The organism is Erwinia sp. 009765445, from assembly GCF_058137865.1.
The window spans coordinates 1-56,812 of sequence record NZ_JBYUWC010000002.1; the positions used below are offsets into that span (position 1 = coordinate 1).

The window sequence follows — 56,812 nt, forward strand, 5'->3', positions numbered from 1 at the left end:
ACCACGGGAATATATACGCAGGAAGTTATCGCAACCGTAAGAGAGAAAAGACGTCTGGATATATAGGGTCAAATCCATACCTGTAATAACAGTTGATGATAGAGGTGAGTAACCAATAAAAAATGCAATAAATATGATGTAATAGCTAGTGATTGTAACAGTAAATACTAAAACAATATCAAATTTACCTGATGGTATTTTTATTTCACTGCAATTGTTAGAAATCATAACTGCAACTATAAAAAAGAAGATGGCAATATATACTCCGCTGAATATCCAGTTGAAAGGTGCTGGTCCGCCACCAAAGTATGCAAATATGTTTATCATTTGGACTGGGAACTGACTGTAAGAGTTAGACACAATCCTTGATAATGCCTGCATAGGATTACTGATGATGTATGAGACAGCATCACTGGCGCTGGCTCCTGTAGCCCAATATTCGGATGGGATGAACGGGAACGCATGATTCCACAAAACAGCTGAAACTATACCAGATAGAATGACTAAAGATACAAAAGTAAGATATCCAACATTTGTTTTAAACTTTTCTTTTTTTATAAGAAAAACAAACGGAAGGAATATAATGTTTGTCATTTTCATTAGCCCCGTAAATGCACCAAGAATAAATATTTGTTTTTTATATTCACCCTCTGTGTAGGCGTATCTAATGCAGTAACCGATATAAAGTGCTTAAGTAAATTAGTAACGGGATCGGCGCTGTAGGAAGAAGCTAAGTTAATCATGGTAGGGAAAGTAAATACCATTACACTAAGTGTTTTTAGGAAAGGCATTACCCGGTAAAGCCATGCAAGCATAAAAACGTAAAAGACCAGATTGAAAATTCTACCAGAGAATAGTTTTCCCTCAACACCAAATCCTGCAAGATCTGCAAGTATAATTCCCAGAGACGAAGGCAGATACATAACTGGGGAGTAAGATCCGGTTGATGGGAAAATCATGTTCCAATTGGATGCGCCTTCCATTGAATCAACTACCTTAGCATGATCGCTTAAAATTGATTTGCTTGTTGGCAGTTTTCGATCCTGATTTTCTATGTATGGCCTAACATATTCCATCATTTTTCCATCAAGCTCTCTCCCCCAGGAATATCTTTTTCCATCCACCTCCTTCGCGAAAAAATCCCCTTGAGAAATCTGCAATGCTCGGAAGAAGTGAAACCTTTCATCAAGTCCTGTTAGCGGTGTATTGTTGAACACAAAAAAATCCCAACAATGAAAACCACGGACAAATAAGCTATAATTTTTTTTTCTCTATATTTTCCATGAACTTACCCTTAAATGCATCGCATATTTCAACGCATTCTATCAGTGGTTCATGCTAGTATAAAGTTTTCTTTACAATCAGCGAACTCTTATACTGGTTCGCTTTGCCCGAATCTAAATTCCCTCTCATTTCAACACCCTCCCGAAACTATACAAAAAGCCAGTTGATCATCAATCGACCGCAAACATACTGTGTATGTATACAGTAATCTGAGGTGAGTTATGCCACGCAACTATGAGATCCCTTTCGCATTCAAGAATGCAATTAAGATTGCCGGTAACGGGCGGCGCACGGTCAGCACAACCGATTTTGTCAACGAGCTGAAAACCTTCAACTTTGACTGGTCGCTCAGGGAGGCGAACGGCTGGATAGAGCACTACCAAAGCTGCTTCAAAGACGTCAGCACGGAAGAAGGTGATCGGCGCACATTCATGCTATTCAATCCGAACTGGGGAGGGTGATATGGGATTTCCGAGTCCTGCAACAGATTACATCCAAGAGCGGCCAAACCTTAATACGATATGTCGCATCAGTCCTACATCTCAGCTGTTTGGGCTTGATGGCGACATCTACGTTATTGACCGCGCTGTGTCTCCCGGGCGGGGCGTTCATTTATGAGCTTTACGGACAGTGTGGAATCGGTAAGATGCAGGGGAAGGCGTTGATCACTTCTGATGGTGAAACAATTGAAGGGCCTGTTCTTGACGACCTTATGATGTTGGGGGCTGTTACCTTCACTATCCTGACTCATTATGAAGATCACCGGCCAACTATTTAATGGTAGATTTTGAGCTGAAATCAATAGTAGTACACGGATTAGTACATATAATTTCATGTGATGAATTTATTGTGTTGCAACTTATTGATAAACAATAACAATGGACATCAAACAGCTAATTTACCTGTGTAACCTTGAGCGCGAGCGGCATTTTGGTCGCGCCGCAGAAGCCAGCTTTGTCAGCCAGCCGACGTTGTCGATGCGGCTGAAAAACCTTGAGCGCGAGCTGGGGCTGTCACTGATTAACCGCAGCAACAACTTTGATGGCTTCACTCCAGAAGGCGACCGGGTGCTGACCTGGGCGCGGGAGATCGTTTCGGTCTATCAGGGTCTGAAGCTTGAAGTGGAATCTCTGAAGCACGGAGTGACGGGCACGCTCAGGATTGGCGTTGTGCCACAGTGCAGCGTGTCGCTGCCTGTATTACTGAAAGGCATCAGCGACCGTTTTGCGCAGTTGGATTATCGGGTCGCGGTGCTGAGTGCCGATCAGCTGCTGGATGCGCTGAACAGCCATACCGTGGATGTCGGCATCGGATTCTTTGAACTGGCAACATTACGTGAGCTGCATTTTCAGGCCGGGCTGCTGCAGGATAATGGTGTTGAGGTGGTGTTCCATCCCGGCCATTTTCCCCAACTGGTCGGCGAGGGCGAACTGTCCATCAGCGAGCTGAAAGACATTCCATTATGTCTGGCAGAACAGACTCGTTATTTCCGGCGTTATCTGGATATGCATTTCCGCGAGGCTGAATTGCATCCCAGAGTGATTCTGGAAACCACGTCGGTGTTTCAGCTGGCGCAGGGTGTGCAGGTGGGATTGGGCTGTCTGATCTCGCCGCGTGGTCATCTGCTGCCGGAAATGATGCCAGAGCTGCTGGCGCGTCCGCTGGCGATTGCGCCAATGGCACGGCAGGCGGCCCTTGTTATTGCGGAGTCGGGCCGGGCGACACCGCTGTCACAGCATTTCTTTGACGAAGTTCGCCGCTGGCTGAGCGAACGCTGAGCATGGCAGGAAAAGCATCCCACCCGCGATAGCGGCTTACTCAGCAGCGCGGGTTGATCCCAACGTTTGCAGCAAGCGATTGTTCCAGTTTGCCAGGGCCACGCTCTGGATCACGCCGAAAACAGCCTGCAGTGACAGCCCTGACTCACTCAGCGGTTGCAGATGAGCGGCATTAAAGCGTTCCGGTGAACGTGTGAGCTGGGCGGCGAGCTGGATCACCGCTTGCTCATGCGGAGTGGCTGTGGCCACAGCATGCTCAATGCCTTCCTTCAGCGCCGTGCGCAACGTCTCATTGGCATAGCGATAAAAACAGGCCGGGCTGCCATTGATTCTGGCGGTTACGGCCGCTGCCAGAGCCCCTTCCGATGTTTCCTGCGGGGCTTCCAGCGTGTTAATTAACAGACTCCAGCCATACAGTGCCGCGGCATCGTGCGCCAGCAGCCAGGCGCTTTCACTCAACGCCTGCTGTGGCTGGCAAAAGGTCAGTGCTTCGAGCTGGCTGGCTGAAGCATAGCGCAGCTCCACAGGCGGCAACTGGGGCAGCCACGGCCCGGTATGATCAAAGCACTCAGCGTCTGCATCCTCTGGAACCGGAACACCCGGTATCCAGCGGACTGGCAGGGCGAGCAGGGCATTAATTCCGGCTACCAGGCGGGCCTGGTAGCTGACAAAGCCAATAATCTGACTAAAGGTAATAATATCCGGAGCGGTAAGCCCAACGTCATCGAGACGTTGCAGTGCGACAGCGTCAATCAGCGTTGGCTGGCTGGCAAGCTGCCGGGCATACTCGGTAATCTGCGTCAGACGGCGGTTGCTCTCACGGGAGGAGTCCGGACCGGATAGAGGATTAAGCCGTGCTGCATAATGGTTGCACAAACGCTGAACTCCGGTCACCTGAGCAACGGTCAGCGCAGTGCTGAGCCGATCATACAACGTCAGGGTATGCGTGTGCGAAGTGCTGAGCTGCCGTGGAAACAATAGCTGATAAAGATCTCGGGAAGCCAGCAGAGCAGGCTGTGCCTGCTGCAATGTATTTTTCAGTTCACCTTCACAAAGCGGCGCGAGACCAAGCAGAAAACGGTCTTCAATATCCGCGGCCTCAGGGACCAGCGGTGCGGCTTGTGAAGTGAGCGTGGATTGCGTTTCATGATACCAGTGGCTGTTGCCGGAAAAACGGCGCTGTTCCATGTTCATTCCTATTCGACCAGGGCAACACTTATCCTCGCGCAGGAGAATTGGCGAACAAAAGACCGATCGGTGCTAATAAATAGCGGAAAAGCATAACGGCGAAGTGATAAGCAAAAAGCGGGCAGAAACCGCTCAGGGCAGAGCGGTTAAAGGCAAGTTGGTGAAGACTGAACTCTAACGGAAGGCGATGCGATCTTTACGCCAGGCATCGGCAGTCAGGGCTTCACCGAAATGGCTGTTAATCAGCCGTTTGGTCTGGTCATGCAGAGGGCAGGCGAGAACGTCCGCCGTGCTGCCACGCTCAACAACCTCGCCCTGATGCATCACCAGCACCTGGTCGCTGATGTGCTTCATCATCCCCAGATGCTGCGTCACATAGATATAGGCGATGCCGTGTTTGTCCTGCAGTTCCAGCATCAGGTTAACCAGCTGCGAACGCATCGACATATCCAGCGAGGCCAGCGCCTCATCGGCAACGATCACTTTGGGCTGCAGGATCAGCGCACGGGCCAGACCCACACGCTGTTTCTGACCCGGAGCCAGCATATGCGGATAATAGGCTGCATGATCGCGAAGCAAGCCCACCTGGCGCAGCGTGGCAATAATGCGCTTTTCACGATCTTCCGCCGACAGCTCCGTATTGAGCCTCAGCGGAAAGTCGAGGATCTGGCTGATGCGCTGACGCGGATTCAGTGAAGTCGAAGGATCCTGAAAAATCATGCGAATACGTTGGCTGCGGTAGCCGTAGTCGCCATACTCCAGCGGATGGTCATCAATCACAATATCGCCTGCGCTGGGTGCGATCATGCCGCTGAGCATCTTCGCCAGCGTCGATTTGCCAGAGCCATTTTCGCCGATAATGGCCAGGGTCTGGCGTTCCCGCAGCATAAAGCTGACTTCCTTCACCGCTTCAACATGCTGTCGTCTGAACAGCCCGGTACGATAACGGTAAGTCTTGCTGAGACTGCGGACTTCCAGCAGCGTTTCAACCATTACTGACTCTCCATGTTAAGCGGGAAGTGGCAGGCAAACAGATGCGTTTTTGCGCCGGTCAGTCGTGGTCTTTGAATGCAGGTTTTCTGTGCATAAGGACATCGCGGCCCCAGACGGCAGCCAATCGGCAGATGCTCCAGTGACGGAATGGCACCCGGCAGCGTATTCAGACGGCTTTTGTGCGGCAGCGACAGGCCAAAGTCCGGCATCGCACGGATCAGCGCCTGAGTATAAGGATGATGCGGCGAGGCGATCAGCTCATCGCTGGGCGCTGTTTCCACCGTCTGGCCGCAGTACATCACGTTAATGCGATCTGCCCAGTGACTGAGCATCTGCAGATCGTGGCTGATCAACAGGATGGTGGTGTTGTTGTTCTGATTGAGCCGCGTCAGCAGGCGGAAAATCTGTGCCTGGGTGGTTGGCTCCATTGCGTTGGTCGGTTCATCGGCGATCAGCAGACGTGGCTGGTTGGCCAGCGCAATGGCAATCATCGCTTTCTGGCACTCGCCTTCGGTCAGTTCGTAGGGGAAGCTGCGCATGATATCTTTATGATCTTTAATCCCGACACGGTGCAGCAGCTCAATGGCCCGGCGATGGCACCAGCGGAAACGCTGATACCAGCGGCCTTTGTATGTCCAGCCCGGAATAGCCTGCATCAGTTGCTTACCGATGCTCTCGGAAGGATCCAGACAGGACTGCGGTTCCTGGAAAATCATCGAGACGTTATGACCAACCAGCTTACGGCGCTCACGGGGCGACAGGTGCAGCAGATCGATGTCGTCAAAACGCATACGGTCAGCGGTTATGCGCCAGTTATCTTTGGTGACGCCGCAAATCGCCTTTGCAATCAGGCTCTTACCTGAACCAGACTCACCCACAAGACCGCGCACTTCGCCCTCTGTGAGGGTGATACTGACGCGATCCACCGCTTTCACCGGCCCGTCGGCAGTCATAAATTCAATGGTCAGGTTACGAATATCGAGCAGCGGCATTTATTCAACTCCCGCAACGATGGCCCGGCGGACGCCGTCACCCAACAGATTAACAATCAGCACGCTCAGCATGATTGCCGCACCCGGCAGCATTACCGTCCAGGGAGCGACATAAATCAGCTCCAGCGCATCTCCAAGCATGGCTCCCCATTCCGGCGAAGGCAACTGCGCGCCCAGATCCAGAAAGCCCAGCGCGGCAATATCAAGGATCGCCATCGACAGCGCCCGGGTAAATTCGCTGACCATCAGCGCCAGAATATTAGGCAGGATGGCGTGGCGCAGGATATTCATGCTGGTGGCACCGTCCAGACGCGCAGCCACCACATAATCTTTTTCCAGCTCATCATGCAACGCAGTATAGATAGCCCTGACCAGGCGCGGGATGATAGCCAGAAATACTGCCAGCAGGGCATGCTCCAGCTTCGGACCGAGAAAAGCCACCACAATGATCGCCAACAGCAGCGACGGGATCGACAGCAGGGTATCCAGGATATGGTTCATCACCGCGGAGCGAAGCCCACGGGTCAGGCCGGCAAAGACCCCAAGCACCATGGCACAAACCGACGCGAGAACGGTCACTAAAATTGCTGACCCCACGGTCGGGCCAGCACCGCTCAACAGACGGCTCAGCACGTCACGGCCCAGGTCATCGGTTCCCAGGAAGAAAGAAACTTCGCCATAGCGAGACCAGGAAGGCGGCAGCAGTTGATAACCGAGGAACTGCTGGTCAAGGCCATAGGGTGCCAGCAGGCGGCCAAAAATGCAGACAAACAGCAGCGCGCCAAAGGCATAAAGGCCGACCATCGCGGTGGTGTCACGATAAAACAGCCGCCACGTGTTACGCAGCGGGCTGGGCAATCGCTTTTCGGAGTAAATATTATCGGAGGGCATACCATTCCTTATGCTTCAGTGGCGTCGTCATGGCACCCAGAATATCGGCGAGCACGTTCACGGTTATCACCAGGCCACCCACCATCATCACTCCGGCAGAGATGGCGGCGTAATCCTGCTGGCGGATTGCATCCACCAGCCAGCGGCCCAGGCCTGGCCAGCTGAACACCACTTCGGTGATCATCGCCAGCGTTAACATGGTCGAGAACTGCAGGCCAAGGCGCGGGATCACCGGTGGCAGAGCATTGTGCAACACATGGCGGCGAATGATGGTCAGGCGTGAAAGGCCACGGGTTGCCGCTGCTTTAATATAGTTCTGCTCCATCACTTCCCGCGTACTGATTCGCAGCAGGCGAACCACTTCGGTTGTCGGAGCAACCGCCAGCGCGGTGACCGGCAGGATCAGGTGTTTCAGTGCGCTGACCAGCATCTCATGCCGCCAGGGAGAATGGCTCATCCACGCATCAATCAGCGCAAAACCCGTGATATTTTTTACCGGATAAAGCAGGTCAAAGCGCCCGGAAACCGGCAGCCAGCCAAGATTCAGCGAGAAGAACAGCGTCAGCAGCAGCGCCAGCCAGAAAACCGGCATGGAGAAGCCCAGCAGGGCTAATGCGCTGATGGTCTTGTCCTGCCATTTGTTGCGCATCATCCCTGCGGCGATACCCATCGGGATGCCTGCCAGCAGCGCCACAGCAAAGGCCATAATGCACAGTTCAAGGGTGGCCGGAAACACTTCACCCAACTGATGACTAATCAGTTCACCATTGATGCTGGATACGCCAAAATCCAGCTGAAACAGCCCCTTATACCAGAACATAAAGGCATCGGTTAACGACGCACCCTGCAGGGGCGCATGGGGGGTGAAATAGCTCAGGCTGAAGCCGATCAGCGTCAGCATCGACAGCGTGACCAGCCACAGCACCAGCCGACGCAGCGTATAGATCACCATGATTATTTTTCCTCGCCTTTATCCCGGTAAACCCCGGCAAACGACGCATTGCCAAACGGGCTGAGCACCAGTCCGTGGATATCATAACGGTAAGCCTGCAAACGCAGGGAATAGGCCAGCGGCAATACCGGCAGCGACTTCGCCAGCATAGTCTGCGCGCGGTCATAATATTCAATACGCGAGGCTAACTGCTGCGAAAGCAGGGCCTTATGCAGGGTTTGGTCAAACTCTGTATCACACCAGTGAGCATAGTTGGTCTGTGAGCCCATAGCGGCACAGCTGAGCAGAGTGCGGAAAAAACTGTCCGGATCGTTACTGTCAGTGGCCCAGCCGGTCAGGGTCAGATCGTGATTCATCTCCATCAGGCGGGCTTCCTGGAAGCGGCCCTCTACCGGGACAATAGTTACCTTTACGCCTACCTGTGCCAGATCGGCCTGCAACAGCTCAGCCGTTTTCAACGGACTGGGGTTCCAGGCCTGAGAAGAAGTGGGTACCCACAGCGTAAGGTGCAGGTTTTCAACCCCGAGCGCCTTCAGCTCCTCACGGGATTTCTGTGGATTATATTCCGTCACTCTGGCGTCGTTATCATAAGCCCAGGAGGCGCGCGGCAGGATTGAAGCTGCGGTTTCTGCCGTGCCGTAATAGATCGACTCCATCAGGCGTTCATTGTTGATCGCCAGCGACAGCGCCTGCCGGACTTCCGGCCGGTCAAGCGGTGCTTTGCGGGTATTGAAGGCGAGATAGGCAATATTCATCCCCGGGCGCAGCGTCAGGCGCAGGCGGGGATCGTCACGCAGAATTGAAATCTGGCTCGCGGCGGGATAGGCCAGCACGTCGCACTCCCCGGTCAGCAGCTTGGAGAGCCGCCCGGTGCCGCCCGCTCCCATATCAATCACCACCTGCGGCATTTTAGGTTGCCCTTTCCACCAGGAAGGATTGCGCGCCAGTCGAATGTACTGGCCGGTGCGATACTCACTCAGTTGAAACGGACCGGTACCCACCGGCTGGCGGTCCATCTGCTCCTGACGACCCGCTTTAGTCAGCTGGTCAGCATACTCGGCTGACAGAACCGGCGCGTAATGAGTGGCGATATGCCAGAGGAACGAGGCATCCGGGCTGTTCAGCCGGATTTCGACGGTATCTTTATCCAGCTTTTTCACGCTTTGCACCGAATCGGCAAATTGCAGGCTGTCGAAATAGGGATAGCTGCCGCCATTGACATTATGCCAGGCGGAGTTGCGGTCGAAAATGCGCTGGAAGCTGAATACCACATCGTCAGCGTTCATCGGGCGGCTGGGCTTAAACCAGCTGGTTTTCTGGAAGGGGACATTATGGCGCAGATGGAAACGGTAAGTTGCGCCGTTATCCAGCACCTCCCAGCTTTCTGCCAGCTCCGGGATCAGCCGGTACGTGTAGGGATCAACATCCAGCAAACGGTCATAAAGTTGGGCGGCGAGCGTGTCGACCACCAGTCCGCCGCTGGCCATCTGCGGGTTAAAGGTGGTCACCGCGCCGCTGACGCAATAGACAAAGCCGCTCTGACGGATATCGCCCGGTGTGGCGGACCAGGCAGCAGCGCTGAACACGCTGAGGCCAAGCAAGAAGGTGGAGAAAAATGTGCGCATAAGTCATCTGAAATATCAGGCAATAGTCAGAGTGTATCGCACCTTCCGGTCTCGCCCAAAGTTTGCAGGGACAACTGACGTTTTTTCGTGCGAAGCGGCAACATAATGGAATCCACAGTAACGGCAGGGCTGTTCAGAATACGCACAGTGTCGCTATGGAAATGAGAAAAATTCTCAACAAAATGCTTTACAAGTGATAACGAGAATGATTACTATTCCCCTGCGCTTCGACGGTGGCTCTACCGAAGAAGAGCACGACATTGCTCACATTGCTTCCAGTATTTTCAGCCCGCCTTGCGCGGGCTTTTTTTTTACTGAAGCGTTTAGCCGGCCGCCTGCAGGAAACTGCGAAACTCATCGCTGGCCGGTGCCGTAAACATCTGTTCCGGCGTTCCCTGTTCACAGATCCGGCCATCATGCATAAAAATAATTTTGTCGGCTACCTTGCGGGCAAAATTCAGCTCATGCGTGACTACCACCATGGCCATCCCCTGAGAGGCAAGATCTTCCATTACGTTCAGCACTTCACCGGTCAGCTGCGGATCCAGCGCGGAGGTGACCTCGTCAAACAGCATCAGTTGGGGTTTAAGCGCCAGTGAACGGGCGATAGCTACGCGCTGCTGTTGCCCTCCTGACAGGCTCTCCGGATAGACGTCAAATTTTTCCGTCAGCCCAACCTGCGTCAGGACTTTTTCTGCTGCTGACCTGGCGCTGGCGGCAGAGACTTTCCGCACCAGCTGTGGGGCTAACATAATGTTCTGGCCGACGGTGAGGTGAGGGAACAGATTGTACTGCTGAAAGACGATACCCACATCCATACGCAGTTGCCTCAATGCGACGGGTTCATAACTCATGTCATGCCCGGCAACATGGATGGCGTCGAACTGCGCCTGCTCAAGCCCGTTCAGGCAGCGCAGCAGGGTTGATTTCCCGCTGCCGATTTTTCCCAGCAGTACCAGGACTTCACCTGCGGTGATATCGAAACTGACGCCCCGGATCACCTGGGTCTCGCCATAGTGTTTATGTAAGTTTCTAACGCTAACGAATGACATGTAAACGCCCCTCAAGTTTGCGGCTCAGCAGAGACAGCGGGAAGCAGATAACGAAATAGATAATGCAAACCACCATAAATACCCCCATCGGCTGCATCGTGGCATTGTTCATGGTGGTGGCGGCACGCATCAGTTCCGTCATGCCGACAATGCTGGTCAGCGAGGTATCCTTAATGATTTGCACAAAGAAGCCTACGGTAGGCGGTGTGGCAATTCGTACCGATTGTGGGATCACCACATAACGCATACGTTGCCATGGCGTCAGGGCCAGTGATTCTGCCGCTTCGGACTGCTGGCGGGGAATGGACTCAATACAGCCTTTCCAGATTTCGCCGAGAAAGGCCGAAGCAAAAAAGGTCAGAGCAATACCGGCTGCCACCACTGCAGGCAGGCGCAGGCCTAAAATACTCAGGCCGAAATAGATCAGGAACAGCTGCATCAGCAGCGGTGTGTTCTGAAAAATTTGCACGTAGAAACCGCTGATCGTGCGCAATTTGTAGGACGAAGACGAGCGCATCAGCGCGATCAAAAAGCCAATCACGCTGCCTAATAATCCAAAGGTTAACAGCGACAGATACAGCGTCCACTGAGCGGCCTGTAACAGATAAAAAGCCTCGTTGAAGCCAAATGTCCTCATCATCACTCCTTATCAGGTGGATTGCTGGCGCTTAAACGCGGGACGCCAGCGCCAGAAATGACCAGCCAGCGCGGTAAAAATGCCGCGAAACACCCAGGCCATCACGAAATAGAGCATCATCACCACGATATAGGTCTCGAAGGCACGGAATGTTTCGGCCTGAATGGTGCCTGCTGCGGCCGTCAGCTCCTGTACTGCAATAACGGAGACAATACTGGAACCCAACATCTGTAAAATGAACTGGCTGTTCAGCGCGGGAAAAACCTTCAGCAGTGCGGGAGGTAACTTTACGCGGAAAAAGATCTGCGAAGGCGTCAGGGCAAGGCTTTGTGCGGCCTCGATCTGGCTGCGGGGCGTTGATTCCAGCCCGGCACGGACAATTTCAGTGGCGTAGGCTCCCAGATTCAGGCTCAAAGCCACGATGGCAATGCTCTCCGGGGATAAGCGCACCGCAAACCCGCAAAAAGCGGCAAATTGCGGCAGGCCAAACGCCAGCAAAAAAAGCTGGGCGAGAAAAGGCGTATTGCGAATGCCTTCAACATAACCCGCCACAACCAGGCGAGAGGCTTTGCCTCCTTCGGTACGGACTCTGGCGCAAAAAACACCCAATGCAAAACCAATCACAATCGCGGAGGCGGAGAGGATCACCGTATTGATCAGGCCAGAGATAATCAGATCGCTGTGTTGAAACACAGCACCAAACTGCAGGACGTATTCCATAGAGCCGCCTTCTGCCTGAGGGAAAACAGCGGCAGGGGCACCAGCCCCTGCCGGAGCCGGTTAGAGAGCTGAGAACTGCTTTTCTGTTTCGTCCAGCGTTTTAGCGAATAGGGTCAATATTTCATCAATTTCCTGTTCGCCCGCAATCAGCGGCGGGCAGAAACCAATCACATCGCCCATCGCGCGAATAATCAGACCGTTTGCCAGCGCACAGCGGTCGAAGGCGGCACCCACCGCGAGTTCAGCCGGGAAGGGGATGCACTGTTCAGGGTTTTGCATCAATTCCACCCCGATCATCAGCCCCTCACCGCGCACCTGGCCGACTATGGCTGAGCGGTTGCTTATTGCCAGCAGCCCTTCCTTCAGGCGATTGCCCATTTTCCGGACGTGGCTGACGACCTCCATTTCGTGGTAGACCGCCAGTGTTTCCAGCGCGACGGCAGCGCCGACAGGGTGGCCGGAGTTGGTGAAACCGTGACCGAACAGGCTGCCGTCCCGATTGAAAGCGGTGAGGCTCTGGTAGATTTCGTCCGACAGATACACGGCAGAAACAGGGAAATAGGAAGAGGTCAGTCCTTTCGCCACCGCCAGCATGTCCGGTTTCATGCCGACTGTTTCGCAGCCAAACCAGTTGCCGGTGCGGCCGAACCCACAGATGATCTCATCGGCGAGGCAGAGAATGCCGTAGCGGTTAAGGACCTCCTGGATGGCCGCAAAATAGCCTGCAGGTGGCACGACAATGCCACCACCGGCGTTGATCGGCTCAGCAACAAAAGCAGCGATGCTCTCCGGGCCTTCCTCAGCGATCATCTGTTCCAGTTCGGCCGCCAGTCGACTGACGAACTGTTGTTCCGTTTCCCCCTGGCGGCCTTCACGATAGAAATCGGGGCAGGCGGTGTGCAGGAAGCCGGGCAGAGGTAAACCGAATTCCCTGTGCATACGTGGCAAGCCGGTCATTGACGCGGCAACGATCGTGGAGCCATGAAATGAGCGCTGCCGGGTGATGATTTTCCTTCTCTGGGGTTCACCACGACCTGCATGGTGCATCCAGGCCAGCTTCACCATCGTCTCGATGGCTTCCGAACCTGAAGTGGCAAAATAGACGTGAGCATCGGCAATCGGTGACAGCCTGACCATCTCTTCCGCCAGACGAATGGTGATGTCAGGCGTTTTTTGATTGAAGGTGTGATAGAAACCGAACTTCTCATACTGCTCGCTGGCCGCTTTTGCCAGACGGGGATGAGAAAAGCCCAGGGAAGTACACCAAAGACCAGCCATCGCGTCGCTGAGCTGTTGGCCTTTATTGGTATAAACGTGGCAGCCCTTGCCGTGGGTGAAAATCATCGGGCCTTCACTGCTGAGGCGTGCTGGATTGGTTTGTGAATGCAGGTGGTAACGGATATCACGCTGCGCCTCGCTCATTTCAAAATCTTCAGACATACGGGGATCCCCTTTAAGGTCACTGTTCTGGTTTCAACCGGCGCGGTCACCTGCGCCCGGGCGATTAGTAGGTCGGCAGCGTTTCCAGCGGCGTTTTCAGCCATTTCTTGTGCATCTCGTTAAGGAATCCGTTGTTTTTGTTGTAGAAGATCCAGGTATTTACCCATTGCAGCAGGTCAGGATCGGTCCGGCGGATGGCAATCCCGGCGTAGACGGAGAAGGCGTTAAATTTCGGTTCGAGGTTCAGATTGGGAAAGCGCTTTGCCAGATCTTCGGCCACCACTGTGCCGAACGCCGTGGCATCAATCTGATTGGTCACCAGCGCCTGGATGGTGGTGGCATCGTCCTCGTAGCGGCGGATGGTGGCACCGCTGGCGCTGCGGGAAACGACATCATCCTGCATCGTTCCGCGTGTCAGTCCGATGGTCATACCTTTGGTATCAGCGTAGCTGGTCAGCTTTTTATCTTTTGGCGCAATCAGCACCATAGGAAAGGCGGTGTAAGGAATGGACAGAGCCACAGATGCTGCGCGTTGAGGATTGATGCCAACCGTGGCAATAATCATGTCGGCACGGTTAGAGACCAGTGTCGGTACCCGGTTTGAACCGCTGACGATCACCAGCTCAAGTTTCACTCCCAGATCTTTGGCAATGGCTTTGGCAATATCAATGTCCATCCCTTCAACCTGATTGTCCTGACCAACCTGGCTGTAGGGCGGCACATCATTCTGCACACCGATAACGATCTTTTTGGCACTCAGTATCCGGTCAATAGCGGTTTCCGCATGGGCGGTTATGCTGGTCAGGGCAAGGCAGGAGGCGATGGCCAGCGGGGCCAGCAGCTTAGCGATGGATTTCATATCATTATCCTGTTAGTCAGTCTTAACGGCAGGTGAACAGCCAGAGGCGCTGAATGGGAACTCAGCCTCAGGCAATAAACGAACGGAAATCAGGGCGCTGCTGATAAACCGGATTAACCGCCTCGTAGGCGGCAGCAGCCTGCAATACGCCAAGATCGTCAAAGCGCTTACCGACGATCTGCAGGCCCACAGGCAAACCTGCAGGAGTAAAGCCACAGGGCACGGTCGCGGCGGGATTGTTTGACATGTTGAACGGGTACATAAATTCTGCCCAGCTCATCCAGTCCCAGACGTGCTGCGGCTAGTGGTCCGGGCGCATCTGCTGAGGGGGGAAGGCGGTTACCGATGCGGTGGGGGTGAGCAAAAGTCATACTCTTACATAAAACGCTGGATCTCAGCGATATAGCGGAACTTCTCGTCACGGCGGTTGAGGAATTCGACGGCAGAATAATCATTGCCTTCGCGCATACAGGCCACCAGATCCGGCCCCATTTTCGCGGACCATTCATCCAGGATGCCGTTGCGGCGTGCTTCTTTCGCCGCCCAGAAGAAGCGGCCCAGATCGATGCCTTTTCGCCCCCATTCCGTTGAGACTTCCACGACTTCAGCGCCCAGTTCACTGGCGAAGACCGCCGCAGCTTCACGGATCACCGCAGCCACGTCATCATCCACACGTGCATGACCGAGGTCCGGACTGAAAGCGATCTTTTTACCCTTCATGCTGGCTTTGAGATGGGCGGAATAATCGGCAGGAGGAGCTTCGAGACTGGTGTGATCGAGATAATGCGGCCCGGCCAGCACTTTTAACATTCTGGCACTGTCTTCCACCGATCGGGTGATTGGGCCGATATGGGTGGCGTAATCATTGTTGGAGACAGGAATATGCGGCACGCGACCATAGGTCGGTTTGATGCCAAACACCGAACAGAAGTGGCACGGCATCCTGATCGAACCTCCACCGTCTGATCCCAGATGCAGTGGACCAAATCCGGCCGCCGCAGAAACCGCGGCTCCGGCGGAAGAAGCTCCGGCATTCATGCCTTTTGCCCATGGATTGTGCGTAATGCCGGTCAGGGGGTTATAACTCAATCCCGACCAGCACATCTCCGATGTTGTGGTCTTACCAAGAATAATCGCCCCAGCCTCGCGAAGACGGGTGACCACCGGGTTATCTTCCGGAGCAGGTCTGGCATGGGAAGCCAGCCATTTCGATCCCTGCAAAGAATAGTGCCCCTCAACATCAATGGCGTCTTTGATGGTGACCGGGATACCCAGTAGCGGTAAGTCCTTGCCCTGTAACAGGGCGTGTTCAGCGGCCCGGGCTTGCTCCAGCGCCGATTCAGGCATCATCACCGCAAAAGCGTTAAGTGCCGGATTCAGCTCCTCAATTCGTTCCAGAATCGCGCTGGTGACCTCAACCGGTGACAGCGTTTTGGCCGCATAAGCCGTCTGCAATTCTGCTACTGACATATAACCTGTATCCGCATTCTTTTGAAAATCAGTCATGCTCTGTTCCTGGTTATCACTCTGCTCAGCTTGCGGCTTCAGGCGTGGGGAGGCCTGGCCGGTGGCGGTGCTGTTTTTTCTGGCTTGACCAGGCTGGTAAGGCCAAGACAGCGACAAAGCTTTTTTACTGTCAAGGAAAAAACAGCTTGTTTTTTGCGCAGTTTATAGCTAATTGATTTTAAAATAATAAAGTGTCATACCATTAATTTATGGTGAGATTTTGTGCAGTGTTATCTTCAGGAAGCAGCGTTATAAATCGCCTTCAGCAGAGAGATAAAGGGAACGTGTTGCGGAGAAAATTCGCCCTGTGCCATGTTTTGGTCAGACCAGGAGGAAGTTATGATTGAAGATTCCCGTCCGGACAGCCAGCAGCAGGAAGCTCCACCGATCCGCCGTGCTTATCAGGTTATTGCGGAAGATCTGGCCGCACAAATTGGGCACAAATATGAAATTGGAGACAAGCTGCCGCCAGAAAGAGAGCTGGCAAAACGTTATGAAGTTTCAAGGCCGACAATCAGAGAAGCTCTGCTGGCGCTCTCTATCAGTGGCATGGTTGAAATTCGTAGCAAGGGTGGAGTGTATGTCACCGGACAAAAGCCGGTGGCAGATCTGGCGGCAAGCGGGATTGGTCCATTTGAAACGATTGATGTCCGGCTGATGATTGAGCCTGAGATTGCGGCCATGGCTGCCGCCAAAGCCGATCCTTCACTACCTGCCCGGCTGGAAGAGTGCATCAGGGTGATGCTGAAGGAGCATCAGAGCGGAAAAGAAGCTGATGAGGGCGACCATCGCTTTCACGTTGCGCTGGCCGCCGCGACGGGCAACGGTATGCTGGTGGCAGTGTGCGATCAGCTCTGGCAGGCACAGCTGAACTCGCCGTTGTGGAACTCAATTCATGCCAGAATGCAGATGAAAAAATACTGGTCCGTGTGGATTGAGGATCACCGGGAAATCCTCGCGGCAATCCGCCTGGGAAGCCCGGTACAGTCAAGGCTGGCAATGATCCGCCATCTTGAACATATCCGCCAGGCCCTGCTTGCTATTTCTGGTTCATCCAGGGGGAGCTGATCCGCAACCGGCAGCCAGGCTACTCCGGCTCGCCTTTCAAATCCACATCATGCTTCTTCATCATCGCCCGCAGCTGGTGGTAGGTAACGCCCAGAAGTTCTGCGGCGCGACGCTGATTAAAACGCGCCTGTTGCAGGCTTTTATCCAGCAGATCTTTCTCCTGCTGGTTCTGCCAGCGGCGCAGATCCAGGGGAAGCGCAGGCAGGACGTCCTGCTGTGGGTTTTCATCGGTCACTGAAGGTTGTTTGCGCTGAAAGGGATTGATAATGATGTTATCCAGCTGCTGTTCAGTTTCGCTGTGGCGATAGACCGAGCGCTCGACCACGTTCTTCAGCTCCCGCACGTTACCCGGCCAACCATAGTCCAGCAGAACCTGCCGCGCTGCCGGGGAGAAGCCCGGAAACAGAGGCAACCCCAGCTCGCGGCACATCTGAATGGCAAAATGTTCTGCCATGACCAGAATATCGCTGCGCCGCTCACGCAGAGGCGGCAGCTGGACCACGTCAAACGCCAGCCTGTCCAGCAGATCGGCGCGAAATTTTCCCTGTTGCGCCAGTAAAGGCAGATCATCATTGGTGGCGCAAACCAGCCGCACGCTGACCTGTAAGGGCTGGCTGCCACCAACACGTTCCAGCTGGCCGTACTCGATCACGCGCAGCAATTTTTCCTGCACCAGCATCGGAGCCGTGGCCAGCTCGTCGAGAAACAGCGTACCGCCATCGGCACGTTCAAAGCGGCCCAGATGGCGCTTCTGCGCGCCGGTAAAGGCTCCGGCTTCGTGGCCGAACAGCTCAGAGTCGAGCAGATTCTCATTCAGCGACGCGCAGTTAAGCGAAATGAAAGGTCCCTGCCAGCGGTCGGACAGGTAGTGCAGGCGGCTGGCGATCAGTTCTTTGCCGGTTCCGCGTTCGCCGATGACCAGCACCGGTTTGTTCAGCAGCGCCACGCGGGAAACCTGTTCCAGCACTTCCAGGAAGTTGTTCGACTCCCCCAGCAGGATATCGTTAAATTCGCTCATTAAATTCACCAGGTGTTAGTGATTTACACCACATTAGACAATCAGTACCGCGCTGTAAAGGGTGGTAATGCCTAAAAATCAATAAGATAAAAATTGGCACGCTAATTGAATAAGACAATTGCATCAATTAATCAGCGCACCGCGCAATTCAAACAGACTACAGAGGATTTGGATTATGGGTATTTTTTCTCGTTTTGCTGACATCGTGAACGCCAATATCAACTCGCTGCTGGAAAAAGCGGAAGATCCGCAAAAGCTGGTACGCCTGATGATCCAGGAAATGGAAGACACGCTGGTTGAAGTTCGTTCCACCTCCGCCCGCGCGCTGGCTGAAAAGAAACAGCTGCTGCGTCGTATCGATCAGGCTGAAACCCAGCAGGCGGAATGGCAGGAGAAAGCCGAGCTGGCGCTGCGTCGTGACAAAGATGACCTGGCCCGTGCGGCGCTGATTGAAAAACAGAAGCTGACCGAGCTGACCGCCTCACTGAAAAGTGAAGTGGAGCAGGTGGAAGAAACCCTGACCCGTATGAAAGGCGAAATCGGCGAGCTGGAGCAAAAACTCAGTGAAACCCGCGCCCGTCAGCAGGCGCTGACGCTGCGCCACCAGGCCGCTTCTTCTTCTCGCGATGTGCGTCGCCAGCTGGATAGCGGTAAGATCGATGAGGCAATGGCTCGTTTTGAATCCTTTGAGCGCCGTATCGATCATATGGAAGCCGAAGAGGAAAGCCAGCGCTTTGGCAAACAGAAAACGCTGGATCAGCAGTTTGCTGAGTTGCAGGCTGATGACGAAATCGGTGAGCAGCTGGCCGCGCTGAAAGCCAAAATGAACCGCAGCGAGTAACCGCTGCGCACGGCAGTCCGGCGACGGATGCCATCCCGAATGCCTGAATTTTCAAGGAGAGTGAATGAGCGCGTTATTTCTGGCCATACCCCTGACGATATTTGTGCTGTTCGTGGCACCGATCTGGTTATGGCTTCATTACAGCAACCGCCAGAACGGCGGGGCCGACCTGTCCTCCGGTGAACTGCAGCGCCTGCAGCAGCTGACTCAGGATGCAGGTAGAATGCGTGAGCGCATCAAGGCGCTGGAAGAGATCCTCGATGCTGAGCATCCCAACTGGAGGCAGCAATGAGCGGTGTGACAATTAAAGGGAGAAAGCTTTACCGGATTCCGGCACAAGGGAAAGTGAAGGGGGTCTGTGCCGGCATAGCCGATTACCTGGAGATCCCGGTACGGCTGGTGCGGGTGATTGTGGTGCTGTCGATGTTTTTCGGCCTCTTTATGTTCACCACCATCGTCTATTTCGTGCTGGCTTTTGTGCTGGATGAAATGCCGGAGAGTTACACCCACGACGGGGAAAAAGCGCCAACGGCACATGAATTGCTCAATCAACTGAGTGCTGAACTGAACGGCGGTGAGCGAAGCCTGCGTGAAATGGAACGTTATGTGACGTCAGAAACGTTCAGCGTGCGTAGCCGTTTTCGTCAGCTGTAAACCCTCTTCAAATGCGGGCCCGGGTGCGGGCCTTCACCTTTTACCGGAGAATGAGTATGCGTAACTGGCAATCATCTGTTCGTCGTAATGCCGCGCCCGCGTTGAAGAGGGCCGGTAAATTTGTGCTGATCAGCGCACTGACTTATGGGCCAGCGGGGCTGACCGGCCTGGCGGTGAAATCGGTCGCCCGCCGCCCGCTGAAGATCCTTCTTGCCTGGGCGCTGGAGCCCTTAATCCGTCGTGCAATGCGTGGCGCAACTGCCCGCTGGAATAAGTCCTGAAGATCGTTATTACCGCTTTAATTTGCTACGCTTGGCTGTAAATATAATGAGCAAAAAAATTAAAAAAAGGTGCCGACACCCAGATGAAACGACTTCAAAATGAATTGCTGTCGCTGGTAAACCGGGGCGCGGATCGCCACCTGCGCCTTGCGGTCACCGGCCTCAGCCGCAGCGGGAAAACCGCTTTTATCACTTCACTGGTCAATCAACTTCTTAACGTCAACTCTGGTGCGCGCCTGCCAATGTTCTCGGCGGTGCGTGAAGAGCGCCTGCTTGGCGTAAAGCGGGTGCCTCAGCGAGATCTGGGCATCCAGCGCTTTACCTATGATGAGGGGCTTTCGCAGCTTTACGGCGCGCCGCCCGCCTGGCCCACGCCAACGCGGGGTGTGAGTGAAATGCGCCTGGCGCTGCGCTACCGCTCCCGTGAGTCCCTGCTGCGTCACTTCAAAGATACCTCCACGTTGTACCTGGAAATTGTCGATTATCCCGGGGAATGGCTGCTCGACCTGCCTATGCTGGCACAGGATTACCTCAGTTGGTCGCGACAGATGACCGGTCTGCTGCTGGGCGATCGCGCCAGCTGGTCATCGCACTGGCAGAAACTCTGTGAAGGGTTTGACCCGCTGGCACCGGCTGATGAGAACCGCCTTGCGGAGATTGCCGCGGCCTGGACCGGCTACCTGGTGAAGTGCAAACAGGAAGGGCTGCATTTTATCCAGCCCGGTCGGTTTGTGCTGCCCGGCGACATGGCTGGCGCACCAGCTTTGCAGTTTTTTCCGTGGCCACAGGTGGATGAAAGCGGTGAGTCAAGACTGGCACAGGCCGATGCCAGTACCAATATCGGCATGCTGCGCGCGCGCTACAACTACTATTGCCAGCACGTGGTAAAAGGCTTTTATAAGAACCATTTCCTGCGCTTTGACCGCCAGATTGTGCTGGTTGATTGCCTGCAGCCACTGAACAGCGGACCGCAGGCATTTAACGATATGCGGCTGGCGCTGACCCAACTGATGCAAAGCTTCTCGTACGGCCAGCGGACGCTGTTCCGTCGACTGTTTTCACCGGTAATTGATAAGCTGCTGTTCGCTGCCACCAAATCCGATCATGTGACGGGCGACCAGCATGCCAACCTGGTCTCGTTGCTGCAGCAGTTGGTGCAGGATGCCTGGCAGAACGCGGCTTTCGAAGGGATCACCATGGACTGCGTGGGGCTGGCTTCTGTACAGGCCACGCAGAGCGGACTGGTGGATCATCAGGGCGAGAAGATCCCGGCATTGCGCGGGCACCGACTTGGAGACAATGAGCCGCTGACCGTCTATCCGGGAGAAGTGCCGCCAAGGCTGCCGGGCCACGCATTCTGGCAGAAGCAGGGGTTCCATTTTGAACAGTTCCGGCCGCAGGATCTGGACATTGACCGTCCTTTGCCGCATATCCGGCTGGATGCCGCGCTGGAATTTTTACTGGGAGATAAATTGCGATGAACGCCCCGCTGAAACCGCGGATAGATTTCGCGCAGCCGCTGGAAGCGGACAAAACGTTAACGCTGAAGGCGGCTCAGGCTTTTGAGCAACAGGAGAGCCAGTTTGTGGCTGTCGATCCTGAAAAAGAGCCGGAGGAAGAGGGTGCAGGAGAAAAAGTGGTGGAAGCCGCTCTGCGTCCGAAACGGAGCTTGTGGCGCAGGATGGTGAAAGCCGGGCTGGCCGTTTTTGGCGTCAGTGTGGTGGCGCAGGGCGCGCAGTGGACGCATAACGCCTGGGTTCAGCAGGACTGGATTGCTATGGGTGGTTGTGTGGCCGGTGGGCTGATCGTTTGCGCCGGAGCGGGTTCGCTGATTGCCGAATGGCGTCGTCTGTATCGGCTGAGGGAGCGAGCCGATGAGCGTGACGTTGCCCGCGAGTTGCTGAACAGCCATGGGGTGGGAAAAGGCCGTGAGTTTTGTGAAAAGCTGGCGCGTCAGGCCGGGCTGGATCAGGCGCATCCTGCGCTGCAACGCTGGCATGCCTCGCTGCATGAAACTCATAACGACCGTGAAATCGTCGCACTGTATGCCCAACTGGTGCAGCCGGTGCTGGATCGTCAGGCCCGTCGGGAAATTGGCCGCAGTTCAGCGGAGTCCACGCTGATGATCGCTGTCAGCCCGCTGGCGCTGGTGGATATGGCTTTTATCGCCTGGCGCAATCTGCGGCTGGTTAACCGTATTGCTGCGATTTATGGCATTGAGCTGGGCTACTTCAGTCGCATTCGCCTGTTCCGACTGGTCCTGCTCAACATAGCCTTTGCCGGTGCATCTGAGCTGGTCAGGGAGGTGGGTATGGACTGGATGTCACAGGATCTAGCGGCACGGTTTTCTGCCCGTGCAGCACAGGGGATCGGGGCCGGTTTACTGACGGCCCGGTTGGGGATCAAAACCATGGAGTTATGCCGTCCGCTGCCGTGGATGGAAGATGATAAGCCACGGTTGGGGGATTTTCGCCGCGATCTGGTGACTCAACTGAAAGAAACGCTGCAGAAGTGATCAACTGTCAAGATTTCCTTCCAGAACTCTTCTGGCGCCTGCCCTGATAGAGTATCATCAGGGCTCGCCCGTTATGAATGAAGGTTGCTACGCATGCGTCTGGAAGTTTTTTGCCAGGACCGACTAGGTCTGACCCGCGAACTGCTTGATCTCCTTGTGGAAAGAAGCATTGATTTGCGCGGTATTGAAATTGCCCCCATCGGGCGCATCTACCTGAATTTCTCCCCCATTGAGTTTGATCAGTTCAGTCAGCTGATGGCTGAAATCCGCCGTATACCCAGCGTGACAGATGTCAGAACGGTGACTTTTTTGCCTTCCGAACGGGAGCACCGGGCACTGAGCGCACTGCTGGTGGCGTTACCGGAGCCGGTTTTTTCTATCGATCTGAAAAGTAAGGTGGAACTGGCAAATCCGGCGGCACAGACGTTGTTTTCGCTTAATGAAGAGAAAATGCGTAACTTTGGCGCAGGCGCGCTGATCGCCGGATTCAATTTCCAGCGCTGGCTGGAAAGCGAGCGCATTGAACCACAGGCCCATCACGTGGTGATCCAGGGCCGCGACTTCCTGATGGAAATCACCCCTATTTATGCCGCTGGTGAGAATGAGCAGCCCGGTAGCCCGGTCGGCGCGGTAGTGATGCTGAAATCCACCGCGAGAATGGGACAGCAGTTGCAGAACCTGGCGGTGAATGACGACAGCGAATTCCAGCATATTGTGGCGGTCACGCCGAAGATGCGTCAGGTTGTTGAACAGGCCCGCAAGCTGGCGATGCTGGATGCGCCGCTGCTGATTGTCGGGGACACAGGGACGGGCAAAGATATGCTGGCGCGTGCCTGCCATCTGCGCAGTGCGCGTGGCAAAAAGCCGTTCCTTGCGCTGAACTGTGCCTCGCTGCCGGATGATGTGGCAGAAAGCGAGCTGTTTGGCCACGCGGCCGGGGCATACCCGAACGCGCTGGAAGGGAAAAAAGGCTTCTTCGAGCAGGCTAATGGTGGCTCGGTGCTGCTGGATGAGATTGGTGAGATGTCGCCGCGGATGCAGACCAAGCTGCTGCGATTCCTCAACGACGGCACCTTCCGTCGGGTGGGTGAAGAGCATGAGGTCCACGTTGACGTTCGCGTGATCTGTGCCACGCAGAAGAACCTGACGGAGATGGTACATCGTGGCGAATTCCGTGAAGATCTGTTTTATCGTCTCAACGTCCTGACGCTGAATCTGCCGCCGTTGCGCGATCGTCCGCAGGACATCCTGCCTCTGACCGAAATGTTTGTTGCCCGCTTTGCGGATGAGCAGGGGGTGGCCCGGCCAAAACTGTCACCTCAACTGAATGCTTTTCTCAGCCGCTACACCTGGCCCGGTAACGTACGTCAGTTAAAGAATGCGCTGTATCGGGCGCTGACCCAGCTGGAAGGCTATGAGTTGCAACCGCAGGATATTGTGTTGCCGGAATTCGCGATGGATCTGCCGCTGGGAGAAGAAGTGATGGAAGGCTCTCTGGACGAGATCACCAGCCGCTTCGAACGTTCAATCCTGACCCGTTTGTACCTGTCCTATCCCAGCACGCGCAAGCTGGCAAAACGTTTAGGCGTTTCGCACACGGCCATTGCCAATAAATTGCGTGAGTATGGTTTGAGTCAGAAGAAAAGCGAGGGTGAAGGGCAGTAATCACCCGTGCGGCGTTACCGTGGACAGAAATTGCCTGATTTACTGAGGATCAGGCAAATTTAGTTTACAGCAGTTAATAAAAAAGCACCGGCGACATCATCGCGCGGTGCTTTTAAATTTATCAGGCTATTGATGCACGCCTGGGGCGGTTAGCTTTATTTCAGCGCTGCCAGCGCGGCGTCATAATCCGGCTCGGTGGTAATCTCATTCACCAGCTGACTGTAAAGTACGTTGTCTTTATCATCCAGCACCACCACGGCGCGAGCCGTCAGGCCTTTCAGTGGACCATCATCGATCGCCACACCGTAGTCCTGTTTGAACTCGCCACCCCGCAAAGTGGACAGCGTAACCACGTTGCTCAGGCCGTCAGAGCCGCAAAAACGGGACTGGGCAAAGGGCAGATCGGAAGAGATGCACAGTACTACCGCATTATCCAGCTCGCTGGCCAGCTGGTTGAATTTGCGCACCGAGGCGGCGCAGACACCGGTATCAATGCTGGGGAAGATGTTCAGAACTTTACGCTTGCCCGCGTAGTGGGAAAGGGAGACATCGGAGAGGTCTTTGGCAACCAGCGTGAAAGGTTTCGCGGCATGGCCCGGCACCGGTAACTGGCCTGCAACGGCAACCGGGTTGCCCTGAAAATGTACAGTCTGTGACATAATCTTTCCTTATAAGCGCAGTAAACACTGAACTGAGTGTAAGCCATGCTCTGCAAGTGGGACAGTAAAAAGCCTTTCTTTACGAGCGCATTGCCAAAGGGCGGCCGCAATAGCTATGGTGTTGAGGTGGCATTTCTTTTTTTTCTCCTGAAAGGACCCGTTAATGAGAGCAGTCAAGGTATACCCGGAAGCCTGGCCGTTGCACACGCCATTTGTGATTGCGCGTGGTACCCGCAGCGAGGCCGGAGTGGTGGTAGTGGAGCTGGAGGAAGAGGGGATCAGGGGCGTGGGGGAATGTACGCCTTATCCGCGGTATGGCGAAACGGAAGCGTCGGTGCTGGCGCAAATTGCCGCCTTATTTGATGAACTTGAACAGGGCATGACCCGTGAGCAGCTGCAGCAGGTATTACCTGCCGGTGCTGCGAGAAATGCCATCGATTCTGCATTATGGGATCTTCAGGCGCGAAAACTCGGCAGCGACCTGTGGCACCTCACCGCCATTCCTCAGCCACCCGTTATCGAAATGGCTCAGACTGTCTCAATTGATACGCCGGAGGCGATGGTCAGCAGTGCGCTGGCACTGTGGCAAAACGGCGCGAGGCTGCTGAAAGTGAAACTTGATAACTCGCTGATCACTGAACGCCTGGTGGCGGTGCGCGCCGCCGTTCCTCAGGCGACGCTGATTGTGGATGCCAATGAGTCCTGGCACAGCGAAGGGCTTGCCGCGCGCTGCCAGCTGCTGGCGGATTTGAAAGTGGCAATGCTGGAACAGCCGCTGCCAGCAGGCGAGGACGCCGCGCTGGAGAATTTTATTCATCCGTTGCCGATTTGTGCCGATGAAAGCTGCCACACAAGAGAAAGTTTGCCGAAGCTGAAAGGGCGCTACGAGATGGTCAATATCAAGCTGGATAAAACCGGTGGCCTGACCGAAGCGCTGGCGCTGGCTGAAGCGGCAAAAGAGGCGGGGTTTGAAGTGATGCTGGGCTGCATGCTTTGCACCTCAAGAGCTATTGCCGCCGCACTGCCGCTGGTGAAGTCAGCCCGCTTTATTGATCTGGACGGGCCAACCTGGCTGGCTGTTGATGTGGATCCGTCGCTGCCTTTCAGCTGCGGCAGGATCACGTTTTCAGGGCTGCCAGCTCAGTAAGTCCACCATCGCGCCGAGGTATTTTTCCGTAGATTCATCGGCGGAGATCGGCGGCAGTTCCGCAGTAATCACCGGCAGGTTGAGGTCAGCACACCAGCTGCCAAAAGAGCCGGGGGTGGCATACCCTACGGTAGTAACCAGCGGCAAATCCATTTTTTTCGCCAGCCATTCTCCCAGTGCGCTGGTCTGTGGATCTTCAATACAGGCCAGCGGCTCATGGAAAGTCACAATCCACGCCGGTTTAATTTGATGAATCAAATCACAGAGGGCCTGAGTCTCTGGCTCTGAGGCTGAGCGCTCACCCGTTGAAAGTAACACATCACGTTCATCCGCCACGCTGTTCCAGCGATAAACGGTATCACCATACTGCCAGTTGGCCGCCGGGAAGTTACGGTTGAGGTCCACACCATGAGAGTTGGCGCGCAGCCCAAGCTGGCAACCATCAGGGTTTACCGCCAGCACCACATGGTGGCGACGATGCGGCTCCTGCAACGTGCGCATGGCACAGGAAAGCGTGACCACCGCGGCTGTTTCATCACCGTGCGTTCCGGCGAGGATCAGTCCGCTCTCTTTATCAGCCGCCGGAGCGGGAAACCACAGGAGAGGTGCGCCCAGCACGCTGGCACCATAGACTTTACTTTCTGCATCCAGTTTGCCGCGAAGCGGGCGCGGATGAATCAGGGACATCAGTTTCACTCCGGAAAAGTTTTTCTAAAGCTAACGTAAAATGGCGGGGAAAAAAAGTGCCGGGCGGCTCACTGTTCTTTCCTTCTGAGTGCCAACGTTGCGAAAAATGCTACTGACCTATCAACGATTTGCGTTAAAGTGCCGGGTATAAGCCCGTTCCGTTGACCTTTTATTGAGGTATGCCGATGAGGAATTACCGTTTCACGCTGGCCATGCTGTCCCTGGCCGTCAGTGCTTCACTGTACGCCGCCGATGTCCCGCCTGGCACGCCGCTGGCCGCCAGTCAGGAGATTGTCCGCCATATCAAAGATGAGCCTGCTTCGCTCGATCCAGCTAAAGCTGTAGGCCTGCCAGAAATTCAGGTGATCCGCGATCTGTTTGAAGGGCTGACCAATCAGGATGCAAAGGGCAATATCGTGCCTGGCGTCGCTACCCAGTGGCAGACTACTGACAATAAAACCTGGATTTTCACCCTGCGCAAAGATGCCCGCTGGTCGAATGGCGAGCCGGTAACGGCTAACGATTTTGTTTACAGCTGGCGGCGCCTGGTCGATCCGAAAGTGGGTTCAACGTTTGCCTGGTTTGCCGAACTGGCCGGTATCCAGAATGCAGCAGCGATCACCAAAGGTGAAATGACGCCGGATAAGCTGGGTGTCACCGCGCTGGATGACAACCGCCTGAAAGTGACGCTGGATAAACCGGTGCCGTTTTTTGTCAGCCTGACCGCCAACTTCAGCCTGTATCCGGTACCGGAAAAAATCATAGAGAAAGACGGTAAAGAGTGGACCCAGCCTGGAAACCTGGTAGGCAACGGTGCCTATAAATTGCAGGAGCGTGTGGTGAATGAAAAGCTGGTGCTGGTGCGTAATGGCCAGTACTGGGATAACGCGCACAGCGTGTTAACTAAGGTAACGTTCGTGCCGATTAACGAGGAATCCAGCGCCACGAAACGCTATCGTGCTGACGATATCGATATCACCGAATCCTTCCCAAAAAACATGTACGGCCTGCTGAAAAAACAGATCCCCGGAGAGGTCTACACGCCTGACCAGTTGGGAACATATTATTACGCCTTTAACACCACCAAAGGCCCGACGGCCGATGTGCGGGTGCGTAAGGCGCTGTCGTGGAGTATTGACCGGAAAATCATTGCCGAAAATGTGCTGGGAACGGGTGAGAAACCAGCCTGGCATTTCACGCCGGACGTGACGGCTGGTTTCAAATCGAAGCCGGACTTTATCCAGCAGCACGATCAGGCAGAGCTGAATGCTCAGGCGAAGGCGCTGTTGACCGCTGCCGGATATGGACCGACTCATCCGCTGGATTTGACGCTGCTGTATAACAGCTCGGAGAATAACCAGAAAATTGCCATTGCCGTGGCCTCAATGTGGAAGAAAAACCTTGGGGTCACAGTGAAGTTGCAGAATCAGGAGTGGAAAACCTACATCGACAGCCGCAACACCGGCAACTTTGATGTGATCCGCGCTTCCTGGGTCGGCGACTACAATGAGCCATCGACCTTCCTCAGCCTGCTTACTTCAACCCACAGCGGCAATATCGCGAAATTCAAAAGTGCGGATTACGATGCGATCATTGAACAGGCCAGCCGTGAAACCAACAGCGAAAAGCGCAACGATGATTACAACCGTGCAGAGCAGATTATTGCCGATCAGGTGCCGATCGCACCGCTCTACCAGTATACCAATGGCCGCCTGATCAAGCCGTGGGTTAAGGGCTATCCAATCACCAATCCTGAGGATGTGGCCTACAGCCGCACGATGTATATCCTCAGGCATAAATAATTACCGCAATATCGGTCAGGGGCTGGGGCTTTTGGCCGCAGCGTGCTATGGGTCAATTAACCACCGGTAACTGCAGTTGCTTTGCGCATCAATTTATACGCGATGCCGGATACTGGTGCCGTTAACGTTCATATCTTGCGCCCGGGTGTTATATGGTTAAGTTTTGCTCGGTATTTGCTGTGGTTTTACTGCTTTCTGGTTGTGCGCTTAAACAGTATCCTTCCTCTCCACCGGTCAGCGTGGTGCAGTCAACGCAGCTGGACTGCAGCGGCGTACAGAAGGAGATTGCTGACCAGCAACAGGTACAGACCAAAATTGATCAGACCGGACAGTTTGACGGTCTGACGGTACTGGGCTTCCTTGGCGATTTTGGTATCGGCAACGGCGTGGCGAAGAGCCTGGCGCAGAAACATGCGGATGAACGTATGGGTCAGTTGAAGCAGCTGGAACAGAACAAGTGTGCAGCCGCGCAGCAGAGCTGACGGTCGGCAATTTTCGAGAGCCGTCACAGAACCAACGGCCCACGCTTGAGCTGAGGGCGGAATGAATTACTGTAGCGTCTGGATTGTTACTGCTTCGCTGCAGGCAAAACCTGGCAGTCGGACCTCTCCGGCGGTCAGGTTTTTTTATTTTCAGGCCAGGATATGAAAATTATAAAAGTGCTCAACAATAACGTGGCGATCGTCCACGATGCACAGGAAAAAGAACAGGTCGTAATGGGACGGGGACTGGCTTTCCAGAAGCAGGCGGGGGAGGTCATCGATCCCGCTGCGGTGGAAAAAGTTTTTGCCCTGCAAAACCGCGAACTGCTGGGACGGCTGAGCGAGTTGCTGTCTGAAATACCGCTGGAGGTGGTTACCACCAGTGAGTGTGTTATCGCGCTGGCGAAACAGGAGCTTACCGGTCATCTGCATGAGAGTCTGGCGATTGGCCTGACCGATCACATCAATTTCGCGCTGCAGCGCCAGCGTGAAAATATCCCTCTGCGCAACGTTCTTAACTGGGAGATCCGCACGCTCTATCCGCATGAGTATGCCGTTGGCCTCAGCGCCCTCGATATTATCGAAAAACGGCTGGGCATCCGTCTGGAGCAGGACGAAGCCGGCTTTATTGCCCTGCATCTGGTTAACGCTCAGTTGCACAGCAATATGCCTGAAGTGATGCATATTACTGGCTTTATGCAGCAGATCCTCGATATCGTCAGATACCAGCTGAAAATTGACTATCAGCCGGACTCTCTCAGCTACAACCGCTTTGTGACCCATCTGAAGTTTTTTGCCCAGCGGATGCTCGGTAAACGCGGTGTGTACAGCGATGATGATTCTTTGCATGACGTGGTCCGTAGCCGCTATCCACAGGCTTACCGTTGCGTGGAGAAGATCGACAGCCATGTGCATAAGACCTGGTCATATGCACTGGGAGCGGAAGAACGGATGTTTCTGACCATCCACATCGAACGGGTGAGAAAAGAGACGCTGGCGCTGGAAGAGAGTGAAGACGAAGCCTGAGCAGGACCGGGACAGGGTTGCCCCATCCGGTCCTGGTTAATCAAAAGGTGATTACTGTTTTCAGGCCGGTTACCCAGGCATCCTGAGTTTCTTTCACTCCGCCAGGACGATGCCAGTACTGAAGGCCTGGCTGAAGCTGCAGCCAGCTGGTGGCATGTATCCGGTAATAGAGTTCGGCATTGACCGAATGGCCTGCCAGCGGTTGGTACAGTGGATTGCTGTAGTCATCAACGCCCTGGAGCTGATTTATCGTCTCCTGATTGTGGCGATAGCTGTTGCTCATTTTTATCCACGAAAAGCCCAGCCCCAGCCAGTCTTTCGGACGGGCATCCAGCAATCCGCTGTAGCGCAGCGAAACCGCAGTGGCAACATGCAGAGGATTGGTACGCTGGTCGCCCAGACCGAGGCTCCACGATGTGCTGAGACCGCGAGTGGCGTCATCCTGATGGCGGGTGAGCTGCTGATTAAAGCCGGAATAGAGGAACCAGGTGCGGTTATGCTGACGATAACCCTGCGGATCGTCCGCGCCGGTTTCCTGCGATTTACCGGCATAGAGATCCTGCTGGGGTGCATTGGTAAACAATATGCCCAGATTGTAGATCCCCGGTAGCTCGTTGAAATGCGTTTTCATCTCCAGTTCGACGGGCAGCAGGAAACCTCGGGTGCCTTTGGATGAGGTATTCCAGGCCTGTCTGCGCGAGGTGGCAGAGGCGTTTTGCTCCATAACGCCGCCTTTCAGCGTCAGCTCACTGGTCAGCTTGTACTGCAAAGTGGTGCCCCAATAATGGATATTCCAGTTATACCACGTCAGCGAGTTAGCCGATTTGCCGCCGCACTGGGAGAGCAGCTGAAAATCGCAGGGCATAATCTGATCGAAGTCCTGCACCTTATTCATCATCCCAATGCGCCAGTGCAGACGCTGGTCGTCAAAGCTACGGGAAAATGTCAGCCAGCCCAGCCGCGTAATTGAGCCTGAACCGGAGCTCTCCTGCGCCAGATCGTTAATGCCCACGCGGGTATCCTGCAGACGTCGGGTTGTCAGGCTGTCATCATGGTTTCGGTTAACGATATTTCCCTCTATTTTAGCATCGGGAATACCGGTCAGTGCTTCCAGGTCCTGCTGAAAGGTCAGCGCAACCTGATCAATATAAGCGGTGTGATGGTCGGGGTTATACCCTCCGGAATTGTTATAAGCGATTTGGCTTAAATAACCGAGGTTAAAATAGAAACCATTATTTTCCAGCAGCGGCCTGACTCCCAACATATCACCGAGCAGCCCTTTTTCTGGCGACGTAAAGCCCAGTGCGGTGCCATTCCACTCAGGGGCAGAAGCCGTCACGTTTCCGGCGAACAAAAACATGATAATTGCGCTGGTGCGGGTTAACTTCAAAAACTTTCGGTTATTTCGCTCAGTTAAAAGGTGAGTGTTGTTCTCTGGACACAAGATGTCCTTTATTTCTGAAAAATAATGTGAGATCCGTTCCATCATTTATTCCTTGCTTAAAGCTTATAGTTATAAGTGGCCTTGCAGGATAAATTCCCGGAGCCAGTTTCGTGTTTAAATAATAATGAGGGCAGGGAACTGCCCTCAGAGAGGCATTATTTTAATGAAGCACCGTTCGACTGAATAACTTGTTGGTACCAGTAAAAACTTTTTTTGCGTTTACGCTCCAGCGTGCCCTGGCCGTCATCATCGCGATCGACATAGATAAAGCCGTAGCGTTTGGAGAGCTGAGCCTGCGAGGCGCTGACCAGGTCGATCGGCCCCCAACTGGTATAACCCCAGACCTCCACGCCGTCCTCAATCGCTTCACGTACCTGCACCAGGTGGTCGTTGAGATAGGCAATACGGTAGTCGTCGTTAATGCTGCCATCGGCCTCCACTTTGTCGCGGGCGCCCAGGCCATTCTCCACGATAAACAGGGGCTTCTCGTAACGATCGTACAGCTCGTTCATCAGCAAGCGCAGACCTTGTGGATCAATCTGCCAGCCCCACTCTGAAGCTGGCAGGTGCGGGTTCGGTACCATATCGAGGATATTGCCGCGCAGCTGTTGATGATTTTCATCGGCAGTTACGCAACCCGTCATGTAATAACTGAAGGAGATAAAATCGACCGGCTGGCGCAGCTCGGCTTTATCCTGCTCGTTGATTTCAAGCTGGATTCCTTGTTCGCGGAAGAAACGGGTCATATAAGCCGGGTAATAACCGCGAACCTGCACGTCACCAAAGAACAACCAGTCCCGGTTTTTTTGCAGCGTTTCCAGCATATCGGCCGGTTTGCAGCTCAGCGGATACAGCAGGCCGCCCAGCAGCATGTTGCCAATTTTCCCATCCGGAACAATCTGGTGACAGCTTTTGACCGCGCGGGCGCTGGCAACCAGCTGATGATGGATAGCCTGATAGATCGCTTGTTTACTGCTCTCTTCAGGCAGGCCAACTCCGGTGAACGGGGCATGCAGCGACATATTGATTTCGTTGAAGGTGAGCCAGTATTTCACCTTATCTTTGTAGCGTTCGAAAACCGTGCGTGCATAGTGTTCAAAAAAGCCGATGGTTTTACGATTGCCCCAGCCACCATAGTTTTTTACCAGGCCCCAGGGCATTTCATAATGGGAGAGGGTCACCATTGGCGTGATGTTGTATTTCTGCATCTCATCAAAAAGTCGATCATAAAAGGCCAGACCTGCCTCACAAGGCTCTGTTTCATCTCCGTTGGGAAAGATACGTGTCCAGGCGATGGAAGTGCGCAACACGGTAAAGCCCATCTCAGCGAATAGCTTAATATCCTGCGGATAACGGTGATAGAAATCGATGGCAACATCTTTAATGCCGTAATCACCAGGCTGACGTTCTGCCCGCTCACCAAAGATACCTTTGGGTTGAAGATCTGAAGTCGACAGGCCTTTTCCTCCTTCCTGCCAGGCTCCTTCCACCTGATTGGCCGCCACGGCACCGCCCCATAAAAATGAGTCCGGAAAACGTTGAATCATAATCATCTCCTTGAGCAAAATTAAACGAAAAGCGTCAGCAACGGCGTATTTTCCTGCACTTCTGTCTGCCTGCTGGCAGGGAGAACTTCAAGATAATCATCGGTGTTACTGACAATAATGGGGGTGGTCAGGTCATAGCCCGCCCGGTTGATGGCCGTCATATCAAATTCAATCAGCAGATCACCGCAGCGAACCTGCTGGTTCTGAGTAACGTGAATGGTGAAGTATTCACCCCCGAGTTTGACGGTATCCAGCCCCACGTGGATCAGCAGTTCCACGCCGTTATCTGCCAGCAGCCCGATAGCGTGTCCGGTGCGGAACAGAGAGGCAACACAGCCGTTAACTGGTGAAACCACACGACCTTCAGTGGGGACAATCCCGACGCCTTTACCCAGCAGGCCGCTGGCGAACGTCTGGTCAGGAACCTCTTCCAGCGGGATCACCTGGCCTGACATCGGGCTGTTCATCGTCAGCGTTTTTAGCAGGGAACTGGCTTCGGGTTCAGAGTTGGAGGCTTTCGCTTCTGCCACCAGCGCAGCAGCCTTCTCAGCGGGCAGGCCGAAGAAATACGTGGCGACTGTCCCTACCACGAATGCCAGTAATGACCCCGTAAAAGCGGCAATCACCGTAGCGTCGATCCCGCTATTGGGCACCGTCTGGAACAGCGTGAAGATATTGGCAAGGCCGAAGGAGTAAACCTTGGCTTGCCAGAAACCGATAATTGCCGCGCCGAGCGCGCCACCGATGCAGCCAAAGATAAACGGACGACGGGCAGGCAGGGTGACACCATAGACTGCCGGTTCAGTGATCCCGAACCAGCAGGCGCTGAAAGCAGAAGCGGCAATCCCCTTTAATTTTTCGTCGCGGGTACGTAACAGAACCCCCAGTGTGGCTCCGGTCTGGCCCATTACAGCGGCCAGCAGCAGTGGCAACATTGAATCCTGCCCGTAAATACTGAGGTTATTGATCATCAGTGGCACCAGCCCCCAGTGCAGGCCGAAAATGACAAAAACCTGCCAGAAGCCACCAACAAACAGTCCGGCTACCAGCGGGCTGAGCCCGTAAACCCACAGATAGCCATTAGCCAGCAGATGGCTCAGCCAGGTGGCAACCGGGCCGATCAGCAGAAAACTCAGCGGCACCACAATGGCCAGACAGACCAGTGGGGTGGTGAAGTTACGGATCGCTCCCGGAAGGCGGGGATTGAGAAGACGCTCAATCAGGCAGGAAACCCAGGCAGCCAGAATTATCGGGATCACCGAAGAGGCGTAGTTGATCAGGATAATCGGCACGCCCAAGAAGTGCATCGGCGCCTGGCCTGCCTGTTCCTTGCTGAAGGCCTCCAGCATCACCGGATGCACCAGTGCGGCACCAATTGTCATGCAGACAAACGGGTTGCCGCCAAATTTTTTTCCCGCGCAGTACCCCAGCACCACAGGCAGAAAATAGAACAGGGCGTCACTGGCGACAAAAAGGGTTTTATAGCTGCCGCTCTGCTCGTTCAGCACGCCCAGCGCCATCGCCAGAGCCAGCAGGCCTTTGAGAATACCGGAAGCGGCCATCACCCCGATAAAGGGGGTAAATATCCCGGAAACGATGTCAATAAAACGGGCAAAAAGAGTCTGTTTTTCTGCCGGTGAGTCGCTGTCTGCATTGTCACCGTCGCTGAGACCGCCCTCACTAAGCAAAGCCTGATACACCTCACCGACGTGATTGCCAATCACCACCTGGTACTGGCCGCCGCTTTCCACGATGGTGATGACATCCGGGTTTTGCTTTAACCCCGAATCTGTTTTACGTGAGTCTTTCAGCCGGAAACGCAGGCGTGTGGCGCAATGTACGACCGACTGTATGTTTTCCCTGCCACCCACTCCCGTCAGGATCTGCCGGGCCAGCTGCTGATATTTCATCATTTTCACTCCTTCGAACCTCAGTTTCAGCACGGGATGGCTGAATAACGACCAAAAAAAAACCTAAACCGCTTATCTCCGCCCCGTAAAGGGGGAAAGAAGCGGTTTAGGTTTTGCCTGATTAAACAGTCACAATCCTCAAAGCTGGGAGAATATTTCCTTACTGGCCGGGAAATAACAAGAAATGGTGTGAGGAGGATGTGTAATTCGTGAGCCGGATCTGGTTTTATTTGCAGACTGATACGTTTTTTAACGGTTATCGTTCACAAGCCCATTTTGCATCGGCTCAGGCTCAGGCTAGACTGCATCATATTGATAATATTAAATGCGGAGTGGCTGTGGACGTCATTGAAGGTAAAGATCTACAGATATCGGACGCCATAATTTCCTGCCAGCTTGATGGCAAAGGTGGGTTAATTCCCATTGACGATAAAGATGTGATTCACTGCGATAAGCCCTGTTGGCTGCACCTGAATTATACCCACCGTGAAAGTGCAGACTGGCTGGTGTCTACTCCGTTGTTGCCTGACGCGGTGCGGGATGCGCTGGGCGGCGACAGCATGCGTCCGCGCGTGAACCGTCTGGGTGACGGCACCATGATTACGCTACGCAGCGTGAACCTGAACAGCGAGTCACGTCCGGACCAGCTGGTGGTGATCCGCGTATTTATTAACGACAGGCTGATTGTTTCCACCCGTCAGCGCAAAGTTTTCGCGATTGATGAAGTCCTGACCGACCTGCAAAACGGTAATGGGCCGGTGAATGGCGGAAGCTGGCTGGTGGAGGTTTGCGATGCACTGACCGATCACACCAGTGAATTTATTGAGCAGCTGCATGATAAAATTATCGATCTTGAGGATGCCGTGGTGGACCAGCAGGTGCCGCCAAGAGGAGAGCTGGCGTTGATCCGCAAGCAGCTAATCATTATGCGTCGCTATATGGCTCCGCAGCGCGACGTATTTTCCCGTATCGCCAGTGAGCGCCTGCCCTGGATGAGTGATGATGATCGCCGTCGTATGCAGGATATTTCCGACCGGTTAGGGCGTGGGTTGGACGATCTGGATGCCAGCGTGGCGAGAACGGCAGTGCTGGCCGACGAAATCAGCACCGTCATGGCGGAAGCGATGAACCGACGCACTTACACAATGTCGTTACTGGCGATGGTCTTTCTGCCCACCACCTTCCTGACCGGGCTGTTTGGCGTCAACCTTGGCGGCATTCCGGGCGGAGGCTGGCACTATGGCTTTGGCGCATTCTGCTTACTGTTAGTACTACTGGTGCTGGGTGTTGCGTGGTGGTTAAGGCGACGTAAATGGTTATAGGAAGTACAGCAGGCATTATGGGAAAGGGCGTAAAAGGGGCCTTAAAGCTGATCAACATCAATAAAAACCCGTCACAGCTGAGGCAAACTCTTTTTCGCAGGTGAATGCAACGTCAAGCGATGGGCGTTGCGCTCCATATTGTCTTACTTCCTTTTTTGAATTACTGCATAGCACATTTGATTCGTACAAGCCGGTGATTACCGGCTTTTTTTTGTGCATTTGCCAGCACTGACCAGCGTGCCTATGCTTAAGGTTCATGCCAGAAAAGAGGAGGAAGACATGAATTCAGCCATGAAAATGGACACTCCACGAGCTTCTGAGATCCCCACCGAACCTGTTCCGATCCCCGAGCCCATCCCGACACCACAACCGATGCCCGATCCGCCGCCCTCCGATCCGGATCCGATCCTTGACCCACCACCCCATATGTAAGAATACTCAGCCGGTTGGCAGGTAAGGCTGCCAACCGGCCAGTTGATACCTTCACCACCGTCCGACAGGGCGCACTCTGTTTCAACCTTTTCTAAAAAAACGTATAATTGCCCGAAATCAGTCAGGTACAGGTTGCATCCGTGCATTCTTCAAATTTAAATATGATGAATCAAGAAGATACAAGAAAAGACACCCTCGAGTTCAATAAGCTGCAGAAGCGCCTGAGGCGTAACGTCGGCAATGCCATCACCGATTACAACATGATCGAAGAGGGCGATGTGGTGATGGCCTGCATGAGCGGCGGCAAAGATTCGTTTGCCATGCTGGACATTCTGCTCAGTCTGAAAAAAGCCGCCCCGATTCATTTCGAGGTGATTGCCGTCAATCTGGACCAGAAACAGCCGGGCTTCCCGGAGCATATTCTGCCAGCCTATCTCAGCAGTCTTGATATCCCTTATTATATTGTGGATAAAGACACTTATTCTGTGGTGAAAGAGAAGATTCCGGAAGGCAAGACAACCTGCGGATTATGTTCCCGCCTGCGCAGGGGAACGCTGTACTCCTTTGCTGAAAAAATTGGCGCGACCAAAATTGCACTGGGTCACCATATGGATGACATCGTTGAGACGCTGTTCCTGAATATGTTCCACGGCGCGAAAATGAAGGCAATGCCTCCCAAGCTGCGTTCAGATGATGGACGTAACGTGGTGATCAGGCCGCTGACCTATTGCCGTGAAAAAGATCTGATCCGCTATGCGGAACAGAAAGACTTCCCGATTATCCCCTGTAATCTTTGTGGTTCTCAGGAGAATTTGCAGCGCCAGGCGGTGAAAGGGATGCTGACAGAATGGGACCGTAAGGATCCGGGCCGCGTGGAAAGCGTGTTTAAATCCCTGCAGCATGTCAGCCCAAGCCAGCTGGCTGATAAAAACCTGTTTGATTTCGAACAGCTGCCGCTGGACCGTACCGGAGACAGGGCGGAATATGCCTTTAGCGAGGCAACGGTCTCTTCAACCAATATTGACGAGTCTCTCTTCATTAACGTCGCCAATATTTGATCCGAACAGATTAAAAAAGGCCGCTGCAGGTTGATATGCAGCGGCCTTTTTATTTGGTCAGTCAGATTATCCCAGCCAGTAAACCATCACCGCAGCGAAAATACAGTAGCCACCAAACAGGTGCCATCTGTCATGCTCCAGCCAGCGAGAAAGCCAGCGCAGTGCCAGCAGTCCCGCGAGGAAACTGAATACCATACCGATCAGAGAAGGAACCACTACGCCGTGCATTGCTCCGGTCGCAGCTTCCGCTCCGGATGTCGCGGCAGCCTGACCGTCTTTGTAAACCCGATAAACTTCTTTCACGATCACTGCCGGAGTCAGCACCACGGCCAGTGCGAAGCTGAACTCCTCCACACGCTTGCGGGCAACACCGGCCGACAGCCCGGCAGAAATTGTTGCCCCGGAGCGTGAGAAACCCCGGAAGGGCAGGCACAGCCCCTGAACCACACCAATAATTGCCGCGCTTTTCAGCGTTAATTCGCCGTCTTTCTTTTCTTTCAGTTTAGAAGAAACAATAATCAGGATCCCTGCTGCCAGCAAACCGCAGGCAATCAGGGTACTGTTGCCAAATAACATTTCAATCTGGAAACCGGGATGGATTTTCGCATAATAAGATTCAATTGTCTTCATTAATATCAGGCCGACAATGCCGGTACAGAGCGTCGCAAGGATAATTAATATTGCGTTCTTTTTAAAAGCCTGACCTGAGCTGAAATAAGTCTCCACCCAACTTTTCCAGAAATAAACAATGACGGCAAACATGGTTCCTGTGTGTAACATCACCAGAAGGAGTGTCATGTCCGGTGCGCTGGGGTCCAGTCCCAGTAACTTTTCTGTCATAATCACGTGCGCCGAGCTGGAAACGGGCAGCAGTTCGGCCAGCCCCTGAACAACAGCAAGCAACAGTACATGGAAAAAACTCACGGCGTACTCCCTTTATTAAAAAAAGCTGAAGACGAAAATAAACCTGCTGCAGAAATGCAATGAAAGATTATCACAGCAATAAATTCTTACTCATAAGTTAATTCTTAAATACAAAGAAGTATGTTTCTGTTTCTTTCCCTGGTTACAAGGTGTCATTCATTTAAGTTTTAAAATTCAATTGCTGCATTTAAACCCATTCTTAACGTTAATTTAAATTCTGTTTAAGGTTTATTTAAGGAAAGGGCATTATCGCAGCAATAATTAAACAACCCGGCCTGTTCTGCACATTCTCTCTGTGGCCTTATGGCCATCCCGGGAGAAAACCGCCCGTGCCTGTAACGGCTGGCAACGGTTTTCTGCTACACTCTGCCACAATCCTCCCTCCGGTTTTCTCAGAGAGTAATTTGTGACCACTTTTTCAACCCTGACTTCACTGCCTGCCAGCCAGATCGATAATCTGAACGAGCTTGGCTACCACACCATGACCCCGATCCAGGCGGCGGCGCTGCCGGCTATTCTGGAAGGGCGTGACGTGCGCGCGCAGGCCAAAACCGGCAGTGGCAAAACAGCAGCCTTCGGGCTTGGCGTGATGCAGCGCATTGATGCCACTCAGTTTGTCACCCAGTCGCTGGTGCTGTGCCCGACCCGGGAGCTGGCCGATCAGGTGGCTAAAGAGCTGCGTCGTCTGGCGCGCTTTACCGCCAACATCAAGATTCTTACCCTTTGCGGCGGGCAGCCAATGGGCGCTCAGCGGGACTCGTTGGTGCATGCGCCGCACATCGTGGTGGGCACTCCTGGCCGTATCCTTGATCACCTGAAGCGTGAGACGCTGAAGCTGGACCAGTTGAAAACACTGGTGCTGGATGAGGCGGATCGGATGCTGGAGATGGGTTTTCGCGATAATATTGATACGGTAATTGGTCATTGCCAGGCATCACGTCAGACGCTGCTGTTTTCCGCGACCTGGCCGCAGGATATTGCGAAGATCAGCCAGCGTATTCAACGCGATCCGCTGACCGTGGAAACCGACGTTGTTTCGGATTTGCCGGCGATTGAGCAGAAGTTTTATGAAGCCAGCGCCCGTGAGAAGCTGCCCGCGCTGATTGGTTTACTCAGTGAGCAGAAGCCATCGTCCTGCGTGGTGTTCTGTAACACCAAACGTGAATGCGACGACATTGCCCACACGCTGGAGAACAGTCAGATCAGCGCGCTGGCGCTGCATGGCGATCTGGAGCAGCGTGACCGCGATCAGGTGCTGATCCGCTTTGCTAACGGCAGCTGCCGGGTGCTGGTGGCTACGGATGTCGCGGCCCGTGGGCTGGATATCAAGTCGCTGGCAATGGTGGTGAACTATCAGCTCTCTTTCGACCCGGAAGTACACGTTCACCGCATTGGTCGTACTGCCCGTGCCGGTGCAGAAGGGTCAGCGGTCAGCTTCGTCGCGCCTGATGAGATGGTGCGTGCTCATGCGCTGGAAGAGTTCCTGGCTCAGAAGCTGAGCTGGGATGGCGTTTCGGCGCTGAAAGCGGTCAGGCCCCAGCCGCTGCTGGCTGAAATGGCAACGCTGAGCATTGACGGCGGCAAGAAAGCGAAAATTCGTCCGGGGGATATTCTCGGTGCGCTGACCGGAGAGGCCGGTCTGAGCGGTGATGCGATTGGTAAAATTGATATTGCGGCAACTCAGGCGTACGTGGCTATCCGTCACGACAGCGCCCGTCAGGCAATGAAGCAGCTGCAACAGGTTAAAATCAAAGGTAAATCCTGCCGGGCACGTCTGCTGAAATAGTTTGACTGACCAGCAAAAAAACAAGGCCAGAGAATCTGGCCTTTTTTTAGCTTCAAATCACATCTTTATCACTTCTGCCGGCTGTGCCAGCAGCGGCTCAGACTCTGCCATCAGCGTTTTAAAGTGTGCCTGGTCACCGTGGAAATCGACGGCTGCCGCGTCTTTCCAGGTCTCATGGAACAGGAATACGTTGCCATCTTCCACGCTGCGGTACAGATCGTAATGCAGACAGCCTTCTTCCGCGCGGGCTGGCTTCACCCCGGCATTCAGCACTTTCTTCAACTCATCGGCTTTGCCGGCTCTGGCGATAAACTTCGCCACGATACGAACGTTTTTATCGGTCATGCTGTTCTCCTTTATCACCTTTGGCAGGCAGGCCAGAATCCGGCCTGTTCAACGTTCTTCAGCTCTCTGCTTTTCCGGCCATCTGCGCCAGACGCTGATAATTACGCTGAGCTTGTTCACTGGCATCATGCCACAATTTTTTCGCCACTTCAGGCTGTTGCGCATTCAACCGGCGGAAACGCTGCTCGTTCATCAGTGCCATTTCCAGCTCACTGGACGGCGCGCACGAATCCAGCGACAGGGGAACTTTACCCTCCTCGGCACGACGTGGATCGAAGCGGTAGAGCGGCCAGAAGCCGCTGCTGGTCAGCTGACGCATCTGATCGTGGCTGAGTGCGAGGTCGTAGCCATGCTCTTCGCACGGGCTGTAAGCAATGATCAGCGACGGGCCATCATAAGCTTCAGCCTCCTGAATGGCCTTGACGGTCTGGTTCAGCTGCGCCCCCAGCGAAATCTGCGCCACATACACATGGCCGTACATCATCATGCTAACGCCCAAATCTTTCCTGGCCTTACGCTTCCCGTGCTCTCCAAACTTGGTCACCGCGCCCAGTGGGGTAGCCTTGGAAGCCTGACCACCGGTATTGGAGTAGCACTGCGTGTCCAGCACCAGGATATTGACATTCTCAGTCAGGCTCAGCACGTGATCCAGTCCGCCAAAGCCGATGTCATAAGCCCAGCCGTCACCGCCAATCAGCCAGATTGATTTGTCGACCAACGCATCGGCACTGGCAACCAGCTGTCGGGCTTCTTCACTGCTATCCGCAGAAAGTGTGGACCGCAACCCGGCAATCAATTCACGCTGGCGATCAAAGGTTACAGTGTCACTTTGTAGTTCCTCTGCCAGCTGGCCATGCAGGCGATCGGCCAGAGAATCCAGTAACCGGCTCACACGTTTACGGTGCTGATCCATCGTCAGACGGAACCCCAGCCCGAACTCTGCATTGTCTTCAAAGAGTGAATTAGCCCAGGCCGGTCCTCGTCCCTCCGCGTTGGTGGTGTAAGGTGTGGAGGGCAGATTGCCACCATAAATTGAGGAGCAACCGGTCGCGTTGGCTATCAGCAGGCGGTCACCGTACAGCTGGGTCAGCAGCTTGATATAGGGTGTTTCGCCACAGCCGGAACAGGCTCCGGAGTATTCGAACAGCGGGGTGATCAGCTGCGAGGTACGGATATCGATGCGTTCCAGCTCAGCCGCAGTGATTTCCGGCATCTGCAGGAAGAAGTCGTAATTGATTTTCTCCTCTTCCACATGCTCCAGGCGCGGCAGCATATTGATGGCTTTCACCGACGGATCCTGGCGGTCTTTGGCCGGGCAGACTTCCACGCACAGATTGCAGCCGGTACAGTCTTCCGGTGCCACCTGCAGCACGTATTTCTGGCCTTTCATGTCGCGGGATTTTACGCCCAGCGACTGCAGCGCCGATGGGGCATCCGTCAGTTCGTCTGGCTGAACCACTTTGGCGCGGATTGCCGAGTGTGGGCAGGCCGCCACGCAGTGGTTACACTGGGTACACAGGTCTGGCTTCCAGATGGGGATCGCTTCGGCGATATTGCGTTTTTCCCAGCGGGTGGTGCCCACCGGCCAGGTGCCATCTGGTGGCAGAGCGGAAACCGGCAGGGCATCGCCCAGTCCGGCCAGCATCGCCGCCGTGACTGTTTTGACAAAATCCGGCGCGGCATCGGACACAACCGGCGGGCGATGCGGGCTTTGCGTGTCCACCTCCTGTAGTTCTGCCGGCTGCACAGCCTTGAGTGCGGCAGCCAGCGCCTGCCAGTTGCGCTCAACCAGTTCCTGACCTTTGCTGCTGTAGCTGCGGGCGATGGCGTTCTGCAGCTCAGTCAGCGCAATATCGCCGGGCAAGATTTGGGTCAGATGGAAGAAGGCCATTTGCATGACTGTGTTAATACGTGCGCCCAACTGGCATTCACGGGCTATCTTCGCAGCATTGACCACGAACAGTCGGGCCTGTTTCTGACGCAGTTCGCTCTGCACTTCCTGTGGCAGCCGGTGCCAGACGTCATTGGCGTCGTACGGGGTATTCAGCAGGAAAATACCGCCAGGTTTGAGCTTCTCCGCCATCTGGTATTTATCGATAAATTGTAGCTGATGGCAGCCGACAAAATCGGCCTGCTCAATAAGATAAGCGGAGTTGATCGGCTGCTGGCTGACGCGCAGATGGGAAACCGTCAGCCCCCCGGCTTTCTTGGAGTCATAAACGAAATAGCCCTGGGCAAACAACGGCGTGGCGTTGCCGATGATTTTGATGTTGTTCTTGGTGGCTGAGACGCTGCCGTCGCTGCCCAGCCCGTAAAACAGTGCCTCAAGCTGAGCATGGGAAGGCAGAGTTTCGTCCGGCAGTGGCAGGGACAGATGGGTCACATCATCATAAATACCCACCGTAAAGCGCGGCGGCGGTGAGGGTTGCGCAAGGGCGTTAAACACCGCCAGTACACAGCGGGGATCGAACTCCTTCGAAGAGAGACCGTAACGGCCACCGATAACACGGGGAAGCGTTTCCCGCTCACCCAGACTCCAGGCTTCGGCCAGCGCGGTCATCACGTCAAGGAACAGCGGTTCTGCCTGAGCGCCTGGCTCTTTAGTGCGGTCGAGCACGGCAATGTTCCTGGCAGAGTGTGGGATTGCCGCCAGCAAATGGCGGGCGGAGAAGGGCCGGAACAGCCGGACTTTGACCATACCCACTTTGTCACCGCGTTTCAGCAACTCATCGATCACTTCTTCACAGGTCCCCGAAGCCGATCCCATCAGCACAAGGACTCTTTCGGCCTGGGGGTGACCGTAATACTCGAAAGGCTGGTATCGCCGCCCCGTTTCCTGCGCAAAATCATCCATCGCTTTCTCAACGTGGGCAAAAGTGGCGTTGTACCAGGGATTGGTTGCCTCACGGGACTGGAAATAGGTATCCGGATTAGCAGAGGTTCCGCGTATCACCGGATTGTCCGGCGTCAGCGCGCGCTGGCGATGCTGGTCAATAGCCTGCTGCGGCATCAGCTTACGCAGCGTTTCATCGCTTAACGGGGCAATTTTGTTGATTTCATGAGAGGTGCGGAAGCCGTCGAAGAAATGAATAAAGGGCACGCGGCTGTTCAGCGCGGCCATTTGTGAAATCAACGCAAAATCCTGCGCTTCCTGCACGTTTCCTGCCGAAAGCATCGCACATCCGGTTTGCCTGACCGCCATCACATCTGAATGATCGCCAAAGATGGAGAGCGCGTGGGTGGCAACGGTTCGCGCCGCCACGTGAAGCACGAAGGGGGTCAGTTGTCCCGCCAGCTTATAAAGAGTTGGGATCATCAGCAGCAAACCCTGGGATGAAGTAAAGGAGGTGGAAAGGGCACCGGTCTGTAAAGCACCATGCACGGTGGCAATTGCGCCAGCCTCGGACTGCATCTCAACCACGCGGGGCACGTCACCCCAGATATTACACCGGCCATAACCGGCCCAGGCATCGGCCTGTTCGGCCATCGTGGAGCTGGGAGTAATAGGATAAATAGCGATGACTTCACTGGTGCGAAAAGCAACGGAAGCGGCTGCGTTGTTACCGTCGGTTGTAATCATAAAAGGCCCGTAAACTTAATAACGCGAAGAAACTGCCATGCTGACAGTGAGGTTATTAGAAGTTTAGCAAACCTGCCCGAGACGACTTTGACCTGAGTGCGTCGTCAGGGAGCAAACGCACCGGCGGATAAATCTGGCGATTTTTAATGCATTTCTACCGACACTACGCCTTTTATTTCCAGAAGTGAGTCGTAGATCTGGTGCGGGGCAATCTTTCGTGACAGGGTCACATCAATCATCATTTCACACAGTCCGGACTCAGCGTCCCGGTTAACCACCGAAACCTGCCCAGTACGCACCCGCTCTTTCTCCAGCGCTATCAGCACCATCGGCACGCTCTTCGGCTTGAGATGGAAAACCAGCGTGTGATGACGGCCGATGATCCAGTGGCTGATGCGACGGAAAGTTTCCAGTACGATCAGCGCCAGCAGGGTGCCATAGATCCCTATCTCATACAGCCCGCTACCAATGACCAGCCCGATGGCCGCCGTGACCCACAATCCGGCAGCGGTGGTCAGGCCTTTGACAACCTGTTTCTGGATAATGATGGTGCCGGCACCCAGAAAGCCCATCCCGCTGACCACCTGAGCCGCAATGCGGCTTGGATCCAGCCCGATATGGGTCTGGCTGAGAATATCGTCAAATCCGTATTTGGAGACGATCATAAACATGGCACTGCCGATACCCACCAGAATATGGGTACGCAGACCGGCCTCTTTGGCCCTCAACTGGCGTTCCAGGCCAATTAATCCCCCCAGCGCCCCCGCCAGCGCAATCCGCAAAAGAAGATCCATTAACATAAGCTATCCATTTGTTTTAAAGTGATGTTTAGTCCTGCTTCAGGGCTATTTATAAAATAAGACCAGAAGCTATTGCTATTTTACTGCTTTTAATTTGGTAAATATTCGTGACAGCTCTCGACCCGCTCTGGTTCGTAGCTTATGCTGGCTTTCTGCCTGTTTACCAATCCCGGAGTTTCTGAATGAAAGCAGCGATCTTTCTGCTTGTGGGTGCCGCGCTACTGCTGTCTGGCTGCAGTAGCGATACCGACAACGAACCGCCGCAACAAGCAACCGCCGCACACGCGCCACCGCGGGTGGTGATGTCCAGCCTCGCTGAAAGCGCCTGCTCGAATGCCGGAGGAACTTTGGCCCTCTCGCGTCAGTTGGATGGAAGTGCGATCGGGATGTGCCAGTTAGCTAACGGTCGCCGCTGTGGTGAAAGTGCGCTGGCCAGCGGCAGCTGCGCACGCTGACACCAGTGTAGTCAGTCAGGCCGGAGAAACCGGCCTGAAGTCGTTAAATCAAACCGTCAGCTGATTCGCGCAGGACTGGCCGTTTTCCAGCAGGCGCAGGTTTTCCAGCGTGGTTTCAGCAATGCTGGTCAGTGCTTCAGCCGTAAGAAAAGCCTGGTGACCGGTAAACAGTACGTTGTGGCATGAGGAAAGGCGGCGGAACACGTCATCCTGGATAACATCGTTCGACTTATCCTCAAAGAACAGATCGCGCTCATTCTCATATACATCCATGCCCAGCGATCCGATTTTCTGCATTTTTAGCGCATCAATAGCCGCCTGCGAATCAATCAGGCCACCCCGACTGGTATTGATAATCATCACGCCATCTTTCATCTGCTCAAATGCTGACATATTCAGCAAATGATTATTTTCCGCTGTCAGAGGACAGTGCAGAGAAATCACGTCTGACTCTTTGAACAGCGTATTCAGATCGACATACTCTGCGCCCAGCTCCAGTGCCAGTGGGTTTGGATAGGGATCAAAGGCCAGCAGACGCATGCCGAAGCCTTTAAGTATGCGCAGAGCGGCGATGCCTATTTTGCCGGTGCCGATCACTCCGGCAGTGCGACCATGCATATTAAAGCCAATCAGACCTTCCAGAGAGAAGTTGGCATCCCGGGTGCGCTGATAAGCGCGGTGGATGCGGCGATTCAGCGTCATCATCATGCCAACAGCATGCTCGGCGACCGCTTCCGGAGAGTAGGCGGGAACGCGAACAACTTTGATCCCGAACTCTTTAGCTGCTTCCAAATCGACGTTATTAAACCCGGCACAGCGCAGCGCCACAAATTTAACCCCCAGCTCCGCCAGCTCTTCCAGCACTGCGCGGCTGCCATCATCATTAACGAACAGGCAGACGCCTTCGCAGCCAGTGGCCGTTTTGGCCGTTTTCTCCGTCAGCAGAAAGTCAAAAAACTCCAGTTCGTAACCGTAGGCTGCGTTGACCTGCTCGATTGATTTCCGGTCGTACTGTTTGGTGCTGTAAACCGTGAGCTTCATTATCCCTCTCCTGTGACCGTGAGGTTAAAATTGCCTGAGTTAATAGTAACACGGGATATAACGTGCCATCATTCAGCCCTATGATATTCACGGAAAGAACGGAATTTTTACTGTTATGACCCGGGGCTGGAAGCTGTTTACTGCGGCGGTAGCGGCATTGCTGTTGTTGATGGCGGCACTGCTGCTTACTGTCACCCACTGGCTGCCACGGCTGGCGGGGATATGGCTGCCTGCGGAGACCTCAATCCGTCTGGATGGCAACCCGCGCTGGAGCAATGGGGGGATCGCTCTGTCCGGCGTTCATTATCGCGTGGGGGAGTGTGAACTGGCCACCGTCAGCGACTTGTCTCTGAAGCGGGCTGGAGGCCGCTGGCACCTTAACGCTGGCAAGGTGGATGTGGACAGCGGATGCGCGAGCAAACTTCCCCAAACCGATCAACCCACAGCGCCCAAATCACTGGCCGAGTGGCAGGCGATGCTACCTGCAGCAGATGTTACGTTGGGACAACTGACCCTCACCCCCTGGCAAACCTGGGCCGGTTCGCTGCAGCTGAACCTGGACGGGCAGCAGCAAAAAATCAGCTATCAGGGCAAAAATGTTTCCCTGCAGGCTGAGTTACAGGGGCAGGAACTGGCTATCCGGTCTCTGGTCCTGCAAGCGCCCGGCGTGCCGCAGCCAGTCAAAATAGCCGGAACCCTTTCTTTGCCGAAAATCCCGGATTCATTGCCAGCCGCCGGTATGCTGATCGCAGACCTGGCAATGGAGGGCATTCCTGCTCCTCTGAGCGCAAAACTCAACTGGCAGCAGGATAAGGGCGAACTGGTGGTGATGCAGCAGAATGAAGCGACGCCGCTGGTTTCCCTGTCGTGGCAGGTTTCAGCCGACCGCATCAGCATTCAGCAGGGGCAGTGGCGCTGGCCCTATGCCGCACAACCCTTATCCGGTGGCGTTAACCTGACGCTGGATCACTGGCAGCAGGGCCTTGCCGCCACCGACATCAGCGGACGGCTGAATGTGCTGACTCAGGGGCGCGGCGGTAAGGGTAACGTGGTGCTGACGCTGGGACCAGGCAGGCTGGACTGGATCAACAGTCAGCTGCCGTTCCGGGTTACCGGCGACGCGAAAATGGCGCAGCTGCTGTTCTTTGCCGGTATTCCTGGCGAGGTGCAGGGGCCATTGCTCGATCCGAAACTGTCTCTTAAACCGGGTTCGCTGCTGAGAATGCGCGGGCGTCTGCTTTCCACGCTGGAAGTGGATGAAGCCCGCTGGCCACTTTCCGGTCTGACCGTCTCTTCTGCGGGCATCGACGGACGGCTGCAGGCGATCCTGACTGCGCACGATCCGACCATGGGCCGCTTCAGGCTGCATCTTGATGGCCGGGCAACCGATTTCTGGCCGGACAAAGGGCAGTGGCAGTGGCGATACTGGGGGGATGGCCTGATGGCACCCCTGTCCGCAAAGTGGGATGTCAGCGGGCGCGGGCGCTGGGAGGATCGGCTGATTGAGCTGGCATCACTGTCGACCGGCTTTAACCAGATTGATTACGGCAGCGTCAATGTTCATGCCCCCAGGCTGAAGCTGGATGAACCCATACGCTGGCAGCGCGATCCGGAAAATCTCTCATTCTCGGGCAAACTCCGGCTTGATGCGCAGCAAACTTCCTTCAGCAGCGGAGGTTATTTGCCACCAGCCACGCTGACGCTGGCGCTGAAGGGGCACGATCCGGCCAGTTTCCTGTATAACGGCACGCTGGAAGCCAGGCCCATTGGACCGGTACGTGTGCAGGGGCGCTGGGATGGTGAGCGTCTGCGCGGACAGGCAGGGTGGCCGCAGCAGCCGCTGAGTGTATTTCAGCCGTTGCTCAGTGACGATCTCAAAATGAAAATTCAGGGCGGTACCCTTAAAGCCCAGGTGGCGTTCTCTGCTGCCAGCGATCAGGGCTTTGAAGCGGGAGGCCACTGGGCGGTGAGAGATGGCAGCGTATGGATGACGGATAATCAGTTCAACGGCATCGACTTCTCGCTGCCGTTCAGGCTGAAAGCTCACCAGTGGTACTTCGGTGCCAGAGGGCCGGTTTCGCTGCGAATCAAAGAGATTACTAATCAGTTTGCCCTGCAAAATATTACCGCCGATCTGCAGGGTTGGTATCCATGGAGCGCCCGTCAGCCGCTGCGCCTGACCCATGTCGGTGTGGACGTGCTGGGCGGTAAAATGAGCCTGGAAAGCCTGCAAATGCCCCAGACCGAAGCCGCCACACTGCGGCTGAAAAACATCAGCATGAGCGAGCTGGTCACCGCCATCCGCCCGAAGCAGATTGCCATGTCCGGCCATATCAATGCCGCACTGCCGCTGTGGCTCAATGACTCGCGCTGGCTGGTGAAGGACGGCTGGGTTGCCAACAGCGGGCCGCTGACCGTGCGGCTGGATAAAGACTTTGCCGACGCGCTTTCGGCCAATAACATCGCTGCCGGTGCGGCAATGGACTGGCTGCGTTATATGGAAATTTCACGCAGCTGGGCCACGCTGGATATCGATAATCTTGGTCAGATGACGCTGAAGGCGCAGGTTAACGGTACCAGCCGCTTTAGTGATAAGAACCAGCGAGTGTCACTGAACTACTCGCAGCAGGAAAACCTGTTCCAGCTCTGGCGCAGCCTGCGCTTTGGCGATAACTTGCAATCCTGGGTGGAACAGAATGCCACCCTGCCGACGCAGAAGGAAAACACAAATGAAACGCATTAGCCTGCTGATGCCTGCCGGAATACTGCTGCTCAACGGCTGTGTCCCCCGCATTGAGGTGGCTGCTCCGAAGGAACCGATCACCATCAATATGAACGTGAAAATTGAGCACGAGATCCATATCAAGGTCGACAAAGACGTTGAGGCACTGCTGAAAAACCAGAGCGGTCTGTTCTGAGGAGAAAAAATGAAACAGCTGAAAAGTTTGCTGCTGGTGTTGTTACTGATCTCCCCGGCGGTGATGGCGCTGACGCTGGATGAAGCCAGAAAGCAGGGACGGGTGGGGGAAACGCTGTCCGGCTACATTGCGCCTCTTAAGCAGGACGGTGACACGCTGGCGCTGGTGGAACGCATTAACCAGGGCCGCAGGCAGCAGTACGACACGCTGGCACAGAAAAATAACCTCATCAGCGCTGAAGTCGCCCGCATTGCAGGCCAGAAACTGGTTGAACGCGCTGCTCCCGGCGAATATGTCCGCGGAATTAACGGGCAATGGCTGCAGAAAACGCCATAAAAAAAGGCAACCAGATGGCTGCCTTCTCTCAAACCTCAACGTCACTCAAGCAGCAACGATCTGCTTCAGCACGTCTTTCGCGTCGTTAGCGGCTTTGGTGGCCACTTCTGGTCCGTACGCGATGCCTTCAGCGAAGACAAATTTCACGTCTGACATGCCCAGGAAGCCCAGGAACAGCTTCAGATATGGGGTCAGCAAATCGCTTGGGGTATCTTTATGGATGCCACCACGGCTGGAAATAACCACCACTTTCTTACCGGTAACCAGGCCTTCCGGACCGTTTTCGCTGTAGCGGAAAGTCACGCCTGCACGGGCAACCAGGTCGAAATAATTTTTCAGCTGGGTTGGGATGTTAAAATTGTACATTGGCGCGGTAATAACGATGGTGTCGTGAGCCTGCAGCTCAGCAATCAGCTCGTTGGACAGGTCCAGTGCTTCCTGCTGACGGGGAGTCAGGGTGGCATCGGAAGGACGCAGAGCACCAACCAGTTCGCCGTCCAGTACCGGGATTGGGTTCGCAGCCAGGTCACGTACGGTGATTTCATCGCAGCCGTGAGAAGCTTTCCACTCTTCAACAAAATGATCGGCCAGCTGGTTGGACTGAGAGTAACCGGCAAGAATACTGGATTTCAGAACTAAAACTTTGCTCATGATAATTTCCTGTGTGTTATGCGGAAGGCCTTCCGCTCAATGATTTACACTCTATGAGGAAACCTCAGCGAGTGATAGTTCAATATTCTGAGGCCTATGTTCGAATTTACTGAACAAGCTTACCTGCCTGGGGTCCTGGCTAAGTGATTGTCTGTGCTACACTACGCAAAATTTTGACAACCGAATCATCAGAATCAGCCAGTCTTCTGGCGACTAGCGAGCTTTAAACTTTATGTCTGATACACCCCATTCGCCACTGGCGGCACTCTCACCGCGCCTTGACTCGCTGATGCTGCGCGACCGCCAGCGTCTGCTCAAACGCCTGCACGGTGCAAAAAAAGTGAAGAACCCTGAGGCACAGCAGGCGATAGCAGAAGAGCTGAGCGTAGAGATCGCCGTCGCTGAGCTGCGGGTCAGCCAGCGCCGCGCGGCCACGCCAGCCATCCGCTATCCGGAAAATCTGCCGGTCAGCCAGAAGAAGCAGGAAATTGCTGATGCCATCCGCGACCATCAGGTGGTGATTGTGGCGGGCGAAACCGGCTCCGGTAAAACCACTCAGCTGCCGAAAATCTGTCTTGAGCTGGGCAGGGGGATTACCGGGTTGATTGGCCACACGCAGCCACGTCGTCTGGCTGCCCGTACTGTTGCCGACCGTATCGCCGACGAGCTGGAAACCACGCTTGGTGGCTGCATTGGCTATAAGGTACGCTTTAACGATCAGGTCGGTGAAACCACTCAGGTTAAACTGATGACCGACGGTATTCTGCTGGCCGAAATCCAGCAGGATCGCCTGCTGATGCAGTACGACACCATCATTATCGATGAGGCGCACGAGCGCAGCCTGAACATCGACTTCCTGCTGGGTTACCTGCGCGAGCTGCTGCCGCGTCGTCCGGATTTAAAGGTCATCATTACCTCTGCGACCATCGATCCGCAGCGCTTCTCAAAGCACTTCCACCACGCCCCAGTGATTGAGGTTTCTGGCAGAACTTATCCGGTTGAAGTTCGCTATCGTCCCATTGTGGAAGAGGCCGACGATACCGATCGCGACCAGCTGCAGGCTATTTTTGACGCTGTGGATGAGCTGGGTAACGAAAGCCGCGGCGACATTCTGATCTTTATGAGCGGTGAGCGCGAAATCCGTGATACCGCCGACGCACTGAATCGTCGCGCTATGCCGCACACCGAGATCCTGCCGCTGTATGCCAGATTATCGAATGCCGAGCAGAATCGCGTATTTCAGTCGCACACGGGGCGTCGCATTGTGCTGGCGACCAACGTGGCGGAAACGTCACTGACCGTGCCGGGCATTAAATATGTCATCGATCCGGGGACGGCACGTATCAGCCGCTACAGCTTCCGCACCAAGGTGCAGCGCCTGCCGATTGAGCCAGTTTCTCAGGCTTCGGCCAACCAGCGCAAAGGTCGCTGCGGCAGGGTTTCTGAAGGGATTTGTATTCGTCTCTATTCCGAAGACGATTTCCTCAGCCGCCCGGAGTTTACCGACCCGGAAATTCTGCGCACCAACCTGGCGTCGGTCATCCTGCAGATGACGGCGCTGGGCCTGGGCGATATTAGTGCGTTTCCTTTTGTTGAGGCACCGGACAAACGTAATATTCAGGATGGCGTCAGGCTGCTGGAAGAACTGGGGGCGATTACCCAGAGCGACGATCAGCACTATAAACTGACGCCCTCAGGGCGTTCGCTTGCTCAATTGCCGGTCGATCCGCGGTTGGCAAAAATGGTGCTGGAAGCGCAGAAGTATAGCTGTACGCGCGAGGTGATGATCATTACTTCCGCGCTTTCCATTCAGGATCCGCGTGAGCGCCCGGTGGAAAAACAGCAGGCATCTGACGAAAAACACCGCAGGTTTGCTGACAAAGAGTCTGATTTCCTTTCGTTTGTGAATCTGTGGGACTATCTGCAGGAGCAGCAAAAAGCGCTCTCTTCCAGCCAGTTCCGCCGCCTGTGCAAGACCGATTACCTGAACTATCTGCGCGTGCGCGAATGGCAGGATATTTACACCCAGCTGCGCCAGGTTGTGCGTGAGCTGGGGATCCCGCTGAACAGCGAACCGGCTGAGTTCCGTGGCGTGCATACGGCGCTGTTAACCGGTCTGCTGTCGCACATCGGACAGAAGGATGCTGAAAAACAGGAGTTCACCGGCGCACGGAATGCCCGCTTCTCGATTTTCCCTGGATCGGGTTTATTCAAAAAACCGCCGAAATGGACGATGGTTGCCGAACTGGTGGAAACCAGTCGCCTGTGGGGACGCATTGCCGCCCGCATCGATCCGGAATGGATCGAGCCTGTTGCGCAGCATCTGATCAAGCGCAGCTACAGTGAACCACACTGGGAAAAAGCCCAGGGCGCAGTCATGGCCAGCGAGAAAGTCACGCTGTACGGGCTGCCGATCGTTGCCGCGCGTAAGGTAAATTACAGCCAGATCGATCCGGCACTGTCGCGTGAGCTGTTTATCCGCCATGCGCTGGTGGAGGGAGACTGGCAGACCCGCCATGCCTTCTTCCGGGCTAACCTCAGGCTACGTGAAGAGGTCGAGGAGCTGGAGCATAAATCCCGCCGCCGCGACATCCTGGTGGATGAAGAGACGCTGTTCAACTTCTACGACCAGCGCATTCCGCATGAGGTGGTGTCCGCGCGTCATTTTGACAGCTGGTGGAAGAAAGGCAGCCGCGAAGAGCCGGAGCAGCTGAATTTCGCCAAAGAGATGCTGATCAAAGAAGGCGCGGACAATGTCAGCAAGCTTGATTACCCGAACTTCTGGCTGCAGGGCAACCTCAAGCTGCGCCTGAGTTATCAGTTCGAGCCGGGCACTGATGCCGATGGCGTGACGGTGCACATTCCGCTGCCGTTGCTTAATCAGGTGGAAGAGAACGGGTTTGAATGGCAGATCCCCGGCCTGCGTCGCAACCTGGTGATTGCGCTGATCAAGTCATTGCCCAAACCGCTACGTCGAAACTTTGTTCCGGCACCGAACTATGCCGAAGCTTTCCTTGGCCGCGTTGCGCCACTGGAACTGCCGCTGCTGGAAGCGCTGGAGCGCGAATTCCGTCGGATGAGCGGGGTAACCATTGAACGCGAAGCCTGGCAATGGGATCAGGTGCCCGATCACCTTAAAATGACTTTCCGCGTGGTGGATGAGAACAACCGCAAACTGAGTGAAGGCCGTGACCTCTCAGTGCTGAAGGTGGAACTGAAAGGTCAGATTCAGGAAACGCTGTCGAAAGTCGCGGATGACGGGCTGGAACAGAGCGGCCTGCACATCTGGAGCTTTGGCAACCTGCCCGATCATTTCGAGCAGAAGCGCGGCAACTACAGCGTCAAAGCTTGGCCCGCACTGGTGGATGAAAAAGACAGCGTGGCGATCCGCCTGTTCGATTCTCAGCATGAACAGCAGAAAGCGATGTGGCGTGGGCAGCGCAGGCTGCTGTTACTGAACATTCCGTCGCCGATTAAATATCTGCACGAGAAACTGCCGAACAAGGCCAAGCTGGGGCTGTACTTTAACCCCTATGGCAAAGTGCTGGATTTGATTGATGACTGCATTGCATGCGGCGTTGACAAGCTGATCGCGGAACATGGCGGCCCAACCTGGCAGGAAGAGGAGTTCACTAAGCTGCACGATAAGGTGCGCGCCGGGCTGAATGATACGGTGGTGGATATCGCCAAAAAAGTGGAGCAGATCCTCACTTCAGTGTTTAACATCAATAAGCGCCTGAAAGGTCGGGTGGATATGGCAATGGCCCTTGCGCTGTCTGACGTTAAAGCGCAGATGGGCGGACTGGTCTATCGCGGGTTCGTCACGCAGAACGGCTGGAAACGTCTGTCAGATACGCTGCGTTACCTTAATGCGATTGAGCGCCGTCTGGAAAAGCTGCCGGTGGACCCAAACAGCGACCGCGCCAGAATGCTGAAGGTGGAAAAGATTCAGCAGGCGTGGAGCAGCTGGTTTAACAAACTGCCTGCTGTGCGCAAGGATGATGAAGACGTGCAGGATGTTCGCTGGATGATTGAGGAACTGCGGGTCAGCTTATTCGCCCAGCAGCTGGGCACGCCTTATCCGGTTTCCGAGAAGCGTATTCAGCAGGCAATGGATGAGATCGTGATCTGACAGAGATGGCCTGCGCAGGAAGCGCAGGCCCATCACCACTCAGCCTGATTCTGTCCGGCGGCTGCCGGGCCTGAAGCCGTGAGTGCGGGCCGACCACGCAATAACAAAACCCGCCAGCAACAGCAGGAGCATCACCGGAGGAAAGGCAGACGTTCCCCACCAGTTGAGCAGCGCTCCTCCTGCCAGACCACCGCCAGCAATCGCGCTGTTCCACGCCACCACGTTCATCGACAGCGCCACATCTGCACCGTCTCCTGCCGTATCGGCCAGCGCGGTTTGCAGCAGAGTGGCTGCGCCACCAAAGGTCAGTCCCCATTCCGCAACGCCAATACAGATGAACAGAGCAGAGCCGGATAACCAGATAAACAGCAAAGAGATCAGAGCAAAAGTCGCCAGGCTGACCAGCACGGCGGGGCGAAGATAATGATCGACAAGACGCCCGACGATAAAAATGGCCACCAGTGCCGCCACTCCAAACGTCAGCAGCACCCAGTCCACCTGGTGCAGTAGCCCTGCCTGCCGGATAAACGGTGCAATATAGGTATAAAGAATGTTGTGTGCGAGCATCCAGGCAATCACCACCGCGAGCACGGGCTTCACGCCGGGAGTGGTAAAGACCTTACGTAACGGCAGCCGGTCCTGACTGGCCTGTCCGGGATAATCCGGCACTTTCGCCAGCACCCAGACAATCAGGATAAGCGTCAGAGCCGACATCACGCTGAAGGCACTACGCCAGCCAGCGACACCGCCCAGCCAGGTTCCCAGCGGCACACCTAAAGATAAGGCGATTGGTGTGCCAACCATCGCCACGGCCAGAGCTTTGCCCTGCTGTGCGGGGGGAACCATACGGCGTGCGTAACCAGCCAGCAGGCTCCAGGCCAGCCCGGCGGCCACACCAGCGAAAAATCTCGCCGTCAGCGTCAACCAGTAGCTGGAAGACCATGCGGTCACTGAATTGAAGATCAGGAATCCGGCGATGGTCATCAGCAATACCGTGCGCCGACGCCAGCCCTGAGTTGCAATGGTCAGCGGAATGGCCGCCAGCAGAGAACCCAGAGCGTAGGCGGTTACCGTCTGCCCGGCCAGAGAACTGGAAACATTCAGCCCCAGAGCCATCTGCGGCAGTAGCCCGGCAGGCAGTGTTTCGGTGATGATGCAAATAAATCCGGTCATCGCCAGCGCAAGGAGGGCAGCCATTGGTAGCCGGTTCTCCTCTTTACTGGCCTTTGAGGCGTGTCGGGTTGTTATCGTTTTCCTCAGTGTCATAAAAATCCCCATCTGAACTGAATGCTTGTTTTGTATCGATTGGTATGTATTTGAGTGAAAAAACCTCATGACGGACGAGGTAGACGAAAGCCAAACGGGATCGCTTGCTGAAATATATATACCAATCGGTACGTTAATCGAGAGGGGTTGGATTGTCAAACACATCTGTATCGATTAGTATACGAGTCAATTGAACAGGTCAGTTTCCGGAGATCACCATGGCCACAATGGGACGTCCGCGCACCTTCGACCGCGATCGTGCAATCGAACAGGCGCTGCATATCTTCTGGCAGAACGGCTATGAATCCACTTCGCTCAGCCAGTTGAAAGCGGGTATCGGTAACGGCATCACTGCCCCCAGTTTTTACGCGGCTTTTGCTTCGAAAGAAGCGCTGTTCGGGGAGTGTGTGCAACGTTATTTGCATACCTATGCCAGAGTCACCGATCCCTTATGGGATTCGGCATTGACACCACGCGACGCGATAGAAACCGCGCTGCGCCATTCCGCCAAAATGCAGTGTGAGCGGGGGCATCCTAAAGGGTGCATGGTGGCACTTGGGATCCTGAGTGCGCCTTCTGAAGTGAACAAGTCGGTAACAGAACCACTCACTCGTTCACGCGAGCGGACCCGTGCGGGCATTAAGGCCTGTGTACAGCGGGGAGCTGAGAGCGGAGAGTTACGTGCAGGCGTTGATGTGCGTGCCCTGACCACAGTTTTTGACTCTTTCCTGCTTGGATTGTCGACTCTTGCGCGCGATGGTGTACCCCTGGCGGCGATGAACGCAGGCATCGCGCAAATCATGACGGTCTGGGATGCCTCTTGTCAGCACGTTTAAGAATGGAGTCACTCGTCCCTGAGTCTTCTTACTGCGCCAGCGCTTCCAGATTATCGCGGAAGGCCGTAACGGCTATCGCCCGGTTATCGGCCAGATAACGGTCTTTCGCAGCCGGTGCTGAGCTTTGCACCGCAATCAGCTGCCATGCATTGTCCACCTTCATTAACAGCGGAGAACCGCTGTCGCCGGGCAGGGTATCGCACTGGTGCGAGAGGACGCCTTTCTGCGGCCAGCCGGTGACCAGGCAATCGCTGTGAGAATAGAGCG

The 56,812-nt window shown here is 54.8% G+C and carries 52 protein-coding genes and 1 pseudogene (1 of these 53 cut by a window edge); 24 read left to right on the forward strand and 29 right to left on the reverse strand.

The window, feature by feature from the left end; genetic code table 11:
- On the reverse strand, positions 1-600 hold a 600-nt coding region (locus tag AC3Y5R_RS02045), incomplete at its 3' end, for a hypothetical protein (protein WP_489919928.1).
- Positions 600-1,217, reverse strand: a complete 618-nt coding sequence (locus AC3Y5R_RS02050; RefSeq protein WP_489919929.1) for a DUF2142 domain-containing protein — start codon at positions 1,215-1,217, stop codon at positions 600-602. The genes AC3Y5R_RS02045 and AC3Y5R_RS02050, both read right to left, overlap by 1 nt.
- Positions 1,218-1,505: 288 nt before the next feature.
- Here AC3Y5R_RS02050 and AC3Y5R_RS02055 point away from each other — a divergent pair, with 288 nt between their 5' ends.
- Both AC3Y5R_RS02055 and AC3Y5R_RS02060 read left to right on the forward strand, forming a co-directional pair.
- The gene (locus tag AC3Y5R_RS02055) at positions 1,506-1,745 is read left to right on the forward strand and encodes a DNA polymerase V (RefSeq protein ID WP_489919930.1); all 240 of its coding nucleotides are present in this window, start codon (positions 1,506-1,508) and stop codon (positions 1,743-1,745) included.
- Positions 1,746-2,162: 417 nt separating this feature from the next.
- Positions 2,163-3,062, forward strand: a complete 900-nt coding sequence (locus tag AC3Y5R_RS02060) for a LysR family transcriptional regulator (protein WP_489919931.1) — start codon at positions 2,163-2,165, stop codon at positions 3,060-3,062.
- A 36-nt stretch (positions 3,063-3,098) separates the two neighbouring features.
- Here the strand turns inward: AC3Y5R_RS02060 and AC3Y5R_RS02065 are convergent, their stop codons facing one another.
- The 13 genes and pseudogenes from AC3Y5R_RS02065 to AC3Y5R_RS02125 all read right to left on the reverse strand — a co-directional run bounded on the left by AC3Y5R_RS02065 (position 3,099) and on the right by AC3Y5R_RS02125 (position 15,917).
- Positions 3,099-4,250, reverse strand: a complete 1,152-nt coding sequence (locus tag AC3Y5R_RS02065; protein ID WP_489919932.1) for a CMD domain-containing protein — start codon at positions 4,248-4,250, stop codon at positions 3,099-3,101.
- Positions 4,251-4,424: 174 nt separating this feature from the next.
- Positions 4,425-5,243, reverse strand: a complete 819-nt coding sequence (sapF, locus tag AC3Y5R_RS02070; protein ID WP_489919933.1) for a putrescine export ABC transporter ATP-binding protein SapF — start codon at positions 5,241-5,243, stop codon at positions 4,425-4,427.
- A complete protein-coding gene (sapD, locus tag AC3Y5R_RS02075) occupies positions 5,243-6,235 on the reverse strand; it encodes a putrescine export ABC transporter ATP-binding protein SapD (RefSeq protein WP_489919934.1) in 993 nt (330 codons plus the stop codon). The genes sapF and sapD overlap by 1 nt, the downstream gene beginning before the upstream one ends.
- Positions 6,236-7,126: a putrescine export ABC transporter permease SapC gene (gene sapC / locus AC3Y5R_RS02080; protein WP_489919935.1), complete on the reverse strand. Its 891-nt coding sequence runs from the start codon at positions 7,124-7,126 to the stop codon at positions 6,236-6,238.
- Positions 7,113-8,078: a putrescine export ABC transporter permease SapB gene (sapB, locus tag AC3Y5R_RS02085; RefSeq protein WP_489919936.1), complete on the reverse strand. Its 966-nt coding sequence runs from the start codon at positions 8,076-8,078 to the stop codon at positions 7,113-7,115. Before sapB ends, sapC begins: the two co-directional genes overlap by 14 nt.
- A gap of 2 nt (positions 8,079-8,080) precedes the next feature.
- Positions 8,081-9,703, reverse strand: coding sequence for an ABC transporter substrate-binding protein SapA (gene sapA / locus AC3Y5R_RS02090; protein WP_489919937.1), 1,623 nt, complete (start codon positions 9,701-9,703; stop codon positions 8,081-8,083).
- 323 nt (positions 9,704-10,026) lie between these two features.
- Entirely contained in the window at positions 10,027-10,755 is a 729-nt protein-coding gene (locus AC3Y5R_RS02095; protein WP_489919938.1) for an amino acid ABC transporter ATP-binding protein, read from the reverse strand.
- Positions 10,742-11,395 carry an amino acid ABC transporter permease gene (locus tag AC3Y5R_RS02100; protein WP_489919939.1) on the reverse strand — a complete coding sequence of 218 codons (654 nt, stop codon included), beginning with the start codon at positions 11,393-11,395 and terminating at the stop codon, positions 10,742-10,744. Before AC3Y5R_RS02100 ends, AC3Y5R_RS02095 begins: the two co-directional genes overlap by 14 nt.
- Before the next feature lie 9 nt (positions 11,396-11,404).
- Positions 11,405-12,112, reverse strand: coding sequence for an amino acid ABC transporter permease (locus AC3Y5R_RS02105; RefSeq protein WP_489919940.1), 708 nt, complete (start codon positions 12,110-12,112; stop codon positions 11,405-11,407).
- A gap of 60 nt (positions 12,113-12,172) precedes the next feature.
- Entirely contained in the window at positions 12,173-13,552 is a 1,380-nt protein-coding gene (locus tag AC3Y5R_RS02110) for an aminotransferase (RefSeq protein ID WP_489919941.1), read from the reverse strand.
- Between the two features lie 64 nt (positions 13,553-13,616).
- Positions 13,617-14,411: a transporter substrate-binding domain-containing protein gene (locus tag AC3Y5R_RS02115; protein ID WP_489919942.1), complete on the reverse strand. Its 795-nt coding sequence runs from the start codon at positions 14,409-14,411 to the stop codon at positions 13,617-13,619.
- A 67-nt stretch (positions 14,412-14,478) separates the two neighbouring features.
- Positions 14,479-14,694 (reverse strand): annotated as a pseudogene (locus AC3Y5R_RS02120) (amidase family protein); the annotation flags it as partial.
- 92 nt (positions 14,695-14,786) lie between these two features.
- On the reverse strand, positions 14,787-15,917 hold the full coding sequence (locus AC3Y5R_RS02125; protein WP_489919943.1) for an amidase: 1,131 nt from the start codon (positions 15,915-15,917) through the stop codon (positions 14,787-14,789).
- 339 nt (positions 15,918-16,256) lie between these two features.
- Between AC3Y5R_RS02125 and AC3Y5R_RS02130 the strand changes: the two genes are divergently transcribed.
- Positions 16,257-16,985, forward strand: coding sequence for a FadR/GntR family transcriptional regulator (locus AC3Y5R_RS02130; RefSeq protein WP_489919944.1), 729 nt, complete (start codon positions 16,257-16,259; stop codon positions 16,983-16,985).
- A 19-nt stretch (positions 16,986-17,004) separates the two neighbouring features.
- Here the strand turns inward: AC3Y5R_RS02130 and pspF are convergent, their stop codons facing one another.
- Positions 17,005-18,003, reverse strand: coding sequence for a phage shock protein operon transcriptional activator (pspF, locus tag AC3Y5R_RS02135; RefSeq protein ID WP_489919945.1), 999 nt, complete (start codon positions 18,001-18,003; stop codon positions 17,005-17,007).
- A gap of 175 nt (positions 18,004-18,178) precedes the next feature.
- Here pspF and pspA point away from each other — a divergent pair, with 175 nt between their 5' ends.
- From pspA to tyrR, 7 genes are all read left to right on the forward strand, one after another.
- Positions 18,179-18,844 (forward strand): phage shock protein PspA, encoded by a 666-nt coding sequence (gene pspA, locus AC3Y5R_RS02140; RefSeq protein WP_489919946.1) that lies wholly within the window; start codon positions 18,179-18,181, stop codon positions 18,842-18,844.
- 64 nt (positions 18,845-18,908) lie between these two features.
- On the forward strand, positions 18,909-19,136 hold the full coding sequence (pspB, locus tag AC3Y5R_RS02145) for an envelope stress response membrane protein PspB (protein WP_158781565.1): 228 nt from the start codon (positions 18,909-18,911) through the stop codon (positions 19,134-19,136).
- Positions 19,133-19,498 (forward strand): envelope stress response membrane protein PspC, encoded by a 366-nt coding sequence (gene pspC / locus AC3Y5R_RS02150; RefSeq protein WP_158781564.1) that lies wholly within the window; start codon positions 19,133-19,135, stop codon positions 19,496-19,498. The genes pspB and pspC overlap by 4 nt, the downstream gene beginning before the upstream one ends.
- A 56-nt stretch (positions 19,499-19,554) precedes the next feature.
- Complete coding sequence (gene pspD / locus AC3Y5R_RS02155) at positions 19,555-19,779, forward strand: phage shock protein PspD (protein WP_158781563.1); 225 nt, start codon at positions 19,555-19,557, stop codon at positions 19,777-19,779.
- A gap of 83 nt (positions 19,780-19,862) precedes the next feature.
- On the forward strand, positions 19,863-21,260 hold the full coding sequence (locus AC3Y5R_RS02160; RefSeq protein ID WP_489919947.1) for a YcjX family GTP-binding protein: 1,398 nt from the start codon (positions 19,863-19,865) through the stop codon (positions 21,258-21,260).
- A complete protein-coding gene (locus AC3Y5R_RS02165) occupies positions 21,257-22,294 on the forward strand; it encodes a TIGR01620 family protein (protein WP_489919948.1) in 1,038 nt (345 codons plus the stop codon). The genes AC3Y5R_RS02160 and AC3Y5R_RS02165 overlap by 4 nt, the downstream gene beginning before the upstream one ends.
- Positions 22,295-22,387: 93 nt before the next feature.
- Positions 22,388-23,959 carry a transcriptional regulator TyrR gene (gene tyrR, locus AC3Y5R_RS02170; RefSeq protein ID WP_489919949.1) on the forward strand — a complete coding sequence of 524 codons (1,572 nt, stop codon included), beginning with the start codon at positions 22,388-22,390 and terminating at the stop codon, positions 23,957-23,959.
- Between the two features lie 155 nt (positions 23,960-24,114).
- On the opposite strand, the gene tpx is transcribed toward tyrR, so the two are convergent.
- Positions 24,115-24,618: a thiol peroxidase gene (tpx, locus tag AC3Y5R_RS02175; protein WP_489919950.1), complete on the reverse strand. Its 504-nt coding sequence runs from the start codon at positions 24,616-24,618 to the stop codon at positions 24,115-24,117.
- 163 nt (positions 24,619-24,781) lie between these two features.
- On the opposite strand from tpx, the gene ycjG reads away from it, so the two are divergent.
- A complete protein-coding gene (ycjG, locus tag AC3Y5R_RS02180) occupies positions 24,782-25,765 on the forward strand; it encodes an L-Ala-D/L-Glu epimerase (RefSeq protein ID WP_489919951.1) in 984 nt (327 codons plus the stop codon).
- Here ycjG and mpaA read toward each other — a convergent pair.
- Positions 25,745-26,452 (reverse strand): murein tripeptide amidase MpaA, encoded by a 708-nt coding sequence (gene mpaA, locus AC3Y5R_RS02185; RefSeq protein ID WP_489919952.1) that lies wholly within the window; start codon positions 26,450-26,452, stop codon positions 25,745-25,747. The genes ycjG and mpaA overlap by 21 nt on opposite strands.
- A 185-nt stretch (positions 26,453-26,637) precedes the next feature.
- Here mpaA and AC3Y5R_RS02190 point away from each other — a divergent pair, with 185 nt between their 5' ends.
- The 3 genes from AC3Y5R_RS02190 (at position 26,638) to licT (ending at position 29,762) form a co-directional block, all read left to right on the forward strand.
- Positions 26,638-28,254, forward strand: a complete 1,617-nt coding sequence (locus AC3Y5R_RS02190) for a peptide ABC transporter substrate-binding protein (RefSeq protein ID WP_489919953.1) — start codon at positions 26,638-26,640, stop codon at positions 28,252-28,254.
- A 152-nt stretch (positions 28,255-28,406) separates the two neighbouring features.
- Positions 28,407-28,736, forward strand: coding sequence for a hypothetical protein (locus AC3Y5R_RS02195; protein ID WP_489919954.1), 330 nt, complete (start codon positions 28,407-28,409; stop codon positions 28,734-28,736).
- A gap of 162 nt (positions 28,737-28,898) precedes the next feature.
- Positions 28,899-29,762 (forward strand): BglG family transcription antiterminator LicT, encoded by an 864-nt coding sequence (licT, locus tag AC3Y5R_RS02200; protein ID WP_489919955.1) that lies wholly within the window; start codon positions 28,899-28,901, stop codon positions 29,760-29,762.
- A gap of 40 nt (positions 29,763-29,802) precedes the next feature.
- Here licT and AC3Y5R_RS02205 read toward each other — a convergent pair whose 3' ends face one another.
- The 3 genes from AC3Y5R_RS02205 to bglF all read right to left on the reverse strand — a co-directional run bounded on the left by AC3Y5R_RS02205 (position 29,803) and on the right by bglF (position 34,663).
- Positions 29,803-31,122, reverse strand: a complete 1,320-nt coding sequence (locus AC3Y5R_RS02205; RefSeq protein ID WP_489920154.1) for a carbohydrate porin — start codon at positions 31,120-31,122, stop codon at positions 29,803-29,805.
- A 239-nt stretch (positions 31,123-31,361) separates the two neighbouring features.
- Positions 31,362-32,753 carry a glycoside hydrolase family 1 protein gene (locus AC3Y5R_RS02210; protein ID WP_489919956.1) on the reverse strand — a complete coding sequence of 464 codons (1,392 nt, stop codon included), beginning with the start codon at positions 32,751-32,753 and terminating at the stop codon, positions 31,362-31,364.
- Positions 32,754-32,773: 20 nt separating this feature from the next.
- On the reverse strand, positions 32,774-34,663 hold the full coding sequence (gene bglF, locus AC3Y5R_RS02215; RefSeq protein ID WP_489920155.1) for a PTS beta-glucoside transporter subunit IIABC: 1,890 nt from the start codon (positions 34,661-34,663) through the stop codon (positions 32,774-32,776).
- A 338-nt stretch (positions 34,664-35,001) separates the two neighbouring features.
- Here bglF and zntB point away from each other — a divergent pair, with 338 nt between their 5' ends.
- From zntB to ttcA, 3 genes are all read left to right on the forward strand, one after another.
- Positions 35,002-35,985 (forward strand): zinc transporter ZntB, encoded by a 984-nt coding sequence (gene zntB, locus AC3Y5R_RS02220; protein WP_158781552.1) that lies wholly within the window; start codon positions 35,002-35,004, stop codon positions 35,983-35,985.
- 279 nt (positions 35,986-36,264) lie between these two features.
- Positions 36,265-36,417 carry a proline-rich small protein YnaL gene (gene ynaL / locus AC3Y5R_RS02225; RefSeq protein ID WP_489919957.1) on the forward strand — a complete coding sequence of 51 codons (153 nt, stop codon included), beginning with the start codon at positions 36,265-36,267 and terminating at the stop codon, positions 36,415-36,417.
- Positions 36,418-36,581: 164 nt separating this feature from the next.
- Entirely contained in the window at positions 36,582-37,475 is an 894-nt protein-coding gene (gene ttcA, locus AC3Y5R_RS02230; protein ID WP_489920156.1) for a tRNA 2-thiocytidine(32) synthetase TtcA, read from the forward strand.
- Between the two features lie 66 nt (positions 37,476-37,541).
- Here ttcA and AC3Y5R_RS02235 read toward each other — a convergent pair whose 3' ends face one another.
- Complete coding sequence (locus AC3Y5R_RS02235) at positions 37,542-38,399, reverse strand: undecaprenyl-diphosphate phosphatase (RefSeq protein WP_489919958.1); 858 nt, start codon at positions 38,397-38,399, stop codon at positions 37,542-37,544.
- Positions 38,400-38,805: 406 nt separating this feature from the next.
- Here AC3Y5R_RS02235 and dbpA point away from each other — a divergent pair, with 406 nt between their 5' ends.
- Positions 38,806-40,185 (forward strand): ATP-dependent RNA helicase DbpA, encoded by a 1,380-nt coding sequence (gene dbpA, locus AC3Y5R_RS02240; protein WP_489919959.1) that lies wholly within the window; start codon positions 38,806-38,808, stop codon positions 40,183-40,185.
- A 57-nt stretch (positions 40,186-40,242) separates the two neighbouring features.
- Here dbpA and AC3Y5R_RS02245 read toward each other — a convergent pair whose 3' ends face one another.
- The 3 genes from AC3Y5R_RS02245 to AC3Y5R_RS02255 form a co-directional block, all read right to left on the reverse strand.
- The gene (locus AC3Y5R_RS02245) at positions 40,243-40,530 is read right to left on the reverse strand and encodes a putative quinol monooxygenase (RefSeq protein ID WP_489919960.1); all 288 of its coding nucleotides are present in this window, start codon (positions 40,528-40,530) and stop codon (positions 40,243-40,245) included.
- Positions 40,531-40,588: 58 nt separating this feature from the next.
- Positions 40,589-44,110 carry a pyruvate:ferredoxin (flavodoxin) oxidoreductase gene (nifJ, locus tag AC3Y5R_RS02250; protein ID WP_489919961.1) on the reverse strand — a complete coding sequence of 1,174 codons (3,522 nt, stop codon included), beginning with the start codon at positions 44,108-44,110 and terminating at the stop codon, positions 40,589-40,591.
- 143 nt (positions 44,111-44,253) lie between these two features.
- The gene (locus tag AC3Y5R_RS02255) at positions 44,254-44,910 is read right to left on the reverse strand and encodes an MgtC/SapB family protein (RefSeq protein WP_489919962.1); all 657 of its coding nucleotides are present in this window, start codon (positions 44,908-44,910) and stop codon (positions 44,254-44,256) included.
- A gap of 182 nt (positions 44,911-45,092) precedes the next feature.
- On the opposite strand from AC3Y5R_RS02255, the gene AC3Y5R_RS02260 reads away from it, so the two are divergent.
- Entirely contained in the window at positions 45,093-45,365 is a 273-nt protein-coding gene (locus AC3Y5R_RS02260; protein ID WP_489919963.1) for a putative hemolysin, read from the forward strand.
- A gap of 48 nt (positions 45,366-45,413) precedes the next feature.
- Here the strand turns inward: AC3Y5R_RS02260 and AC3Y5R_RS02265 are convergent, their stop codons facing one another.
- A complete protein-coding gene (locus AC3Y5R_RS02265; protein WP_489919964.1) occupies positions 45,414-46,406 on the reverse strand; it encodes a 2-hydroxyacid dehydrogenase in 993 nt (330 codons plus the stop codon).
- Positions 46,407-46,521: 115 nt separating this feature from the next.
- Here AC3Y5R_RS02265 and AC3Y5R_RS02270 point away from each other — a divergent pair, with 115 nt between their 5' ends.
- Genes AC3Y5R_RS02270 through AC3Y5R_RS02280 form a run of 3 tightly spaced genes read left to right on the forward strand, consistent with a single transcriptional unit; the run spans position 46,522 to position 49,660 of the window.
- A complete protein-coding gene (locus tag AC3Y5R_RS02270; RefSeq protein ID WP_489919965.1) occupies positions 46,522-49,149 on the forward strand; it encodes a YdbH family protein in 2,628 nt (875 codons plus the stop codon).
- The gene (locus AC3Y5R_RS02275; protein WP_489919966.1) at positions 49,136-49,324 is read left to right on the forward strand and encodes a YnbE family lipoprotein; all 189 of its coding nucleotides are present in this window, start codon (positions 49,136-49,138) and stop codon (positions 49,322-49,324) included. Before AC3Y5R_RS02270 ends, AC3Y5R_RS02275 begins: the two co-directional genes overlap by 14 nt.
- 9 nt (positions 49,325-49,333) lie before the next feature.
- Positions 49,334-49,660, forward strand: a complete 327-nt coding sequence (locus AC3Y5R_RS02280) for a YdbL family probable chaperone protein (protein WP_489919967.1) — start codon at positions 49,334-49,336, stop codon at positions 49,658-49,660.
- Between the two features lie 45 nt (positions 49,661-49,705).
- Here the strand turns inward: AC3Y5R_RS02280 and AC3Y5R_RS02285 are convergent, their stop codons facing one another.
- Positions 49,706-50,311, reverse strand: coding sequence for an FMN-dependent NADH-azoreductase (locus AC3Y5R_RS02285; RefSeq protein WP_489919968.1), 606 nt, complete (start codon positions 50,309-50,311; stop codon positions 49,706-49,708).
- Positions 50,312-50,543: 232 nt separating this feature from the next.
- On the opposite strand from AC3Y5R_RS02285, the gene hrpA reads away from it, so the two are divergent.
- Positions 50,544-54,443, forward strand: a complete 3,900-nt coding sequence (gene hrpA / locus AC3Y5R_RS02290) for an ATP-dependent RNA helicase HrpA (RefSeq protein WP_489919969.1) — start codon at positions 50,544-50,546, stop codon at positions 54,441-54,443.
- A 39-nt stretch (positions 54,444-54,482) separates the two neighbouring features.
- Here the strand turns inward: hrpA and AC3Y5R_RS02295 are convergent, their stop codons facing one another.
- Positions 54,483-55,874: an MFS transporter gene (locus tag AC3Y5R_RS02295; RefSeq protein WP_489919970.1), complete on the reverse strand. Its 1,392-nt coding sequence runs from the start codon at positions 55,872-55,874 to the stop codon at positions 54,483-54,485.
- 53 nt (positions 55,875-55,927) lie between these two features.
- On the opposite strand from AC3Y5R_RS02295, the gene AC3Y5R_RS02300 reads away from it, so the two are divergent.
- The gene (locus AC3Y5R_RS02300) at positions 55,928-56,545 is read left to right on the forward strand and encodes a TetR/AcrR family transcriptional regulator (protein WP_489919971.1); all 618 of its coding nucleotides are present in this window, start codon (positions 55,928-55,930) and stop codon (positions 56,543-56,545) included.
- A 28-nt stretch (positions 56,546-56,573) separates the two neighbouring features.
- Here the strand turns inward: AC3Y5R_RS02300 and AC3Y5R_RS02305 are convergent, their stop codons facing one another.
- Positions 56,574-56,812, reverse strand: partial view of a trypsin-like serine peptidase gene (locus AC3Y5R_RS02305; protein ID WP_489919972.1) — the end only. The gene runs 574 nt beyond the window's last position; the window shows 239 of its 813 coding nt (coding positions 575-813); the start codon falls outside the window, past its right edge; it ends in the stop codon at positions 56,574-56,576.

What these genes read in the sequence shown, in the direction of transcription:
- AC3Y5R_RS02055 (WP_489919930.1), top strand. Translation starts at nt 1,506, where the DNA reads ATGCCACGCAACTATGAGATCCCTTTCGCATTCAAGAATGCAATTAAG.
- AC3Y5R_RS02060 (WP_489919931.1), top strand. Translation starts at nt 2,163, where the DNA reads ATGGACATCAAACAGCTAATTTACCTGTGTAACCTTGAGCGCGAGCGG.
- AC3Y5R_RS02065 (WP_489919932.1), bottom strand. Translation starts at nt 4,250, where the DNA reads ATGGAACAGCGCCGTTTTTCCGGCAACAGCCACTGGTATCATGAAACG.
- sapF (WP_489919933.1), bottom strand. Translation starts at nt 5,243, where the DNA reads ATGGTTGAAACGCTGCTGGAAGTCCGCAGTCTCAGCAAGACTTACCGT.
- sapD (WP_489919934.1), bottom strand. Translation starts at nt 6,235, where the DNA reads ATGCCGCTGCTCGATATTCGTAACCTGACCATTGAATTTATGACTGCC.
- sapC (WP_489919935.1), bottom strand. Translation starts at nt 7,126, where the DNA reads ATGCCCTCCGATAATATTTACTCCGAAAAGCGATTGCCCAGCCCGCTG.
- sapB (WP_489919936.1), bottom strand. Translation starts at nt 8,078, where the DNA reads ATGGTGATCTATACGCTGCGTCGGCTGGTGCTGTGGCTGGTCACGCTG.
- sapA (WP_489919937.1), bottom strand. Translation starts at nt 9,703, where the DNA reads ATGCGCACATTTTTCTCCACCTTCTTGCTTGGCCTCAGCGTGTTCAGC.
- AC3Y5R_RS02095 (WP_489919938.1), bottom strand. Translation starts at nt 10,755, where the DNA reads ATGTCATTCGTTAGCGTTAGAAACTTACATAAACACTATGGCGAGACC.
- AC3Y5R_RS02100 (WP_489919939.1), bottom strand. Translation starts at nt 11,395, where the DNA reads ATGATGAGGACATTTGGCTTCAACGAGGCTTTTTATCTGTTACAGGCC.
- AC3Y5R_RS02105 (WP_489919940.1), bottom strand. Translation starts at nt 12,112, where the DNA reads ATGGAATACGTCCTGCAGTTTGGTGCTGTGTTTCAACACAGCGATCTG.
- AC3Y5R_RS02110 (WP_489919941.1), bottom strand. Translation starts at nt 13,552, where the DNA reads ATGTCTGAAGATTTTGAAATGAGCGAGGCGCAGCGTGATATCCGTTAC.
- AC3Y5R_RS02115 (WP_489919942.1), bottom strand. Translation starts at nt 14,411, where the DNA reads ATGAAATCCATCGCTAAGCTGCTGGCCCCGCTGGCCATCGCCTCCTGC.
- AC3Y5R_RS02125 (WP_489919943.1), bottom strand. Translation starts at nt 15,917, where the DNA reads ATGACTGATTTTCAAAAGAATGCGGATACAGGTTATATGTCAGTAGCA.
- AC3Y5R_RS02130 (WP_489919944.1), top strand. Translation starts at nt 16,257, where the DNA reads ATGATTGAAGATTCCCGTCCGGACAGCCAGCAGCAGGAAGCTCCACCG.
- pspF (WP_489919945.1), bottom strand. Translation starts at nt 18,003, where the DNA reads ATGAGCGAATTTAACGATATCCTGCTGGGGGAGTCGAACAACTTCCTG.
- pspA (WP_489919946.1), top strand. Translation starts at nt 18,179, where the DNA reads ATGGGTATTTTTTCTCGTTTTGCTGACATCGTGAACGCCAATATCAAC.
- pspB (WP_158781565.1), top strand. Translation starts at nt 18,909, where the DNA reads ATGAGCGCGTTATTTCTGGCCATACCCCTGACGATATTTGTGCTGTTC.
- pspC (WP_158781564.1), top strand. Translation starts at nt 19,133, where the DNA reads ATGAGCGGTGTGACAATTAAAGGGAGAAAGCTTTACCGGATTCCGGCA.
- pspD (WP_158781563.1), top strand. Translation starts at nt 19,555, where the DNA reads ATGCGTAACTGGCAATCATCTGTTCGTCGTAATGCCGCGCCCGCGTTG.
- AC3Y5R_RS02160 (WP_489919947.1), top strand. Translation starts at nt 19,863, where the DNA reads ATGAAACGACTTCAAAATGAATTGCTGTCGCTGGTAAACCGGGGCGCG.
- AC3Y5R_RS02165 (WP_489919948.1), top strand. Translation starts at nt 21,257, where the DNA reads ATGAACGCCCCGCTGAAACCGCGGATAGATTTCGCGCAGCCGCTGGAA.
- tyrR (WP_489919949.1), top strand. Translation starts at nt 22,388, where the DNA reads ATGCGTCTGGAAGTTTTTTGCCAGGACCGACTAGGTCTGACCCGCGAA.
- tpx (WP_489919950.1), bottom strand. Translation starts at nt 24,618, where the DNA reads ATGTCACAGACTGTACATTTTCAGGGCAACCCGGTTGCCGTTGCAGGC.
- ycjG (WP_489919951.1), top strand. Translation starts at nt 24,782, where the DNA reads ATGAGAGCAGTCAAGGTATACCCGGAAGCCTGGCCGTTGCACACGCCA.
- mpaA (WP_489919952.1), bottom strand. Translation starts at nt 26,452, where the DNA reads ATGTCCCTGATTCATCCGCGCCCGCTTCGCGGCAAACTGGATGCAGAA.
- AC3Y5R_RS02190 (WP_489919953.1), top strand. Translation starts at nt 26,638, where the DNA reads ATGAGGAATTACCGTTTCACGCTGGCCATGCTGTCCCTGGCCGTCAGT.
- AC3Y5R_RS02195 (WP_489919954.1), top strand. Translation starts at nt 28,407, where the DNA reads ATGGTTAAGTTTTGCTCGGTATTTGCTGTGGTTTTACTGCTTTCTGGT.
- licT (WP_489919955.1), top strand. Translation starts at nt 28,899, where the DNA reads ATGAAAATTATAAAAGTGCTCAACAATAACGTGGCGATCGTCCACGAT.
- AC3Y5R_RS02205 (WP_489920154.1), bottom strand. Translation starts at nt 31,122, where the DNA reads ATGTTTTTGTTCGCCGGAAACGTGACGGCTTCTGCCCCTGAGTGGAAT.
- AC3Y5R_RS02210 (WP_489919956.1), bottom strand. Translation starts at nt 32,753, where the DNA reads ATGATTCAACGTTTTCCGGACTCATTTTTATGGGGCGGTGCCGTGGCG.
- bglF (WP_489920155.1), bottom strand. Translation starts at nt 34,663, where the DNA reads ATGAAATATCAGCAGCTGGCCCGGCAGATCCTGACGGGAGTGGGTGGC.
- ynaL (WP_489919957.1), top strand. Translation starts at nt 36,265, where the DNA reads ATGAATTCAGCCATGAAAATGGACACTCCACGAGCTTCTGAGATCCCC.
- ttcA (WP_489920156.1), top strand. Translation starts at nt 36,582, where the DNA reads ATGAATCAAGAAGATACAAGAAAAGACACCCTCGAGTTCAATAAGCTG.
- AC3Y5R_RS02245 (WP_489919960.1), bottom strand. Translation starts at nt 40,530, where the DNA reads ATGACCGATAAAAACGTTCGTATCGTGGCGAAGTTTATCGCCAGAGCC.
- nifJ (WP_489919961.1), bottom strand. Translation starts at nt 44,110, where the DNA reads ATGATTACAACCGACGGTAACAACGCAGCCGCTTCCGTTGCTTTTCGC.
- AC3Y5R_RS02255 (WP_489919962.1), bottom strand. Translation starts at nt 44,910, where the DNA reads ATGTTAATGGATCTTCTTTTGCGGATTGCGCTGGCGGGGGCGCTGGGG.
- AC3Y5R_RS02260 (WP_489919963.1), top strand. Translation starts at nt 45,093, where the DNA reads ATGAAAGCAGCGATCTTTCTGCTTGTGGGTGCCGCGCTACTGCTGTCT.
- AC3Y5R_RS02265 (WP_489919964.1), bottom strand. Translation starts at nt 46,406, where the DNA reads ATGAAGCTCACGGTTTACAGCACCAAACAGTACGACCGGAAATCAATC.
- AC3Y5R_RS02270 (WP_489919965.1), top strand. Translation starts at nt 46,522, where the DNA reads ATGACCCGGGGCTGGAAGCTGTTTACTGCGGCGGTAGCGGCATTGCTG.
- AC3Y5R_RS02275 (WP_489919966.1), top strand. Translation starts at nt 49,136, where the DNA reads ATGAAACGCATTAGCCTGCTGATGCCTGCCGGAATACTGCTGCTCAAC.
- AC3Y5R_RS02280 (WP_489919967.1), top strand. Translation starts at nt 49,334, where the DNA reads ATGAAACAGCTGAAAAGTTTGCTGCTGGTGTTGTTACTGATCTCCCCG.
- AC3Y5R_RS02285 (WP_489919968.1), bottom strand. Translation starts at nt 50,311, where the DNA reads ATGAGCAAAGTTTTAGTTCTGAAATCCAGTATTCTTGCCGGTTACTCT.
- hrpA (WP_489919969.1), top strand. Translation starts at nt 50,544, where the DNA reads ATGTCTGATACACCCCATTCGCCACTGGCGGCACTCTCACCGCGCCTT.
- AC3Y5R_RS02295 (WP_489919970.1), bottom strand. Translation starts at nt 55,874, where the DNA reads ATGTGTTTGACAATCCAACCCCTCTCGATTAACGTACCGATTGGTATA.
- AC3Y5R_RS02300 (WP_489919971.1), top strand. Translation starts at nt 55,928, where the DNA reads ATGGCCACAATGGGACGTCCGCGCACCTTCGACCGCGATCGTGCAATC.